This is a genomic window from Arundinibacter roseus, from assembly GCF_004348825.1.
Taxonomy (GTDB): domain Bacteria; phylum Bacteroidota; class Bacteroidia; order Cytophagales; family Spirosomataceae; genus Arundinibacter; species Arundinibacter roseus.
On the sequence record NZ_SMJU01000007.1, the window covers coordinates 230,687 to 288,357 of the forward strand.

45 protein-coding genes and 1 other RNA gene (2 of these 46 running past the window's edge) are annotated in these 57,671 nt (G+C 44.4%); 20 read left to right on the forward strand and 26 right to left on the reverse strand.

The genetic code is table 11. The features are described from left to right. Nucleotides 1-117, forward strand: partial view of a hypothetical protein gene (locus EZE20_RS12825; protein ID WP_132118215.1) — the 3' portion only. 72 nt of this gene lie to the left of the window's left edge; the window shows 117 of its 189 coding nt (coding positions 73-189); the start codon falls outside the window, past its left edge; it ends in the stop codon at nt 115-117. A 256-nt stretch (nt 118-373) separates the two neighbouring features. On the opposite strand, the gene EZE20_RS12830 is transcribed toward EZE20_RS12825, so the two are convergent. Next, nucleotides 374-1,741, reverse strand: coding sequence for a TrpB-like pyridoxal phosphate-dependent enzyme (locus EZE20_RS12830; protein ID WP_132118217.1), 1,368 nt, complete (start codon nt 1,739-1,741; stop codon nt 374-376). Nucleotides 1,742-1,908: 167 nt separating this feature from the next. Between EZE20_RS12830 and EZE20_RS12835 the strand changes: the two genes are divergently transcribed. Next, nucleotides 1,909-2,277 (forward strand): DUF1801 domain-containing protein, encoded by a 369-nt coding sequence (locus tag EZE20_RS12835; RefSeq protein WP_132118219.1) that lies wholly within the window; start codon nt 1,909-1,911, stop codon nt 2,275-2,277. On the opposite strand, the gene EZE20_RS12840 is transcribed toward EZE20_RS12835, so the two are convergent. Genes EZE20_RS12840 through lpxK form a run of 4 tightly spaced genes read right to left on the reverse strand, consistent with a single transcriptional unit; the run spans nt 2,274 to nt 8,960 of the window. After that, complete coding sequence (locus tag EZE20_RS12840; RefSeq protein ID WP_132118221.1) at nt 2,274-5,183, reverse strand: PD-(D/E)XK nuclease family protein; 2,910 nt, start codon at nt 5,181-5,183, stop codon at nt 2,274-2,276. The two genes, EZE20_RS12835 and EZE20_RS12840, sit on opposite strands and share 4 nt — an antisense overlap. 54 nt (nt 5,184-5,237) lie before the next feature. Further along, on the reverse strand, nt 5,238-5,834 hold the full coding sequence (miaE, locus tag EZE20_RS12845; RefSeq protein ID WP_132118223.1) for a tRNA-(ms[2]io[6]A)-hydroxylase: 597 nt from the start codon (nt 5,832-5,834) through the stop codon (nt 5,238-5,240). A 35-nt stretch (nt 5,835-5,869) separates the two neighbouring features. Continuing rightward, entirely contained in the window at nt 5,870-7,855 is a 1,986-nt protein-coding gene (locus EZE20_RS12850; RefSeq protein WP_132118225.1) for a putative porin, read from the reverse strand. Nucleotides 7,856-7,877: 22 nt separating this feature from the next. After that, nucleotides 7,878-8,960, reverse strand: a complete 1,083-nt coding sequence (gene lpxK / locus EZE20_RS12855; protein WP_228713718.1) for a tetraacyldisaccharide 4'-kinase — start codon at nt 8,958-8,960, stop codon at nt 7,878-7,880. Between the two features lie 38 nt (nt 8,961-8,998). On the opposite strand from lpxK, the gene EZE20_RS12860 reads away from it, so the two are divergent. Next, nucleotides 8,999-10,102 carry an o-succinylbenzoate synthase gene (locus EZE20_RS12860; RefSeq protein ID WP_132118227.1) on the forward strand — a complete coding sequence of 368 codons (1,104 nt, stop codon included), beginning with the start codon at nt 8,999-9,001 and terminating at the stop codon, nt 10,100-10,102. Nucleotides 10,103-10,106: 4 nt separating this feature from the next. Here EZE20_RS12860 and hemF read toward each other — a convergent pair whose 3' ends face one another. Then, the gene (gene hemF / locus EZE20_RS12865; RefSeq protein WP_132118229.1) at nt 10,107-11,021 is read right to left on the reverse strand and encodes an oxygen-dependent coproporphyrinogen oxidase; all 915 of its coding nucleotides are present in this window, start codon (nt 11,019-11,021) and stop codon (nt 10,107-10,109) included. Nucleotides 11,022-11,188: 167 nt separating this feature from the next. Here hemF and EZE20_RS12870 point away from each other — a divergent pair, with 167 nt between their 5' ends. The 3 genes from EZE20_RS12870 to EZE20_RS12880 are packed head-to-tail and all read left to right on the forward strand — an operon-like array spanning nt 11,189 to nt 16,267. Further along, nucleotides 11,189-13,393, forward strand: coding sequence for a peptidase domain-containing ABC transporter (locus EZE20_RS12870; protein WP_165933469.1), 2,205 nt, complete (start codon nt 11,189-11,191; stop codon nt 13,391-13,393). Nucleotides 13,394-13,450: 57 nt separating this feature from the next. Next, nucleotides 13,451-14,821, forward strand: a complete 1,371-nt coding sequence (locus EZE20_RS12875; protein ID WP_132118233.1) for an HlyD family secretion protein — start codon at nt 13,451-13,453, stop codon at nt 14,819-14,821. 30 nt (nt 14,822-14,851) lie between these two features. Next, entirely contained in the window at nt 14,852-16,267 is a 1,416-nt protein-coding gene (locus EZE20_RS12880; protein WP_165933470.1) for a TolC family protein, read from the forward strand. Between the two features lie 46 nt (nt 16,268-16,313). Here the strand turns inward: EZE20_RS12880 and EZE20_RS12885 are convergent, their stop codons facing one another. Continuing rightward, entirely contained in the window at nt 16,314-16,955 is a 642-nt protein-coding gene (locus tag EZE20_RS12885) for a hypothetical protein (protein WP_132118237.1), read from the reverse strand. A 95-nt stretch (nt 16,956-17,050) separates the two neighbouring features. On the opposite strand from EZE20_RS12885, the gene EZE20_RS12890 reads away from it, so the two are divergent. From EZE20_RS12890 to EZE20_RS12900, 3 genes are all read left to right on the forward strand, one after another. Beyond that, nucleotides 17,051-19,399 carry a TonB-dependent receptor gene (locus tag EZE20_RS12890; protein WP_132118239.1) on the forward strand — a complete coding sequence of 783 codons (2,349 nt, stop codon included), beginning with the start codon at nt 17,051-17,053 and terminating at the stop codon, nt 19,397-19,399. 105 nt (nt 19,400-19,504) lie between these two features. Then, nucleotides 19,505-19,878, forward strand: a transfer-messenger RNA (tmRNA) gene (gene ssrA, locus EZE20_RS12895). A gap of 596 nt (nt 19,879-20,474) precedes the next feature. Further along, on the forward strand, nt 20,475-20,819 hold the full coding sequence (locus EZE20_RS12900; protein WP_132118241.1) for a hypothetical protein: 345 nt from the start codon (nt 20,475-20,477) through the stop codon (nt 20,817-20,819). A 67-nt stretch (nt 20,820-20,886) separates the two neighbouring features. On the opposite strand, the gene EZE20_RS12905 is transcribed toward EZE20_RS12900, so the two are convergent. Continuing rightward, entirely contained in the window at nt 20,887-21,843 is a 957-nt protein-coding gene (locus tag EZE20_RS12905; protein WP_132118243.1) for a threonine ammonia-lyase, read from the reverse strand. Between the two features lie 114 nt (nt 21,844-21,957). Here EZE20_RS12905 and EZE20_RS12910 point away from each other — a divergent pair, with 114 nt between their 5' ends. Together EZE20_RS12910 and EZE20_RS12915 are read left to right on the forward strand one after the other, a co-directional pair. Further along, nucleotides 21,958-23,637, forward strand: a complete 1,680-nt coding sequence (locus EZE20_RS12910; protein ID WP_132118245.1) for a fatty acid--CoA ligase — start codon at nt 21,958-21,960, stop codon at nt 23,635-23,637. Nucleotides 23,638-23,641: 4 nt separating this feature from the next. Further along, nucleotides 23,642-24,649 carry a phosphotriesterase family protein gene (locus EZE20_RS12915; RefSeq protein ID WP_228713719.1) on the forward strand — a complete coding sequence of 336 codons (1,008 nt, stop codon included), beginning with the start codon at nt 23,642-23,644 and terminating at the stop codon, nt 24,647-24,649. 76 nt (nt 24,650-24,725) lie between these two features. Here the strand turns inward: EZE20_RS12915 and EZE20_RS12920 are convergent, their stop codons facing one another. The 4 genes from EZE20_RS12920 to EZE20_RS12935 form a co-directional block, all read right to left on the reverse strand. Beyond that, complete coding sequence (locus tag EZE20_RS12920; protein WP_132118247.1) at nt 24,726-25,613, reverse strand: OmpA family protein; 888 nt, start codon at nt 25,611-25,613, stop codon at nt 24,726-24,728. A 270-nt stretch (nt 25,614-25,883) separates the two neighbouring features. Further along, the gene (locus tag EZE20_RS12925) at nt 25,884-26,636 is read right to left on the reverse strand and encodes a GLPGLI family protein (protein ID WP_132118249.1); all 753 of its coding nucleotides are present in this window, start codon (nt 26,634-26,636) and stop codon (nt 25,884-25,886) included. Nucleotides 26,637-26,691: 55 nt separating this feature from the next. Next, entirely contained in the window at nt 26,692-29,511 is a 2,820-nt protein-coding gene (locus EZE20_RS12930) for a TonB-dependent receptor domain-containing protein (protein WP_317129171.1), read from the reverse strand. Between the two features lie 336 nt (nt 29,512-29,847). Further along, nucleotides 29,848-30,906, reverse strand: a complete 1,059-nt coding sequence (locus EZE20_RS12935) for a 3-oxoacyl-ACP synthase III family protein (protein WP_132118251.1) — start codon at nt 30,904-30,906, stop codon at nt 29,848-29,850. Nucleotides 30,907-31,044: 138 nt separating this feature from the next. On the opposite strand from EZE20_RS12935, the gene EZE20_RS12940 reads away from it, so the two are divergent. Then, nucleotides 31,045-31,554, forward strand: a complete 510-nt coding sequence (locus tag EZE20_RS12940) for a metallophosphoesterase family protein (RefSeq protein ID WP_132118253.1) — start codon at nt 31,045-31,047, stop codon at nt 31,552-31,554. A 55-nt stretch (nt 31,555-31,609) separates the two neighbouring features. On the opposite strand, the gene EZE20_RS24385 is transcribed toward EZE20_RS12940, so the two are convergent. Further along, the gene (locus EZE20_RS24385) at nt 31,610-32,398 is read right to left on the reverse strand and encodes a hypothetical protein (RefSeq protein ID WP_228713721.1); all 789 of its coding nucleotides are present in this window, start codon (nt 32,396-32,398) and stop codon (nt 31,610-31,612) included. 150 nt (nt 32,399-32,548) lie between these two features. After that, nucleotides 32,549-34,819, reverse strand: a complete 2,271-nt coding sequence (locus tag EZE20_RS12945; RefSeq protein WP_228713723.1) for a WD40/YVTN/BNR-like repeat-containing protein — start codon at nt 34,817-34,819, stop codon at nt 32,549-32,551. A 176-nt stretch (nt 34,820-34,995) separates the two neighbouring features. Here EZE20_RS12945 and EZE20_RS12950 point away from each other — a divergent pair, with 176 nt between their 5' ends. Beyond that, nucleotides 34,996-35,532: an RNA recognition motif domain-containing protein gene (locus EZE20_RS12950; protein ID WP_132118255.1), complete on the forward strand. Its 537-nt coding sequence runs from the start codon at nt 34,996-34,998 to the stop codon at nt 35,530-35,532. Between the two features lie 218 nt (nt 35,533-35,750). Beyond that, on the forward strand, nt 35,751-36,500 hold the full coding sequence (locus EZE20_RS12955) for a hypothetical protein (protein WP_132118257.1): 750 nt from the start codon (nt 35,751-35,753) through the stop codon (nt 36,498-36,500). Between the two features lie 10 nt (nt 36,501-36,510). Here the strand turns inward: EZE20_RS12955 and EZE20_RS12960 are convergent, their stop codons facing one another. Together EZE20_RS12960 and EZE20_RS12965 are read right to left on the reverse strand one after the other, a co-directional pair. Continuing rightward, nucleotides 36,511-37,746: a M28 family peptidase gene (locus EZE20_RS12960; RefSeq protein ID WP_132118259.1), complete on the reverse strand. Its 1,236-nt coding sequence runs from the start codon at nt 37,744-37,746 to the stop codon at nt 36,511-36,513. Nucleotides 37,747-37,761: 15 nt separating this feature from the next. Next, nucleotides 37,762-38,076: a MerR family transcriptional regulator gene (locus EZE20_RS12965; RefSeq protein WP_132118261.1), complete on the reverse strand. Its 315-nt coding sequence runs from the start codon at nt 38,074-38,076 to the stop codon at nt 37,762-37,764. Between the two features lie 186 nt (nt 38,077-38,262). On the opposite strand from EZE20_RS12965, the gene alaS reads away from it, so the two are divergent. Further along, nucleotides 38,263-40,917: an alanine--tRNA ligase gene (alaS, locus tag EZE20_RS12970; RefSeq protein ID WP_132118263.1), complete on the forward strand. Its 2,655-nt coding sequence runs from the start codon at nt 38,263-38,265 to the stop codon at nt 40,915-40,917. 113 nt (nt 40,918-41,030) lie between these two features. Here alaS and EZE20_RS12975 read toward each other — a convergent pair whose 3' ends face one another. Continuing rightward, the gene (locus tag EZE20_RS12975; RefSeq protein ID WP_132118265.1) at nt 41,031-41,315 is read right to left on the reverse strand and encodes a hypothetical protein; all 285 of its coding nucleotides are present in this window, start codon (nt 41,313-41,315) and stop codon (nt 41,031-41,033) included. 322 nt (nt 41,316-41,637) lie between these two features. On the opposite strand from EZE20_RS12975, the gene EZE20_RS12980 reads away from it, so the two are divergent. The 3 genes from EZE20_RS12980 to EZE20_RS12990 all read left to right on the forward strand — a co-directional run bounded on the left by EZE20_RS12980 (nt 41,638) and on the right by EZE20_RS12990 (nt 44,371). After that, nucleotides 41,638-42,270 carry a porin family protein gene (locus tag EZE20_RS12980; RefSeq protein WP_132118267.1) on the forward strand — a complete coding sequence of 211 codons (633 nt, stop codon included), beginning with the start codon at nt 41,638-41,640 and terminating at the stop codon, nt 42,268-42,270. Nucleotides 42,271-42,459: 189 nt separating this feature from the next. Next, complete coding sequence (locus tag EZE20_RS12985) at nt 42,460-43,701, forward strand: DEAD/DEAH box helicase (RefSeq protein ID WP_132118269.1); 1,242 nt, start codon at nt 42,460-42,462, stop codon at nt 43,699-43,701. 55 nt (nt 43,702-43,756) lie between these two features. Continuing rightward, the gene (locus tag EZE20_RS12990; protein ID WP_132118271.1) at nt 43,757-44,371 is read left to right on the forward strand and encodes a 3-keto-disaccharide hydrolase; all 615 of its coding nucleotides are present in this window, start codon (nt 43,757-43,759) and stop codon (nt 44,369-44,371) included. On the opposite strand, the gene EZE20_RS12995 is transcribed toward EZE20_RS12990, so the two are convergent. From EZE20_RS12995 to hisS, 7 genes are all read right to left on the reverse strand, one after another. Continuing rightward, on the reverse strand, nt 44,372-46,492 hold the full coding sequence (locus EZE20_RS12995; RefSeq protein ID WP_132118273.1) for a Tex family protein: 2,121 nt from the start codon (nt 46,490-46,492) through the stop codon (nt 44,372-44,374). It abuts the gene before it with no gap. Nucleotides 46,493-46,564: 72 nt separating this feature from the next. Next, entirely contained in the window at nt 46,565-49,885 is a 3,321-nt protein-coding gene (locus tag EZE20_RS13000; RefSeq protein ID WP_132118275.1) for a UvrD-helicase domain-containing protein, read from the reverse strand. Nucleotides 49,886-49,968: 83 nt separating this feature from the next. Continuing rightward, complete coding sequence (locus EZE20_RS13005) at nt 49,969-50,493, reverse strand: hypothetical protein (RefSeq protein WP_132118277.1); 525 nt, start codon at nt 50,491-50,493, stop codon at nt 49,969-49,971. A 54-nt stretch (nt 50,494-50,547) separates the two neighbouring features. Continuing rightward, on the reverse strand, nt 50,548-51,621 hold the full coding sequence (gene hisC / locus EZE20_RS13010) for a histidinol-phosphate transaminase (RefSeq protein ID WP_132118279.1): 1,074 nt from the start codon (nt 51,619-51,621) through the stop codon (nt 50,548-50,550). Between the two features lie 52 nt (nt 51,622-51,673). Then, complete coding sequence (gene hisD / locus EZE20_RS13015; RefSeq protein WP_132118281.1) at nt 51,674-52,945, reverse strand: histidinol dehydrogenase; 1,272 nt, start codon at nt 52,943-52,945, stop codon at nt 51,674-51,676. A gap of 23 nt (nt 52,946-52,968) precedes the next feature. Beyond that, complete coding sequence (gene hisG / locus EZE20_RS13020; protein ID WP_132118283.1) at nt 52,969-53,829, reverse strand: ATP phosphoribosyltransferase; 861 nt, start codon at nt 53,827-53,829, stop codon at nt 52,969-52,971. Continuing rightward, nucleotides 53,826-55,211 carry a histidine--tRNA ligase gene (gene hisS, locus EZE20_RS13025; RefSeq protein ID WP_132118285.1) on the reverse strand — a complete coding sequence of 462 codons (1,386 nt, stop codon included), beginning with the start codon at nt 55,209-55,211 and terminating at the stop codon, nt 53,826-53,828. The genes hisG and hisS overlap by 4 nt, the downstream gene beginning before the upstream one ends. A gap of 155 nt (nt 55,212-55,366) precedes the next feature. Between hisS and EZE20_RS24040 the strand changes: the two genes are divergently transcribed. Then, nucleotides 55,367-55,519, forward strand: coding sequence for a hypothetical protein (locus tag EZE20_RS24040; RefSeq protein ID WP_165933471.1), 153 nt, complete (start codon nt 55,367-55,369; stop codon nt 55,517-55,519). A 48-nt stretch (nt 55,520-55,567) separates the two neighbouring features. On the opposite strand, the gene EZE20_RS13030 is transcribed toward EZE20_RS24040, so the two are convergent. Next, nucleotides 55,568-55,945 (reverse strand): hypothetical protein, encoded by a 378-nt coding sequence (locus EZE20_RS13030; RefSeq protein WP_132118287.1) that lies wholly within the window; start codon nt 55,943-55,945, stop codon nt 55,568-55,570. Between the two features lie 147 nt (nt 55,946-56,092). On the opposite strand from EZE20_RS13030, the gene EZE20_RS13035 reads away from it, so the two are divergent. After that, nucleotides 56,093-56,863, forward strand: coding sequence for a class I SAM-dependent methyltransferase (locus EZE20_RS13035; protein ID WP_132118289.1), 771 nt, complete (start codon nt 56,093-56,095; stop codon nt 56,861-56,863). Here the strand turns inward: EZE20_RS13035 and EZE20_RS13040 are convergent. Beyond that, nucleotides 56,860-57,671, reverse strand: partial view of a glycosyltransferase gene (locus EZE20_RS13040; RefSeq protein ID WP_132118291.1) — the 3' portion only. The gene runs 157 nt beyond the window's last position; the window shows 812 of its 969 coding nt (coding positions 158-969); its start codon lies off the right edge, out of view; it ends in the stop codon at nt 56,860-56,862. The two genes, EZE20_RS13035 and EZE20_RS13040, sit on opposite strands and share 4 nt — an antisense overlap.

A 57,671-nucleotide genomic window follows, 5' to 3' on the forward strand; every position in this document is an offset into this window, starting at 1 on the left:
CGGTTTTATGAATGGAACACTTTGTTTCAGCAGCTGCACCCGGAAAGTTTTACGGCACAGAAAAAATTCCTGATCAACGATGTCAGGCGTAGATATTTGCTGCAAGTTCCGAAGTAAGATGCTTAATTTTTTTGAAAAAAGGCGGTAAAGGGCATCAAAAAAGCCATTAAAAGGCAGGTTACGATAAATGCTCCCATCCAAACCATTCCCATAGCACATCGAGCTAATAGTGTCATATTTTAGTGTGTTATTTGGTGAATTTCTTTTGTTGTTTTAAGTAAGACTATAAAACAAGCCAAAAAGTTGTAACAAACGTATATTTTTTTGCAGTTGCCCTTTAAACAAAAGGCAACTGCAATTTTTTTTTACTATTTCAGCCAATTGTAGGTGTATCTAATTGGGCTAATGAATCCAGAATCTCTTCCTGGGTTACTTCATGTTCTACCAGATTTCCGGCTAGATACTGTTCGTAAGAAGTCATATCAAAATGGCCGTGCCCACACAAATTGAAAAGAATCACCTTTTCTTTCCCTTCGGCTTTGGCTTGCTCTGCTTCCCGAATCACCTGCGCAATTGCATGCGTTGCTTCCGGTGCCGGAATGATACCTTCGGTTCGGGCAAAAAGGAGACCTGCCTCAAAACACTCCAACTGTTTAATTGAATAAGCTTCAATTTGTTTGTCATTCAACAGCTGACTCACGATGGCACCCGCACCATGATACCGCAAACCACCCGCATGAATAGGTGCAGGAACAAAATTGTGCCCAAGCGTATACATGGGTAAAAGCGGTGTCATTCCTACCGAATCGCCCAAATCATATCGGAATACACCGCGTGTGAGTTTGGGGCAGGACGCAGGTTCAACGGCTACGCAACGGGTTTGATGCGTACCTTCCAGATTTTTACGCAAAAATGGAAACGCAATCCCCGCAAAGTTGGAACCGCCGCCAAAAGGTGCTATCACCACGTCCGGATAATCGCCCGCTTTTTCCATTTGCAACAACGCCTCTTCTCCAATGATCGTTTGGTGCATCAGTACGTGGTTGAGTACCGAACCAAGGGCATATTTGGTCGACTCGTCGGTCAGAGCCATTTCGACGGCTTCGGAAATCGCAATGCCCAGACTACCGGGAGAATTTGGATCTTCGGCCAGAATTTTGCGTCCGGCTTCGGTACGCATGGAAGGCGATGGGAACACATTTCCGCCCCAGGTATTCATCATAATTTTGCGGTAAGGTTTGCCTTCGTAGCTTACCTTTACCATGTAAACATCGCATTCAATGTCAAATAATCCACAGGCAAAACTTAACGCAGAGCCCCATTGACCGGCACCCGTTTCGGTCGTAATACGTTTGACACCTTCCATTTTGTTGTAGTACACCTGCGGCACAGCAGTATTAGGTTTGTGCGAGCCGGCCGGGCTCACGCCTTCGTATTTGTAGTAGATCTTGGCAGGCGTATCCAGTGCTTTTTCCAGTCCCGTAGCGCGAAACATCGGAGTTGGGCGCCATATTTTATAAATCTCCCGAACCTCCTCCGGAATTTCCACGTATTTTTCGGTGCTCACTTCCTGCTTAATGAGCTCCATTGGAAACAATGGCATGAGCATTTCCGGGCCTATCGGCTCTTTGGTTCCGGGATGTAACGGAGGAAGCGGCTTAGTGGTCATGTCGGCCACAATGTTGTACCAATGCGTCGGGATTTGATCCTCAGATAGTGTAATTTTCTTTGAAATTGACATGTAATTAATTAAAATTAGGGTTTAATAGGACCTGTTTAGTTTAGCGTAAATTCAAGATTTAATTTTAATATAATCAGTTATTCAACAAATGCTTTATACTGAATTCTCTACTCATGTAGCTGAAACTTACATTCATTTTCTTCCATTCTTCTGAGCATTTCCACCGCATGAGTACACCTTTTGCCTATTTTGACAAGCACCCAGCTCCTATCCGTGCGGTCCTTTATCGATTGCATGCACTAGTAGAAAACTCTGCCAATGGAATTTCCTTTAGGCTCGCATGGGGGCAGCCATTTTACTACTACAAAGGATCATGGTTTTGTTTTATTTCGTTTGTAAAAAAATGGAATTGCGTAGAATTGGGCTTTACCCGTGGGCATTTGCTCGACGACCCTGACGGAGTCTTGCTGAATAGAAATCGCAAAATGATTCGTTCCCTGTCTTTTCAGGATTTGGAAGATCTGAAAAGACAAGAAGAAGTAGTTTTAGAAATGATTCAACGGGCATTAATGATTCAGGAATCCAATCAGAATTAACGGGCACAAATACCTTTAAAGTCACAATACTGACACATAGAGCGGTCGGTCGTTTGGGTGAATTTCGATTCTGGATTGAGAAGTTCGGCAACAATTTCCTGAATCAGCTTTTCTGATTCGGCAATAAATTGCGCTGCATTCGGGCTGTCTGTAATTTCCAATTGGTTCTCAAAAGTCTTTGTTGGATTTCTAAACGAATAAAAACCCGCCTGAACCTGCACATTGGCGGAGCGGTAGGTTTGTTCACCCAAAACCAATCCTTCTGGTTGCTCCAATGCTTTGTATACCAAATACTTATACAACCAAAGCTGCCTTGCATAGCCCGCTTTGAGCGCCGGATCAAGGCGTAGCTTTTCTATTCTGTCCTGAATAGTGTTCTTTTTTTCCGCTGCTAATTCCACGCTCCCCGTTTTATAATCCATTACAAACAGCGTTTGAGAATTATCTTGCTCCACACGGTCAATTTTTCCGCCCAACAGAAGTTGCACCGATTGGCCATGAACTGACATATGCAGCGTTGTCTGGATTTTCTTCTCTGCGGCTAACACCTTCCGGCGATCAGGATTTTCTATCTGGAATTTTAAGAAAGCCAGAATCTGCTGTTCTCCAATCTGATAATACACCCGGTTCAGGCCCATATCAGTTACGTAACCGGTAAACAAGGCGTCAAATTCCTCCCGCAAAACCGCTTTAATCTGCTCGTCGGTTGGATCCTTTCCCAGGAGAAAGTAGTCCTGATCCAGGGTTTCAAGCGCTGCGTGCAGCCACGTTCCGATTTTATCCATTCCCAGCTCCTCCTCGATCTCTTCTTTGTCTTCCACACCAACAATCCGACTGAGGTAAAACTTCATGGAGCAGCGAATAAAGTCGTTGATGTGGGTGGGATAAAGCCCTTTTTCGGCCAAATAAGTACGGATTCGGGCCAGCATTGCGTCATCTTTTGGAACTTCCTGCGCAAGGGGTTCAAACGCCTGCTCGTCAAACGCAACCACCCGATTGTGGATTTTAAATGCCGGATTATAGGCCGTCAATTCATATTCCAGTTGTTGAATAAAGCGGCTTTTCTCGCCCCCACCCATGGCATCCGTTGTATTTACGTACATCAAATGAACCTCGGAAGCCCGCTGCAACAGGCGGTAAAAATGGTAAGACATGACGGCCTCCTGATGCAAATGCGTAGGCAGGCCGGACTCCTTGGCAATGTCAAACGGAATCAAAGAATTTTGCCGCTTAGCCTGCGGCAACGTGCCTTCGTTTAGCGATATAATAATTACCCGGCTAAAATCCAGAGCGCGGGTTTCCAGCATCCCCAGGATTTGCAAAGCGCTCACAGGCTCTCCGCTAAACGGAATTTTTGTCGTTCTGATCAGGTCAAACAAAAAGGAACGCAGAGTACGAAGTGTGAGCGGTTCAGGTCGATTGGCTACGGTTTGTTCAAATTGTTTCAGTAAGGTAAAGAAGAGGTATAAATATTCCGTTTCCAGGGCATTCTTATAATCTTTATACACATCTCTCAGTAAATCAATCAGTTGATACATCGATTGAATTACCTGCCTCGAATCATTTTTGTCCCAACGGGTAAACAAAACTTCAAACAACCTGTGACTTTCGCCAATCGTCAGAAGCTCGTGAGTACTTAGAAAAACCCGGTTATTTTGATTGATTTCCCGCAATGTTTTCTGAACTATTGTGGGTTCATCAGCCGCCAAAGGGCGCAGAACTACCTGCTCATAATGTCGGATAAAGGGATGATTCAGTACTTTACTGATGGTTTTATGATTGAATTTTGGAATTTTCAGCGTCCGTCCATCCTTCGTTCGAAACTCGGCGACCTGCTGCTGCAATTCAAAAATGCTGTCTACCAGCGTATACAACATAGAATTACGCAACGATAAGCCCATCGTAATGTTAAAATCCTTAATGCGATCATCCAGCGAATACAGCATCGGTAAAAGCAGATTCTCGTCGGCCAGCACTATGGCAGTTGGTACAGGATGTTCGGGGTCATCAGTCAACAAAAGTTGTGTGTAGAGCTCGCCAGCTACCTTGGTTTGAAGTGTGGCATTTGGCACGCCATACACATAGACATCCTTAGACGTCGAAAGCAGATGATCCTGCGTCCAGTTCCAGGGGCCAAAGGTGAGATCTTTCTTGTATTTTCGAAGGCTGATTCCTGCTTCTACTTCCTGATTTACAGACATATAGTAGGCATCTGTATCCCACAGCGTTTCGGCTCTTCCCGCTTTTCTAAGCGCCTGAATCAACACTTTTTCTGCTTCCGTAAAAGCATTAAAACCTATAAAATAAACTTTTGAAAAAGCTACATGATCAAGTAAGGTAGGAATATCATAGCTTGCTACGTGCCGATAGGCCATACCCCGATACGCCTTACCCTGCCCCAAAAGGCGCTCCCGAAACAAATGATATACGGTATTGATGGATTCAAAAAGGGCAAAATAGGGTTTGGCACCACCATTTTGCGGCAGCGACCGTCCGGCAGGCAGGCTTGCTTCCCAGCGTTCTACGGCTTTGGCCTCGGTCAGGTAGTCAAACAAATAGTTGGTATCGACCAGGTACTGATCGATGCGATCGAGGTCACTCATCAGGACCGACGCCCAGCCCATGAAGCGGTCAAACTGAATGTTGGGATCAACGGTTTTGAAGGTTTCAAAAAGCTCAAAAAGCAGGCTCACAGAATCGGCTATTTCCAACGTACTGAGCTCAGAAATGAAATCTTCAATGGCTACAATATGCGGACAAATGACGGGTTTCAGCGTAGCATTCGCGAGTTCATCTTTTAGAAAAAAAGCCGCACGGCGGGTAGGCACCACCAACGCCAATTGTTCCAGATCAGACTCATGATTTTCCAGCAAATAATTCGCAACTTCACTCAAAAAAGACTTCATAGATAGGGTTTTAGTATAAAAAATAATGGATGGATATTTTTGTTAAATGAAAGATTAGCCATGCATGCGATCGCCTCTGAGTTCAAGATTCTGCATGATTCGGGCTTCTGCTTCGAGTAGTTCCTTCCAGCGCCTGCGTACTTTTTCGGCGGAAATATATTCTTCGGCAAGATCCAGAAAAGCCCGGTAATGTCCGGCTTCTGAAATCATTAATTCCCGATAAAATTTTTGCAGACCTTCATCTTCCAGTTGCTCTGAGAGCAGCTTAAATCGCTCACAACTGCGAGCTTCTATCAGCGCACAAACCAGCAAACGATCCAGAAAAACTTCTTCGGTATTTCCTTTTTTGAACAAAACTTCCTGCAACTGCCGCACGTATTCATCTTTACGTTGACGGCCCAGCGGGATATTTCTTTTTTTTAATTCTTTCAAAACCCGCTGAAAATGACCCCATTCTTCACTCACAATCGGTGTTAAAACTTCTACCAGCTTTGTTTTTTCGGGGAAATGAACAATCAGAGAAATACAAGAGGAGGCGGCTTTTTGCTCACAGTAGGCATGGTCAATGAGCACTTCGCTGAGCTTCATCCCCGCAATATCGACCCATCGCGGATCCGTAGAGAGGGTCAGACCTAAGGTTGTCAGTGTCATTTTTTGAAGGATTTTATTTTTCTAAAAAAGGAAATTTAATCAAACAACGGCCAGTACAAGCCAAAACTAAATGTTCGCTGCAAACCCAAATAGCGGGGCGTGGTGTAGTAACCGGCCACTCCAAAACCTTCATTGATGTGCGACATTTTCAGGAGCAGGCGCACCCGGTTGATGCGCAAACTGGCAAAGGCATCGGCAATCAGGTAGCGATCTACCACAAAATCGTTTTGTAAAAAAAACTGCTGAGTTAAAGGCATGTAGGCATCCGCCAAATAGGACGACCGATAATGCGCCGCCAACCCCAGCTGAATGTAAAGAACTTTGGCATAAATAAGATCATAACTTAACTCCGCCGATACAAACAAAGCGGGAATACGAATGACGTCCGAGTTGGAATTTACGGTGTAAAAGCCCTGTCCGCTTGCATTAAACTTCTTCTTCTGCCAGCTTATTCGGGCACCAATGCGAAGTAAACTAAATGATCCATTAAACTGTCGGGCTACGGCGGCGGTATCGTAATACACATAACGACTTACCAGGTGATATTGCATTTCGGGTACAAAAGAGAGGTCTTTTACTTTGACTGGCAAAGCCCCAAAAATTGTATTGGCTCCGGTGAGTTTAAAATCGTTATCCCAGCGCAGATGATTGCTGATGTACCGCTGCATCAGCAGATCAGGCGTCCAGAAAGAGGTTTGATACCCTGCCCGGAACCATCGGGTAGAGAGCTCTCCCCGAAGCATGAAGTCACGACCGAGCAGGTGCTCGCCTTCGGCCGTAATATGCTGTGAAGAATCTTTCAGGTAGTAACTAAGCCACAAGCCCACAATGTTTTCAAAACGCGCATTGGAATAGGTGGTCCGCGTGGTGTCTGAGTTATTATAAATACTGTTTATGCTGTAAATCCGGGGACGATACCAGGCCCGATAATTAAAACCTGAAAATGTTCCTTTGATACCTAATTTGGTATCAATCAGTCGGTAATAAATATCCTGACGAGTAGAATCTGAGCCGAACAGCGTGTCGGGATATACGCGATTTTGAAAACCCTGTGCGGGATTATTATCTACGTATCGATCTTTTACAAATGAAATTCCTCCTTGCTGAAATAGCTGAAAGCCATTGGCTAACCGATACTGCTGATACACATGATATACATGCCGTCGCTCCCACGAACGAGCCAGGTCGCTGAGCCGGGCCTGACCATCGTAAATGAACAATTTCTGCCCCGTATCAACCGTATCCTGCACATTCAACAAGCCTCCTTGTTCTTTTACGTCATGGTTCAGGTGCCGATAGTGCCCCAAAATACTGTACTTTTTGTTGGGTGAGGTGTAGCTGCCATGAAAAAGAAAATTCCAGTTTTGGGCCAGATTTGCCTCTGAACCCAGCGTGCTGAATGTTCCATACTGTTTGTTGGAGGTAAATCGCTGCAAACGAAATCCAAGATTAAGCTTTGAATTTATATTTTGATTAAAGCCAAAACGAAGGATATTCCGACCGCGACCGCCGGAAAAAAATGTCATTTCGGTTAACGGCGACTTGGTATCATAGTAGCGTACTTCGTCTTGCTGTATGGCATAAGGATCGTAGGCCCGAAACCCCAACTGCGCCCCCACTTGCGTTCGTGGTTGAAAGAACGTCTGACGCGTTGCCGTGCCCAAATTCCCCAAATCGACAAGGTGATTCCAGCTGCGATCAACAAAATTCCAGCGATGCACGCCTGTGAGGGAAGTATCGAGGCGATAGCGTAACGAATCGCGATTATTTAAAATATCGTCTTCATAAAAATGAAGTGCGGTAGACGGACCGTACAAATTTTGCGTGCTGTCGTCCAGAATTGCGCCACCACCCTGACTTCCGCCCTGACTGCCGCCTATTCCTCCACCTGATTGGCCGCCTTGGGTTGGAATTCCCCGCGGCAAATTAATTCCGCCGGGGCGAATCTGCGCAATAGCGACCGATCCTGTACCGACCAGTACAAGCAAAAAAAATGTTCGTAAAATGGATTGTTTTTTCATTCTATTAGGTTGCCTCGCACGACTAGCTGCGAGTCAGCATCGGAGTTCTGACGTGTAAAGTTAACCATTCCTGAAAACGCCCGGTGTCAGATCCGAAATCTACTTCCATAGCGATATATCCAAAGCGGTGCATCAGGTTTAGATTTTGGGTCAAAGGTCGCAATTTGACCAAATCTTTTTCAGTCGTAACGATCAATTCTTCATTTTTAACACTTTTTAATACGGTTAGTACGTCACTTTCTGTAAACAGATGGTGATCCGGGAAAAGTTTGATGCCGTTTACTAAATAATTCTCCTGTAAATAGTGCAGCAAAGGCTCAGGTTGGGCAATGCCGGTCAACACAAAAAGTCCGCCGGGTTGAACAATATGTTCGTCGAATCTGCGAATGGAAGCGTAGCGAATACTTGAAAAAAAACAAGGTGTGCCCGACCTGATATACCGGCCCACAGCAGTTTCAATTTCAATCCGTTTGCCTGGGCTTAAATCGGCCGGGCACTTCGTGCAAATTACCGCATCTGCCCGCCCTGCACCTTGCCTGCTTTCGCGGAGTCGTCCGCCCGGAAAAGGCTCATCCTCGTAAAAAGGACGATTAAAATCATTCAGTAACAAGTACAGATCGGCCTTTAATCGACGATGCTGAAAGGCATCATCCAGCAGAAGCAAGTTATGCTTTGGCCACTGCTGAGCTAGAATTTGCGCACCTTTAACCCGATCTTCGCAAACAGCCACGTGACAATTTTTACCAAATTTTTCATAATATTGCAGCGGTTCATCCCCCACCTCCCGGGCGGTTGACTGTGAAGAAGCCTGCCGAAACCCCCGGGTCTCACGGCCATAGCCCCTGCTCAACGTCACTAGCTGAAACTCCCTTGCAAAACTTCGAATCAAATACTCGATCATAGGTGTTTTTCCGGTACCTCCAACGGTCAAATTTCCTACCACGACTGTAAATTGTTTGGCGGTAAAAGAACGGAGTAATCCAGTATCATAAAGTAAGTTACGGACAGAAGTAACCAGTGAATAGAGCCAGGTCAGTGGCTTCCAGGCCAATTTTATCAGGCTTTGTTTTATAAATTTCAGACCGAATAACCTGTTTTTTTTCATATACTTGAAGTCCAATTTACTTCTGACGCCCATTTTTCATGCCATTAACTATTCAATATCAACCCCTTTTCCTTAGGTTCAAATTTGATGCGGGAACGTCCCGCGGGGTACTTACCCAAAAAACATCCTGGCTATTAAAAATTACCGATCCTGAGCAGCCCGGCGTAGCAGGTTATGGCGAATGTGCTCCGCTTTCGGGGTTGAGCGTAGACGACATTCCCGATTTTGAGGCAAAGTTACGAGAGATTTGCAGGCTTTTTAACAGCCTTGATTTAGAGGTTTTTCCGTTTAATCTTCCCATAATTTTACAACAGGTTATTCCAAACCAATTCCCATCCATTCGGTTTGGCATTGAAATGGCGCTGCTTGATTTCATGAACGGTGGCTCATGCTTGGTGTTCAAAAATGAATTCAGCACAGCAGGTAAAGGATTGCCTATCAACGGGTTGATATGGATGGGAACGGAAGAGTTCATGAATAAACAGATCGAAGAAAAGCTAAAACAGGGCTACACTACGCTGAAAATGAAAGTTGGCGCACTTGACTTTGAGCAGGAATGTCGTATTCTGCAAGCAATTCGTTCTGAATTTTCGGCACAGACAATTGGTCTGCGCGTGGACGCTAATGGGGCTTTTACTCCCGAAAATGCCCGGGAAAAATTGGATCGTCTTGCGCAATTTGACCTTCATTCTATCGAACAACCCATTGCTGCCGGCCAAACGGATTGCATGGCCGAGCTTTGCACATCTTCGCCTGTACCCATTGCCCTTGACGAAGAACTGATTGGCAAGATGGACTACATGCAAAAATTCGCCCTTCTTAAAAAAACAACTCCCCCATTTATCATCCTCAAACCCACGTTGTTAGGGGGCTTTCAACAATGTCGTGAATGGATCGAAATTGCACAACGGCTTTCGATTGGATGGTGGATTACGTCGGCACTAGAAGCCAATATCGGCCTGAATGCCATTGCGCAGTTTACGGGTCAATATGCATCCGATCTGCCGCAAGGGCTCGGCACCGGACAATTGTACGAAACCAATATTGATTCCCCGCTCCGTATCAGAAAAGGTTATTTGTTCAGTGAGCCTTCCGAAAGCTGGGAATTGTCAGTTTTGGATAATTCCTGGCTGGTTCCCTGAATGTTTATACCCAGTTAATTCCCTTTTTAAGAAGCGCCAACGTTCGGGCTTCGGCAGTATTGGCTTCCGGCTGATAGTCGTAGGCCCACTCAGCCCGGGGTGGCAGACTCATCAAAATAGACTCGGTTCTGCCGTTGGTTTCCAGACCGAATTTCGTTCCCCGATCCCATACCAAATTGAATTCAACATACCGTCCACGCCGCAAATACTGCCATTCTTTTTCCTGGGCTGTATAGGGCTCCTCGCGATGCAGGTACATAAAATGAGTATAAACCGGTGCAAAGGTTTTGCCTACATCTTTGACGAAAGCAAATAATTGTCCTTTTGTAAGTCCCTGCCCTTTGCCGGGTTGATCCGGTTTGAGGTAATCAAAGAAAATTCCGCCAATGCCACGTGTCTCATCGCGATGCTGAATATAAAAATAGTCGTCGGCCCACTGTTTGAAGTCCGGATAAAAACCAGCGTGATGCCTGTCGCAAACTTCTTTCAGACACTGATGAAAATAGCGTGCATCCTCTTCAACCACAAAATGAGGCGTCAGGTCAATACCGCCACCAAACCAGCAATCGCCGTTACTTAATTCAAAATAACGTACATTCATGTGAATAATGGGAACTTTTGGCGATATCGGGTGCATCACAATGGAAACCCCTGTGGCTAAAAATTGCATCGGCTGATCATCCGCAATCCCCATTTGGGCTTTCAGCCGGACATGCAGCTCACCCTGTACTGACGAGAAATTGACACCTCCTTTTTCAAGGACATTGCCGTTCTGAATCACCCGGGTACGACCCCCTCCTCCCGAATGATGTACCCACTGATCTTCCTGAAAAAGGGCTTTCCCGTCCGCAATTTCAATTTCTGAGCAGATAGAATCCTGTAATTCTTTAAAAAATGAAACTATTTCTGTACTTTCCATAGAGTAATTTGTAAAAAAATATGGCATCTGCATTTACATACTATGCAATACCAGGTATAAATTAATTTTATGTATTTTGACTCGAACATTCAAAAACACTAATACGTTATATACGTCAGATTGCTCTGTTCATGCAACCCAAAAACCCACGATCTATTATTTGTGACATGATGAATTCCCAATTAATACATGCCATATGTACGCAGTTTGCCAATGCATTTGATTCCAAAAATACCACTATCAACGAAAATTATGATGCGCTTCATTCGGTCAAATATGAGGACAAAGATCTGCCGATTTTTATAAATGACCTTATTGCCAAAGCCCGGGAATACGATTTAACCCTGATTAGCAGCCACATAACCGCCGGAAACCTCACGGAATTGATTCAGGAGTCTGCTTTTCCGATTCTATTTTTTGAGAAAGAAAATGGACATTTTATCCCGGTTCTGGCTGGAAGAAATCATACAGGGGAGGTAATTAACTATATTTTCAGGAGTGATAGCGTAGAATCCGACGCACCGATAGTCCCAAAAAATCCTTTTACCTGGGAAGAATCGTCGGATTTAGATAAAAATGGCAAGGCACTTTATATTACAGCCTTTCCGATGGAGTCGCTCGTCAGTCAGGCCGATTATGCCAAAGAAAAACAGCTGACACCCGTTCAGCGATTTTTCAGATTACTCGGAAATGAGAAAAAAGACATAGGGTATATTTACCTCTATGCCATCGTTATTGGACTCATAACGCTCTCACTTCCTCTTGGTATACAGGCTATTATAAATCTAATTTCAGGTGGAATGGTGTTTAGCTCGGTCTATCTGCTGCTTTTTGTGGTGATTGGCGGAGTGCTCGCTTCCGGCATTATGCAAATCATTCAATTTACTTTGGTAGAAACGATTCAACAGCGAATTTTTGCCAAAGCGGCCTTTGAATTTACCTATCGGATTCCGCGTGTAAAAGCAGAATCGTTGTTGGGTTACTATCCACCTGAACTGATGAACCGGTTTTTTGACATCATCACCGTTCAAAAATCTTTACCCAAAATCCTGATTGATATCACCGGCGCAATCCTGCAAATCGTGTTGGGTATCATGCTTCTTTCTTTTTACCATCCGTTTTTTATCGCTTTCGGATTTTTTACGATCCTGATTGTGTCCATTATTATTTATGTAAATGGCCCCAAAGGACTGCAAACGAGTTTGGTAGAATCGAAATACAAGTACAAAGTAGCTCAATGGCTGGAAGACATTGCCCGTTCTCTATACACGTTTAAACTAGCAGGTTCGGCCAATTTGCCCATGGACAAAATGGACGGATTAGTGAACAACTACCTGGTTTACAGAAAAAAACATTTTAAAATCCTGAAAATATTTTTCTGGAATGCCGTTGCCTTCAAAACAATGGTAATTGGCGGATTGCTTATCTTGGGTACCGTGCTAGTAGTGGATCGGCAAATTTCGCTGGGTCAGTTTGTAGCTACTGAAATTATTATTGTTCTCCTGACAAACTCTGTTGAGAAACTGATCCAAAGCATTGATACAATTTTTGACGCGCTTACTGCCGTTGAAAAACTTGGAAATGTAACGGACATGCCGCTTGAACGAGAGCATGGCTTCCGTTTTACTCCCAACCAATCTACCAAGGGCCTGTATGTGGATGTTACGAAGTTACACTATGGATACAAAGACAAAAATTCCAGTGCGCTTAAAAACATTTCGTTCTCGATCAAACCGGGTGAATCCATGTGTGTGACTGGTACCAATGGTTCGGGAAAGAATACGCTCCTTCGGGTTTTGTCAGGTTTACTTACTGACTATCAGGGAGGTATAAGCTACAATGGAATTTCGCTGCGCGATCTGAATGTAGTAAGCCTGCGCTCCTACATCGAACAGAATATTTCGACGGATGATATTTTTGAAGGCTCTATTCTGGAAAATATCACGATGGGTCGGCACGAAATAAGCCTGGCAGATCTGGATTGGGCACTGGGCTTGTTGAATCTTAACGAAGAAATCAGTCAACTTCCCGATGGACTTAGTACGCAAATGTTGCCCGGCAGACGGCGGTTTTCAGAAAGCTTTTTACTCAAAATAACCCTGGCGCGTTGCTTCATTACCAAACCTAAACTACTGATGATCAACGATGTTTTTCATTCATTGGAAGTCAAGGAAAGGCAACGACTCATCCAAACCCTGACACAAGAGGAAAATCCCTGGTCGTTGATTCTGATTTCAAACGATCTGTATTTCATGAAATCATGTACCAAAGTGCTCGTGATGCACGAAGGACAGGTTACGATTCATGGGGCGTATGAGGATATTAAGAATTCGCCTGAATTTTTATTTCAATTTGAAAATTTGCTTTCCTGAGCATCCTTATTTTACTGAACATTCGTTAAAAATACACTTGACAAGGTTTAACAAAACATGCTTAATATATCAAAAATACGGGTAAACGACGAAGTGCTTGACAAGTATAGATTACACGCCCTCAGCACGCTATCATCGCCAAAGACCGCACGAACATTTGCCAAATGGATTCAGGGAATAGTTCTGGCCCTTATCCTTATTTTATTTTTACCCTGGCAGCAAAACATTTCCGGTACGGGCTCAGTCACCGCACTGGATCCGGAAGGCCGCCCGCAGACGATTCAGAATATCATTGGCGGCAGAATCGAAAAATGGTATGTGCAGGAAGGTGCTTTTGTAGAAGAAGGAGATACGTTGCTTGTAATTTCTGAGGTAAAAGACGAGTATTTTGACCCGGAAATTCTTAAACGCTATCAAGAGCAAATTCAGGCAAAGCGGGAGGCAATTGAGGGTTATAAACTTAAAATTAACGCCTTGAATCAACAATTGACAGCTCTACGCACCGGCCTGGATTTTAGCCTACAAAAAATGCGCAACAAGATAACACAGTCGCGCATGAAGGTGGTAAGTGACAGTACGGATCTTCTGGCGTTTCAGAAAAACTATGAGATCACACAAAGCCGGTTGGCACGCTACGAAGATGGTTTTAAAGATGGCTTATTTTCGCTTACAGACCTGGAATCCAGACGTTTGAAAATTCAGGAAGAAGCTGCGAAGTTAATTTCCCAACAAAATAAACTGGATATTTCCAGACAGGAATTTATCAATGCCCGTATTGAGCTCAACTCGATTACGGCCGATTATCAGGACAAAATTGCCAAAGCAAACTCGGATCGCAGTTCGGCGCTATCCAGCCTGGCCGATGGCGAATCTGAACTTTCCAAACTGATCAATAAATACGCAAGTATTGAAGTCCGGCAGGGCAATTACGTGGTTCGCGCACCTCAGTCGGGTTTTCTGGTCAAGGCTATGAAAGCCGGTATTGGCGAAACAATCAAAGAAGGGGAATCTGTTGCGACGCTGCAACCCGACAATTCGCAGATTGCGGTGGAAGTATATGTAAATCCGATGGATGTAGCATTGGTTTCACCCGGACGGGAAGTACGACTCGAATTTGACGGTTGGCCAGCGCTCCAATTTGCCGGATGGCCCGGTGTTTCGGTCGGTACTTTTGGCGGAACGGTGTCGGTTATTGACCAGGTAAATTCGGCAAATGGCAAATTCCGTTTATTGGTTGTGCCCAAAAAAGGAGAAGAATGGCCCGCTGCGATTCGGCAGGGCTCCGGCGTATATGGCTGGGTCATGCTGTCTGATGTGCCCGTTTGGTACGAAATCTGGCGGCAGTTGAACGGCTTCCCTCCTAATTTGAATGAAAGCGAAATTGAAAAATTAACGACAAAATCATCTGCTGACGGAGCAAAAAAATAGCTTTCCAGATAGATGTACAGCATAAAACCCATGAAACTTTCCTATCTGTTTGTACTTATTTTAAGTTCTTTTTCAGCTATTGCTCAGGATTCGCTGCTATTTACCTATCGGGATTTTTATGAGCAACTCCTGGCCAATCATCCCGTCATCAAGCAAAGCGAGCTGATTCCGGAGTCGGCTCGTCAGGATCTCATGATGGCAAGAGGTGGCTTTGATCCAAAGCTTGAAGGGACCTTTAACCGGAAAGTATACCAATCCAAAGAGTATTTCAACCGCAGTGACTTTTTTCTGAAAGTTCCGGTATGGGTTGGTGGCGCCGACCTCAAACTTGGTTACGATCGAAACGTAGGAGAAACACTAAGTGATGATATTCGGACAGGTCCCGAAGGTATTACGTATCTGGGACTTACTGTACCGATTGGGCAGGGTTTTTTGATTGATTCCCGCCGGGCGACCCTACGACAAGCCCAGGTTTTTCAGGAAATTGCGGATGCAGAACGCGTAGGAATGATCAACAAAATCATCCTTAGTTCTGCCAAAGATTACTGGAACTGGTACTTTGCTTATCAGCAATATCAATTGGCAACAGAATTTTATACACTCGCTCAGATTCGGTATGAGGCATTAAGTCAGCGGGTAAATCTGGGTGAAGCGGCGGTAATTGATACCGTGGAAGCCCTCGTAACCTTACAGGATCGGGAAGTGGCACTGTCACAGGCTACGCTTGACGTCCGAAATGCCCGGCTGCTATTGTCTAACCACCTGTGGTCGCGGGAACAGGTACCTCTGGAACTCCCGGAAAACGCAATTCCACAACCTGCTATGGGTCTGGTTCTTGGCCCTGAGCGACTGAACGATCTGCTGCGACTGGCACGGGAATCGCATCCGGATATTCTGAAATTGAATTTCAAACAGCAGCAACTACAAATAGATGAACGACTTGGCCGGGAAATGCTGAAACCGGTGGTAAATCTGGAAACGGCGGCGCTATACAAAGGAATTACACTTAATGGGCAAGAGACTCAAACAGGGTTTTCCAGTTTTAATAATAATTATAAACTAATTATTGATGTGTATTTCCCCCTGTTTCTAAGAAAAGAACGGGGAAAGCTGCAACAAATCCGGATTAAGCAATTGCAAAATACCCTGGAACAGCAACAGCTGCAACGCGAAATTTCCAACGAAATCAACGCAGCATTTAATGATGTCAAGACGTTGGAAAATCAGATTCGTATTCAGACAGCTTCAATTCAAAATCAGGAATTACTACTGAAAGCCGAAGTTCAGAAATTTGAATTGGGCGAAAGTTCACTGTTTCTGGTCAATGCCCGTGAATCTAAATTGAATGAGTTAAAAATAAAGGTAGAATCGCTGCGATCAAAATATGAAAAAGCGCTTTCCACATTGCTTTTCGCCGCTGGCTTAGGCTCGTGGAACAACGAGTAACTGGACTTGGTAATGCTTAAACAACTAATTATCTGATTCCTGGCATTCAGTTGTGCGAATAGTATTGCAAAAAGGTATGTAATTTTTCAAAGGAAATTTGTGTAGGCTGGTCGGTATAATTATCGGCCAGTTCTTTTTTATAAAAATCATAAAGCTTTTCAAAACGAGGATTTTGGGCCAATCGAGCGGCAATCAGCCCTTTAAAAGCCCGGTGAGTCGCATTTGCTACGTAAGCACACCGTTGTTCGGGAAAATCATTTAAAATAGAATCCAGCTCAGACAAAGTACCGACCAGCTCAAAAAATGCAAATCCTTTTTCTACAAAAAAAGTGGTAATATCTGCACAGGCAGCATCAAAGTCTGATTGATTTTTAAGTTTATAGTGAAAATAAGTGCGCTGCCTGAAGCGACCAATTGTGGTAAGCAACGTGTTTGCATCAGGCCGAAAATCGAGTCGATTGGTCAAAAATTGCTGAGCGATCTGCTCCACAGTTTCAAATCGATTTCCAAAAAACACATCGACCCAAAGGGCCTCCTGATACGGACTAAAAGAAAAAATAACGTTATCGAACCCCGACACAGTTGATCTTCTAAACTGAGCGGGCGTCGGATAAAAAGGAAAATTGTGACTGGTAAAAAAGTCCTCCAAGCTTGTAAAAAGCTTCTTTTCAAAAGAAGAAAGATCCATTCCGTAGGTTTTAATTCATAACAGTATCCAACCGAATTAGTTTAGGGTCTACCTTTGTAACACATCTACCAGTGGATTTATACTCTTTACTTCGAATGAATAAAAATTTACTTTTTACACTTTGTTTATGGCTTTCCAGCGCGCTTCTTGTGCATGCACAAACAAATACCACTACGATACGCGGTTCGGTTCAGGATTTTGAAACCAGGGCAATTTTAGCGGGTGCTTCTGTCCAACTCATCGAAATTGGTCAAGGGACGATTACTGCCGCAGATGGCAGCTTTCGCTTTGAAAAAGTACCCGTGGGGCGGTATTCTTTAAAAATCACAAGTTTGGGATATAGCCCCTATCTGCTACCCGAACTACTTTTGGAATCCGGAAAAGAAAAAATTGTGTCGATTTCTCTCGCGCCCTCTACTCAGCAATTAGACGAAGCCATGGTAATCAGTTCAAAGCCGCTGGCGTTTTCGAGTATTCAGGAAATTACCGTAGAGCAAACCCTGCGCTATGCTGCCACTTACCTCGACCCGGCAAGAGTGGCCACCTCGTTTCCCGGTGTGGCAAGTGCAAACGATCAGGCCAATGGGCTGGTGATTCGGGGAAATACGCCTAACGGAATGCAGTGGCGGTTGGAAGGCGTGGAAATCGTAAACCCAAACCATCTATCCAACGCCGGAACATTCAGCGACCGCGCCACGCAAACGGGAGGCGGAGTCAATATTTTGAGCACTCAACTGCTTGACGATTCGTATTTTCTGACGGGTGCATTTCCTGCCGAATATGGCAATGCGCTTTCGGGTGTTCTGGACATGAAATTACGGACGGGTAATAATGAGCAAACTGAGTTTACGGCACAAGCAGGACTTATTGGTCTGGATGTGGCTGCCGAAGGACCTTTTTCCAAAAAATCAAAAGCTTCTTATCTGGTCAACTACCGCTATTCCTTTACGGGCCTTTTGGGAGCTATGGGCGTAACTTTCGGCGGAGAAGATATTCGCTTTCAGGATTTATCTTTTACCATTACACTCCCCACGGCTAAACATGGCGAGTTCAAATTTTTTGGGCTGGGTGGATACAGCAGCAATATATTCAAGGCAAGCCGAAATGTAGACGAATGGGTTTTTCAAAAAGATGGTTTCGATATCGACTACACCAACGCAATGGGTGCCGTGGGTCTCACGCATTCAATACAGATGGGTCCTAAAACGTCTGTGAAATCTGTGTTGGTAACTTCTGCACTTGAAAATGGACGAGATGGGTATATTTTGTCAAAAGCCAATACAGATCGACGATTTTTGGTTGAAGAAGATGCGATAAGTAAATCGCGACTCTCCTATTCCACTACGCTTAGCCATCGGCTAAATGCCAAACACTTAATTAAAACGGGACTATTTCTTACCTATCAGGTGGATGAAATCCTGTCTCGGGGCAGTCAGGTTTCAGATGGGCGCATGGAAGGGACAGTGATTCAACCCTATGCAACCTGGCAATGGAAGCCCGCCAAACGACTAACTACCGAACTGGGCCTACATTACCTTGGATATACTTACAACAAAACAAATTCAGTTGAACCACGAGCGGCCGTGCATTTTCAGGCATCGCCCCGGCAATCGATCAGTTTCTCTTATGGATTGCACAGTCAGTTGCAACAGCCGCAAGTATATCTGGCAGTCAAAAATAGTAATACTCAGGCAAACGATCGGCCTAATCGGTTGCTGTCGCCTACGCGGGCGCATCATTTTGTGGCGGGCTATCAGCAGAATTTGAGTAAAGGCGGAATTCTCAAAATTGAAACTTACCTGCAAAATATCTTTGATGTTCCGGTGGTTACGTTGTCTCCGGTACTTAGCTACCGCGTACTACCTTCTTTTTCTACGCTCAATTTGGTTGAAAATTTTGTGGATCAGAAATTGGAAAATGCCGGAACCGGCCGCAATTATGGCGTAGAGGTTAGTTATCAGAAATATTTGACCAAAGGATACTATGTTTTAATCTCAGGTTCCCTTTATAATTCTACTTATGTAGGGGGAGATGGTATCCGTCGGAGTACGCGCTACAATGGCGGGCATACGTTCAGCTTTACTGGTGGTAAAGAAATCATTACAAAAAAACAGGCTATTTGGGGATTCAATACACGTATTCTTTGGTTGGGCGGGTTTCGGGATACACCCATTGATCTGGAAACATCACAGGCTGAACAGACCACCGTGTATTCCGTTAAAGATGCGTTTACAGTAAAAATGAAAGATTATTTCCGCCCCGATCTGCGAATCTACTGGAAAAAGAACCACGCAAAGTATAACCGAACACTGGCTCTTGACATTCAGAATGTTAGCAATACTGAAAATGAAGCGTTCAGCTACTATGATATTTTGCAACGGCAATTAGTTCCAAGGTATCAACTTGGGATGATTCCTGTTTTGAGCTATCGCTGGGAATTTTAGCCAATTTGAAGGCAGATAAAGACTAAAATAAATCACGGTCTGAACTATTTTACAGCTAATTTTGTCAGATAACTACGGAAAAACAACCACTTCCGTTTCCAAAATGGGGGCGACTGGTATTGACAGCGGGTTGGGATTCTGTGTGTAAGCATGTCGGGAGTTGAGGGTACCTCCCGTTAATCAATGCCTTTCAAACAATAACTGGCGAATCTAACTACGCCATGGCTGCCTAATCCGGAGGATTTAGCAAATGCCATCATCCCTCCACCCTACGTGCTGCCGGGTGGATCAAGGGGTGTCGAAACGCAGCGCTGGTTGGAATAGTGGTACGAAAACCCAACGAGACACTAGTACCTAAGGCCAAGACGCGGGTCCGCCCTGAACCTAGTCTGGCTCGAAAATCTAATCGGGGATAAGCATGTAGAAGGCACAGGGTTTCCCTGTTCTGGACGAGGGTTCGAATCCCTCCGTCTCCACAAAAACGGCCAAATTTTAAAAATTTGGCCGTTTTTTTATAAAGTGCCACCTCTTTTTTACCTAAATGACACCTTCCTTCATGCAGTCGCGTAACCTGTTGTTTTGCCATTTTACTACAATTCTCACTTTTTGCATCGCAGGGCTGCTGATACCCACTTCAAAGCAGACAAAGAGAAGCCTTCAAGCATCAGAATTCATTTATCAAGGATCGCAACCCAAAAAAATTCTTGTCTTTTGGTGGAAAATTTATTTCGGGAAAGGATTCAGTTAACTCAAAGTCCTAAATTTTAAACACTTCGTTTAAAATTTTAAACAGTTTGTTTAAAACTTTAACCCACTTGTACTAAATTTTAGAAAAAATATGAGTTACACAAAGCATTGTATGTATCCATAGTAACCAGTAAAATTTCAACCAGAAGTTGTACTTACTCATTGAAAATTAGGCTTGAAAAGCAATTTAACCCAATTAATTATCAGTATATTTCAAATTTAAAATTAAAGTAATGACACTAATGTGCAACTTTTGTACATTAATTATTAAATTTTAAATAAAATGAATATATTTATTGCCAATAAACACACATACTAAAATAACCGGATGAAAACGCACACCTTTCAACTGAACAAGCCCGTTCAGGATCTTTCCAGATGGATGCTTGTTTCTGATCCCCTCAATTCTGATGGGCGGTTTTATGTTCTCAAAGGACATTACCCGCAATATCTGTTTGAGATCGTACCGAAGTCTGAATGTACTGACGGTCATTCGATTGCCTACCGTGGAGAAACATACTATATCAATATACGAAAAGATATAGATAACCGTGGAAAACCTCCAATCAGTTACTTTCTGGAAATGCTGGCCTGGTATACGAAGATCGGTGCAAAACCCAGCCTTGCTGAAATCAATGCACGAAACAGCACTGCCAAAGTAGAAAACGTATAAGCATATCGTTTGTAGCAGAAAACCACCTGAATCGGTGGTTTTCTGCATTCATGATATAGTTCAAATCTTAAAAGGGAAGTCGCCCCAAATCAACATTTCCGCCCGTTAGAATAACCCCCACTGTCAAATCTTTAAACAGAGCTTTATTCTTAATAACTGCGGCCAGAGGCACCGCACAGGAAGGCTCTACGATAATCTTCATTCGCTCCCAGATTAGCCGCATTGCTTCTATAATTTCGGCATCCGAAACGGTGTATATTCCTTCTACGTGCCGCAAAATAATGTCAAGAGTTTTGTCGCCCAGGGGAGTCAGCAGGCCATCTGCGATAGTATTTACATAAGGTGCCCGCTCAATTTTTTGCGACTGAAAGGAAAGTACCGCATCCGCTGCGCCTTCCGGTTCTCCGGCAAAAACCCTGGTCCGCTCAGCAAAATAATGGGCCGATAATGCGGTGCCGCTTAATAAACCTCCACCACCCACAGGTGCTATAAGGGCATCAAGATCTACCCCCACATCATCAAACAATTCTTTGGCGGCGGTAGCTTGTCCGGTTATTACATTGTAGTCATTGAAAGGATGAATAAAGGTTGCACCCGAACGTGCTACAACTTCCTGCACAGTCCTTTCTCGTTCCTCAGGTGTATTTTTACAAAAAGTTACCTCGGCACCATAGCCTTTTACAGCTTTAATTTTTACCTCAGGCGAGTTATCCGGCATTACAATGAAGGCTTTTGTACCCACCACGCCTGCCGCATACGCAATGGCCTGAGCATGGTTTCCCGACGAGTGAGTGGCAATTCCTCGGGCCTGTTCGTCGGTTGTAAGGCTCAATACCGCATTGACCCCACCACGAGCTTTGAACGCGCCTATTTTCTGAAAATTTTCACATTTAAAGTATAAGGAAGCTCCCACAAGTTTATTGATGGTTTTGCAGGTAAGTATGGGCGTCCGATGAACATAGGGTTGAATACGTGCATGGGCTTCTAGAATTGATGTAGCTGTTGGATAAATAGGAGTTGTCATATTAAATAAATTCAAGAATAAATAGTACCATTTCCGGGGAGCTTTCCCTACTTTTAAGCAGGAGCTTCTTTTGCCCAAAATACTGCAAATTAAACATACTAAAAATCAAAGTTCATGACAAAAACCAAACGTATTCCCCGCACACCCTCTGCCTATGATCAACCGTTACTGATCAAAACGCTGCTTCTCCAAAGTGAACGTTACAACCCTGAGCGTGAAATTGTTTACCGGGATTTATTCCGGATGGATTATTTTGAATTGAATCGACGAATCCGAAGATTAGCCAATGCACTACGTACACTAGGTATTGCACCGGGAAGTACCGTAGCCGTGATGGATTGGGATAGTCACCGCTATCTTGAATGTTTTTTTGCCGTTCCGTGCATGGGGGCAATTTTGCATACCATCAATGTGCGACTTTCACCAGCACAGATTTTATATACAATTAATCATGCCGAAGATGATATTCTGCTGATACACGAAGACTTTTTACCCATTCTTGAATCGATTCATGGACAAATAACGTCAACCAGCAAAATCGTTATTATGAGTGACAAGGTGTACACTCAGCAGAAGACAGAACTTACAAAACCTTCTTTCCCAACTTTGGGTGAATATGAAGCTCTTCTCGCTGCACAACCCGCTGAGTATGATTTTCCAGATTTTGAGGAAGATTCATGGGCCACTACTTTTTACACCACGGGCACCACAGGAAATCCAAAAGGCGTTTATTTTTCTCATCGTCAACTCTTTATGCATACCATGGGACTACTAGCCTACTTTTGCGGCTATGAGGCTCTGCCGTTCTCACATCGGGATGTGTACATGCCTATCACACCCATGTTCCATGTACATGCATGGGGATTCCCGTTTTTAGCTACCATGCTGAATAACAAGCAGGTATATCCGGGTCGTTACGAGCCCGAGATGTTGCTTCGTCTGCTAATTCAGGAAAAAGTTACCCTTTCACACTGCGTCCCTACCATTTTAGGTATGTTGGTCAATAGCCCAATTGCAAAACAGGTGGACTTATCAAATTGGAAAGTCATCATCGGAGGTTCTGCCCTGACACGCGGTCTGGCGCAGGCGGCTATTTCGTTGGGTATTAATGTTTCACAAGGATACGGAATGTCCGAAACGGCTCCAATCATGTCAGTGGTTCATCTAAACGATCAACAACTTGGATGGGATGTACAGCGGCAACTAGACCTCCGCACCAAGGCTGGTCGCATAGCTCCTTTTGTAGATCTTCGGGTACTTGATGAAAAGGGCGATATTCTGCCTCATGACGGACAATCTGTCGGTGAACTTGTAGCTCGTGGGGCCTGGATGACGCAGGGCTACTATAAGGATGAAGTAAGTTCGGAAAATTTGTGGAAAGGCGGTTGGCTACATACGGGCGATGTTGGCAGTATTGGACCGGATTTTTACCTCACAATTTCGGATCGGGTTAAAGATGTTATCAAAACAGGCGGCGAATGGGTTTCTTCACTTGATATTGAAAACATCTTCTCGCAAATGGATGGTGTGGCAGAAGTAGCTGTGGTAGGCCTGCCCGACGAGCGTTGGGGCGAGCGGCCTTATGCGTTGGTTGTTCCAAAACCAGATTTTGTAAAAACCTTGTCCTCAGAAATCCTGCATCAACATATACTGACTTTGGTGGAAACTGGCGAAATAAACCGATGGTACATCCCTAACAGGATTGTACTCGTAGCCGAAATACCTAAGACAAGCGTTGGTAAACTTGATAAAAAGAAAATCAGAACCGAAATGAAAGAGTTATTAGTAGGCTAACACTATGGAAAGAAGACGTTTTCTTAAACTGATCGGATGCGTTCCTTTGCTTCCTTCCGGGATGGATTTTTCAGGGAGAGTGATGACCGTGGAAGGGCCCAAAGCTGCTGGATCTTTGGGAAAAACCCTTATCCACGAACATTTTCTGGTTGATTTTATAGGCGCTGATAAAATTTCTGCCACCCGATGGAATCGACAAACTGTCCGAAAGGCAGTAGCACCATATATTGAAAAAGCAAAAAGCGAAGGTATCCAATCAATTATGGATTGCACGCCGGCATTTTTGGGACGAGATGTGCATTTACTACGGGAAATTTCGCGGGAGCATACCATTCATATTCTGACCAATACCGGTTATTATGGAGCAGTAAATAACAAATACTTGCCGAAGTGGGCTTTTACAGAAACGGAACAACAGCTTGCTGATCGCTGGATCAGGGAATTTGAGAATGGTATCGAAGGCACAGATATTCGACCGGGCTTTATTAAAATTGGCGTTGACAGCGGAAAATTATCTGAACTTCATAAAAAGCTTGTTCGTGCGGCGGCTATCACGCATTTGGCCACAGGACTTACTATTTGTTCACATACCGGGCCGGCACCTGCTGCTTTTGAGCAAATTGAGCTTATAAAAAAAATGGGAGTACGGCCCGATGCATTTGTATGGGTGCATGCACAGGCTGAACCTGACAAAAACATTTACCCAAAGGCAGCGCAAATGGGCGCCTGGGTAAGTCTGGATGGCATGGGATGGGGAGAATTTGAAGGCTATGCCACATGGCTATCTCAGTTAAAGTCGGAGGAACTGCTGAATCGGGTTTTAATTTCTCACGATGCAGGCTGGTATACTCCCGGCACAAACAACTCCATGAAATCATTTGTGGGGTACACCAATTTTTTTGAGAAAATTCAACCAATTCTTCGAAGTAATGGCTGGAAAAATTCTGATTTTGACCAACTCCTGATCAAAAACCCTGAGGAAGCATTTACAATCGCTATTCGTAAACTATGAAATATTAAAAGGTATTACGCACAAAAAGCCGAAGGATAACCCCTCGGCTTTTCGTGCTTAACTTGAAATGAACAACTTATTTGCCCGCTTGTGGGGTATACAAGTTGAAGAATTGATCCAACTTGGGAGTAATGATAATTTCAGTCCGACGGTTCATGCTGCGGCTTTCTTTGGAAGAATTTTCTACCTTAGGCATATATTCACCGCGTCCACCGGCAATCATGCGGTTCGCAGCTACACCGTATTTCGATTGAAGCGTACGAACAACCGAAGTGGCACGCATTACGCTAAGATCCCAGTTGTCTGAAAGGTTTCCACTCCGGTAAGGGACATTGTCTGTATGGCCTTCAACCAAAATCTCAATTTCCTTGTAGTCATTCAGGATACGGGCCACTTTGCCAAGTACGGATTGGGCTTTTTCAGTGATGTTATAACTTCCAAAATCAAACAACATTTTGTCTGAAAGCGAAACGTACACAACTCCTTTTTTTACTTCGATCTGAACATCTTCGTCGCTAACATCCTGCAAGGAGCGTTTCAGGTTCATAACCAAAGCCATATTCAGAGAATCTTTCCGTTGGATACTTGTGTTCAAATCACGGATATAATTCCCCTGACTGTTCATCACTTCCATAGACTTCTTGATGCTCTCAGCACCTTCTTTGCTGATCACGGATAGATCCGACATACGATCCAGCAATGCGTTGTTATTCTTTTTGAGGAAATCCAGCTGATCCTGCAATTCCTTCAAACGTGTGTTTCTGGCTTCAAGCTCACCTTGGCTTGTTCTCAGATCAGTATTCAATTTTGCCACTTTACCGTCGCAGTCGCTCAGGTCTGTTTTGGCTTTATCAAGCATCAGCTGAATCTGATCTCTTTCATTCTGAACGGCCAACATTTTTTTCTTGCTGGCGCAAGAGCCTAGGGTGAAAATAAGGGCAATTGCAACAATTGTTTTTTGCATGGGTCTAGTGAGTTAGATGGACAAAAACTGGTTTATGGTTAAATAATTTGAATCAAAAATATAGTCTTCCACTACTAGTACATCGTACATAGCAAAAACGACTACATTGAGCTGCAAAATTACTACTCTCCTTTTAAAAAGACGAATAATAATCTATAATACTCCAAATTATCGTACCAAGGCCATTTTTAGCCAAAATTCTTTCATTTTAGTAACCCGCAAATGCTTTATGAAAACTTATTTTGAATCCAAATTAACATATTTCCTTCCTCAATAAGGTATTGACCAATAAGGATTTCGGTGTGACTTCATACTATCTGAAATATGCGTTGAAATCAACTCCTCATAACTAGCATCGGTAAGCTTTTTACCCTTGATTTTTTTGGGTAATTGGATGCCTTCTCCTACCGGTTTTAACTCAATATTGGTAGCTGTAATAACAAAGTCACCTTCATTCACATCAAGTTCCAGGATAATTCCGGGCAGACCAAAGTACCGTTCAGGTCCAGCCGAAATAGGTAAATCGTGCGCAAACCAGGCCGAAATTTTTTGCTTTTTTACCGTATCCTCCGTGACAGCCAGCATGCAAACATGTCCGTTCACATCCTTGATCTGATTCAATACTTTCCAGCGTGGCGCGCGCAAAGAGTCTTCAATGACATAGGTTTTACCCAGCATTTCCATAATTTCAACTTTTGACTCTTTTTCATAATCGCGAAAGATTATGTAATCCTCCTGCCGCCAGCTGTACGAACCGCTTTCACTCGTTCCCTGATCGGATGCATAGGTGTACTTGCTCTGATTTGGAGTAAAAAACAACTGCATTTTGGTCTTACTTTCATCGTCATTTCCCCAGGTCAGCTTGATCCTGTCTTTCTCTTCCTGACTCAAAAAGGTAAGGCGTGAGTAAATTTTAGACCAATGATACACGCGCTCGTAAGTAACCACTCCTTCCATCGTTTGACACAGACCGGGCAGGGCCATTAACAGGAATAGTGCGATGTTAAAATGCTTAAATTTCATAAGAATAAAATCGTAGGGGTTTAATGAATAATTCAGGAGTGTTTTTCGTCAGATTTTAGAAACCTCTTCGGCGCACGCCACCTGTTACTCCACGCATGTTATAAGTAAAACTTAGCATAAAATAGCGGGCAAGTGTATTGACCTGTTCGGTGGAAACGAAGTTTTGAGTAGCATATTGAGTAATTCCCCGATTTTGATTAAACAGATCATACGCTGATAAACGAACTTCCCCTTTTTTGTCTTTCAGAATAATTTTATAGACCGATAAATTCAATATTGGCTGCGTTTGGTTAAAACCGAAGCGATCATTCACAAAGGTATTAAGGTTGAATCGGCTGGAAAAATACATTTCGGCAGGCAATTTCACATTCATTTCGGCCCCATAGCTACTGTTCACAATCTTCTGATTCTGAGTTGTATTGAGCGAGTAGCGAGTATTTGAAAAATTCCAGTTGGCGTTGGTATAGAGCGTAAACTTGTCGCTTGGCGTCAGGTCAAGTCGCAGGCCAACATTATACCGGTCGGTATTGGTCGTATTCAGAATTTCATTGACATAAATCAGGTTTTTATTGAAGCCAATCGACGAGTTAATATTAAGTGTACTCTTAGTCTTGACTAATGGGAATCCATAATTGATGTACGAACCCAGGTTTGTTCCACCCGAAATATTAACCGGCCGGGTAGTTGTTATCAAGTCCTGACTAACGGTTTGGTTGTACACAATTTGGTTTAAATAGTATGCGTAGTACACATTAATGAAAAACTGTGTAAAGTTTCCGGGATTAAACATACTCAGTCCGGCACTTACATTATGATTGGCCTGTGGCTGCAAATCAGGATTTCCTTCCCGGATGTACAGCGGATTGCTATTATCAATAATCGGTTGCAAATCCCGAATGGGCGGCTCATCTACGTTCAGGTTATAGTTCATAAACAGATACTTATTATTCTTCATCGAATAATTAAGGCTCGCACTTGGCGTCCAGCGCGTAAACTGCCGATCTACCCGACCGATTTCGGGCGTGGTCTGATCTTGCGAGAACTGTCCCTTCAAATCAAAATAAACCCGGGCCAATCCGGCGCTGAGGTTGAATCCTTTGTAGGAGTAGCGCATGCTGCTTCCAAATCGATTGTAAACGAAATCGTTGGTATAGTATCGACTCAAAAAAGTATTACGAATTTGGGCTTCCTGTGATATGTCAAACACGTCGCGATCTACCTCATCCTGACGCAGGCTAAAATTGGCGAAGGTTTCCCAAAAGAATTTTTTACCTAAGGGTTCTATATACAAAGCACTTGCTTTAAACTGCGTCCGCAGACTCACCGTTTGATTATCCTGATTTATGACTGCGGTAGAATCACCTTCTTCTCTAAAAAACTCATTAACAGAACGTTGCGTGGCATCGCCATCCGAATTATTAATGTTGTAGCCAACACTAACGGCAAAGTTCCTGCCTTTTTTCTGGAATTTATGACGGAAAATAGCCGTATTCCCCATCGAGAACGAATTGAATCTGTTGTTGTTATTAATATTTGAGCGTGTTGACAGGTTGTTTTCACCCCGATAAAACTCTTGCAAACTGTTGTAACGCGAACTTCCACGGCCAAAACGAGCGTTGCTGATCACAATGATCGTATTGAGTGAGTCGAGTGTATGTTCAAAACGGATTCCTCCCCGATGATTCATGTTCAGGTTGGAGCGAGTGTTGTTGTCCGAGGTTTGAAAGGTTCCGGAACTAAGAAAATTTTCCCGGTTCGACAACACATCAAGCGTCTGATCGGTTTGGTTGTAGAAGTAATTGGAGCTGAATTTGGTTTTCTTGGTGTCGTAATTATAGTTGGCACCACCTGCCCAGTTTTTGGTAAACCCCCGGTCACGGCTGCTGCGCCCGGCCTGAATCGTCAGGCTTTCCTGATCGTCATCAAATGAAACAAACCGAACTCCGCCCCCACTGCTAAACCCAAAGTCGCCATCGTCGCCCCAATTAAACGACTGACTTCCCCGAAAATCCTGATAATCGTCCCACGAAAGTCCGCTTTGATTCGTATTGTTTCCAAAACCAACAATGGCAAATTGCTGCTTATCATTGAAGCGGTTATAATTCACTTTCCCTTCTACCCGGTTGTCCGTTCCGGCGCCAACTGTTGCTTTGCCAAAGCCACCTTTTTTATGACTGTCTTTGAGTTCAAGGTTCAGGGTTTTTTCCTGTTTCCCATCTTCTACCCCCGTAATGCGCGCCTGTTCAGATTTGCCATTAAACACCTGCACCTTAGAAATTGCTTCCGCAGGTAGATTTTTAGTTGCCATTTTTGGGTCATCCCCAAAAAAACGCTTACCGTCTACGGTCACGCGCTTAACTTCCTGCCCCTGCGAACGAATCGTGCCGTCCTGCTCAATTTGCATACCCGGAAGTCTCCGAAGTAAATCTTCTACTGTGCTTCCCGGCGGCACTTTAAACGAACCGGCGTTGTACTCCACCGTATCGCCGCGAATGCTGAGCGGTGCACGGGCAGCTTTAATTACCACCTCAAACAGATCCTGATTTAACATTTTTAACTGAATCTGCCCCAAATCAACTACCGCCTCTTCGCCGGGTTGTACCTGCTGTTCATAGGGCAAATAACCAACGTAGGAAATTTTTAGCAGATAGGAAGCACGCTTGACATTTTTGAATTCAAGCTCGCCCTGTTCGTTGGTTCGGCCAAAGTTGACCAATGCTGAATCCTGCGGTGTAAGCAACATGACAGTTGCTGACGGTAGCAAGGTTCCGGAAGAGTCAATGACAGTTCCTTTAATTGTAAATCGGCCAGGCGTTTGGGCCTGCGTGAGCAGGCTCATGAACACAAGAAAAAACGGAAGTAAGATTTTTTTCAAAGGGGTAGGAAGTTGGTGGAGTGAAAAGTTTATGAAGTTGGGTTTTGTACAAGGTCTTATTATATGGCAAAAGGTTGCAAGGATTGAGAATTATTTTTCAAATATAACTAATAGTTTAGTTATACAAAGCAATTTATGTGTAAAAAAGTAACTTAGTAAACCTGACAAGCCCATTCACGCAGTTAGGTCTTGATCAAATGAGGTAGTTTTTAAGCATAAATATAATAAACTATATATTAAATTAAACTATATATAGATTTATTTTATCAAATAAAAAATCCGGAATTGGGTCCCCCAATTCCGGATTCAAAAAAATTTAAGACAAAAAGAGGACTGCTACCAGCGAATCAGGGCAGAACCCCAGGTAAATCCACTTCCGAAAGCAGCCAAACAAACCAAATCATCCTCCTTAATTTTATCAGCCTCCCAGGCCTCACAAAGCGCAATCGGAATAGAGGCCGCCGTTGTATTGCCATACTTTTGAATATTATTCCAAACCTGATCGTCCCGAAGTCCTAGTTTTGTCTGCACAAACTGACTGATCCGAAGATTGGCCTGATGCGGAATAAACATGTCGATGTCAGTGGTTGAAAGGCCGGTTTTCTGTAATGCCTCTCCTATTACCTGCGGAAATTTTTGAATTGCAGTTTTAAATACGAGTTGGCCTTCCATATTTGGATAAATATTTCCGCGTTCAATCAATTCAGGATAGATAAAAATCTCTCCGTACTGCTCGTCAGGATACCCAAAATTTTCTTTGCCCAAGTGATACCCGCCGTGGCTGCCCGGATTAATCATCGCGAGTTGCTCAGCATGCGTCCCGTCCGAGTGAAGATGCGTAGTCAGAATCCCCTGCCCTTCTTTTTCAGTTGGTTGTAACACAACGGCTCCCGCTCCATCGCCAAAAATTACGGTTACATTTCGTCCTTTGGTGGTAAATTCCAAACCCATCGAGTGCATTTCTGATCCTACGAGCAGGATATTTTTGTACATCCCGGTTTTGATAAATTGGTCAGCAATCGAAAGTCCGTAAACAAATCCTGAACACTGATTCCGAATATCGAGCGCTCCGATTTCGGTGCTGGTAATTCCTAATTCGCGCTGCAACAAAACACCACAACCCGGAAAGTAATAGTCCGGACTGAGGGTGGCGAAAATGATAAAATCGACATCTTCTTTTTTAATTCCGGCCCGCTCAATGGCAATTTCAGAAGCCCGTGCGGCCATTGTTGTGGTGGTCTCTTCATGTTTGCGCGCGTAATGCCGCTCCTGAATTCCGGTGCGTTCCTGAATCCATTCGTCGGAGGTTTCCATTACCTGCGTCAAATCGTTGTTGGTAACCACTGCTTCGGGAATATATTTACCGATCCCGGCTATTTTTGTATGTAGTAACATATTGAACTGGTTTTTAAAAGTCAGATTTGCTCGTTTCGTGGGTCTTTGCTTCATTTGGGGATCAAATGTCCTACATACATCCCAATTATACAATAGGATATTACTTTATTACAATTTATTTTTTTACCCATTTCTATTTTGACAAGAATCGGATTACTATCAGATACCCACGGCTTTTTGGATGAAGCTATATTCGAGCATTTCGCTACCTGCGACGAACTTTGGCATGCCGGGGATGTGGGTAGCACCCGCATCCTGGATCAGCTGGAAGCCTTCAAACCCCTAAGGGTAGTATTTGGAAATATTGACAATCAAGCCGTTAGAATAAGATCAGTGGAGAATCTGCATTTTGAACTGGAAGGATTTCGAATCTGGATGACGCATATTGGTGGAGCTCCTCCGGGCTACAACCCGCAGGTACGGCCCGAGTTGCGTGCGAATCCACCCCATCTTTTTGTTTGCGGGCACTCCCACATTTTGCGGGTTATTCGCGATCCAAAACTACATAATATGCTGTACATAAACCCCGGAGCGGCTGGTAAAGAAGGATTTCACAACGTTCGTACGCTACTCCGGTTCGTTCTGCACGAAGGAAAAATCAGTGAAATGGAAGTTGTTGAACTTGGTAAGCGTGGAGCTTTAAACTAAAAAATGCAGGAAGGCCCGGCACAAGTACGGAGTATCTTCCTGCATTTCATAAATCTTACGGGAGCGTTATCTTTTCAATCTTTTTTTCTTTACACAAAGCATTAAACGTTGTTACATCCTGTGAAAGCAACGTTTTCATTTCCGTTTGCAGCACGCTCCATTCTTTATTAAGTTCGGCAATGCGCTCTTTTTGTCCGTTGGTTACACCCGGAGTATTGGTATCGAGCTCGCCACGAACAAAAATATAATCTGCACTCAGTCGATTCTGAAAGTTAATTACATCATCGTTGGCTTCCGATTTATTTTGAACCAGTTTTTCTTCCCAGGTCTTTATTTTTCCAGAAAGGGATTTACCCATTTCCACTACGGGTTTCAGTTCGGCCTTGTCTTTCACTAGTGCGGTTAATTCGTCAATCTGTCGCTTCACTTTGCGCATATTAAGGATGCTTTCGTGAATTTCTTTCACTTTATTTTCAACTTCGGTTAGCGTAAGTTGCTGCTCCTGATACGCTTCGGGAGACGCGTCAATGCGCGGATCGGACAAAATTTGAAAACTTACTTCTCTTTTTTCTTTACCAAAAGTAAAACGGGCAACATATGACCCCGGCGCCATTTTGCGCCCTTCATAACTTCCTTCAATAAAAACTTTGGGCACGCCCGGCAATGTTTCCGCCCGCATATCCCACACAAACCGATTTAATCCGGCCTTTTTCGGCAACACGTCATCCGGCGAAGGACCGCCGGGAAAACTGACAAAATCGGCATCTTCTTTACTGCTGTATGACCGAATCACCTTTTTCTGCGCATCCAGCACATCCAACGTTAACACTGCGGCGGTGTCCATTTTTGCAGGAAGTTGGTAATAAAAAACAACGCCCGTGGCGGGGTTGTCGCCCGACGAGCCGCTCTTTCCAGTACCAATTCCTTCATTTTCAGAATTTTCTACCTTGTCCAGCGCACTCCTTCCTGAGACCCGATACGCATTTTCAGGCGTTTATACCCACATACTATCGGGTTTAACGCTGGAATTATATGATTGAATCGGTGTCAAATCATCCAAAATCCAAAGTGAACGGCCCATCGTTGCAGCAATGAGGTCACCTTGATGTACTTTGAGGTCGGTAATGGGGGTAACAGGCAAATTCAATTGAAAAGGATACCATTTTTCACCGCCTGTATAAGAAATATACAAACCCGTTTCGGTTCCGGCATAGAGCAAGTTTTTTGTCTTGTCGTCTTCCCGAACTACCCGGGTATAAGCTCCTTCGGGAATTCCGTTGACAATATTCGTCCAGGATTGACCGTAATTTGTAGTTTTATATAGAGAAGGTTTATAATCATTCATTTTGTACCCTGTCGTAGCGATATAGGCAGTGGCGGGGTCGTGCGGCGAGACCTCAATGGAATTGATCAATTTTTCTTCCAGACCAGCAGGTGTTACATTTTTCCAGCTTTTACCTCCGTCGCGGGTTAGGTGCACCAACCCATCGTCGCTTCCGGCCCACAGTACTCCGGCTTCATGTGGCGATTCTAACAGGTAAGAAATCGTCGCATAATTTTCACCTCCTGCGCCTTCGTTGGTGTAAGGTACTCCGCCGAGTCCAAGTTTAGTCGAATCAGCCCGTGTCAAATCAGGCGAAATTTTTGTCCAGCTTTTCCCCAAATCCGTAGTTTTGAAAACGACGTTGGCCGCATGAAAAAACGCTTTTTCGTTTTTTGAATAAATAATTGGTGCATTCCAATTAAACCGATACTTCATTTCTTTGGCTTTAAGCGCCTGATACTGAATAGGCGAAACCATCACCCCCCGACCTTCTTTATTCTGTAAATCCAGCAACTCGATTGTACCTTGATAGCTACCTCCCATCACGTACCGGGGTGCGTCCGGATCAAAAGCCAGAAAAGCACTTTCGCCACCTGCGGAAGTTTCCCATTCCCGATCTGTGATTCCGCTCCCGGCAGTGTTGCGACTTGCAATCATCACCGACGAGTTATCCTGTTGCCCCGTGTAAATGCGATACGGAAAGCGATTGTCAACATTTATCCGGTAAAATTGCGCTGTTGGCATACCATTTTGGTACGAAAATGTTTCTCCCTGATTGAAACTCACGGCCGCACCTCCGTCATTGCCGACCACCAAATTTTTGGCATTTGCAGGGTTAATCCATAAATCATGGTAATCGCCATGGGTTCCGCCAAAAACCCTGCTAAACGTTTTTCCACCATCAATCGATTTCAACGCTGGCGAGTTTAACACATACACAGTATTCTCGTTGGTTGGGTCAACAAAAATTTCGGTATAGTACCAGGCCCGCTGTACCGTACGGTGATCCTTGCTCACTCTCGTCCAGGTTTTGCCTGCATTGTCAGAGCGAAATACTCCACCCATCTCTTTTTCGCTATCCGATTCTATCACTGCAAACACGCGCTCAGGGTTTGACCGTGAAACTGCAATTCCCATTTTGCCCATTTCTTTGGGCAATCCCGTTTCCATTTTCTGCCAGGTTTCACCCCCATCTACTGACTTATACAAGCCGCTACCTTTGCCGCCACTCACCATTTGCCAGGGCAACCGGCGATGATCCCACATGGCAGCGTAGAGAATTCGGGGGTTGGTCAGATCCATGCTGAGGTCGGAGCAACCGGTATTATCGTCCACAAACAGCACTTTTTTCCAGGATTTTCCGCCATCTGACGTTTTGTAAATTCCCCGCTCAGCAGACGGTCCGTGTAAGGCTCCCTGCGCGGCTACGTATATCAAATCAGGATTGGAGGGATGGATCCGAACCGCAGAGATTTGCCGGGTCATTTCCAACCCAAGGTGCAACCACGTTTTGCCTGCATCCGTCGATTTATATACGCCATCGCCATAGCTCGTCATAACGCCCCTTGGCGCGTGCTCTCCCATACCGGCCACAACTACATTAGGATCTGACTCGGCCACGGCTACCGCACCAACGGAGCCCGTTTTAAAATAGCCATCCGACACAGGAAACCACGAAACGCCTGCATCGGAGGTTTTCCATAGCCCGCCGCCTGTGGTACCCATGTAGTAGGTCAGAGGATCGGAGTTGACACCCGATACCGCCACCGACCGCCCACCCCGAAAGGGCCCAATGGATCGCCATTTAACTGCTTTGAATAGTTTGGAATAGTTTACAGTAGCTGTGGCAGGTTGTTCAGCCTGTAATTGCCTACTTTTTTTCTGTGCAGTAGTAATTTGTACTACCAACACAAGGAGAATCATAAGAAGAGTTCTTTGCATAAAAATCATAGTAGATTATTGATAAAATTCCGGGTAAACAAATCTAGACTTAAAACCGCACGATGCCGAGTTTGAGGCAGGTTAAATTTTCAATAATTTTCTCAATAAAATAGACGGTAACGTATGGAGATACTATGAAAAAACGTACATTTAGAGGAAAATAACCTTATACCACAATGGATATCTATGTAGGCAGCCTTCCCTATAAAATGAAGGAGGCGGAATTGAAAGAAATTTTTGAAAAGTACGGGGAAGTAGTTTCGGCAAAAATTATTATCGACAAGATAACCCGGCAAAGTAAAGGGTTTGGTTTTGTAGAAATGCCCAATGCTGACGAAGCCAAGGATGCTATCTCAAAATTGAATGGTCAGGAAGTAAACGGACGAAGCCTGATTGTCAATGAATCGCAAAAAACTGAACGCCCATCCGGACCTCGTCCGGGAGGCGGAGGTGGATACAGTGGCTCAGGCAGTAGCGGTGGAAGCAGCGGCGGCGGTGGATATAGCGGCGGCGGAAACAGTGGTGGTGGCGGTGGGTACCGTTCCGGCAATGACTCGCCACGAGGCGGAGGCTCTGGCGGAGGCTCAGGACGCCCTTTCACAAAATACAACGACAAATCTTCTGATAAAAAATGGGATCGTTCGTCCCGTGATCAGGATCGTCGTGGTGGCGGTGGCTCCAAAAAAAGAGACTGGAATAGCGATTTTGACTGATTTTTTCAGAATAAAATCTACCTATAAATTTTAACTGATCGTTAGGCAAAGGTGTTTAAACCATCGCCTGACGGTCAGTTTTTTTATTGGATTTACAGCAGCAAATTATCTTCATACCACTTTTTTAGCACTTCATTTTGCCCAAAATCCCATCTTTACCACATAATTTATTTGAACTATTGGCCTGATAATTAGTCATTTAATCAAAACAATTTCCCATGAAACGAATTTTAAGAATAATTGCCGGACTTGGTGTGCTTCTGCTGATAATTGGAGCGGTCGCTTTTTTTGTTTTGAACGAACCACTGCCCAAAGGCAGGCCGGGCCCGGAGGCGGAAGCTTTGGCCATAAAAATGCAGGAGGCCGTTGGTGCCGAAGCGCTTGAAGAAAAAACCGGTGTTTTGAGCTGGACCTTCGCCAACAAGAATCATTACGTATGGGATCCCAAACGCAGTTTGGTACAGGTAGCATGGGGCGACACCCGCGTTCTGCTCAACCTGTCCGATTGGCCAAAAGGCAAAGCGTTTGAAAAGGAAGTTGAAGTAACGGATGAACGCCTCGACGTTTTAAGAGGTAAAGCTTATCAATATTTTGTAAACGATTCTTTCTGGCTTGTGGCACCTACAAAAACTTTTGATGAGGGGGTTGAACGGGCAGTCGTTGTCCAACCGGACGGAAGCAAGGCTTTACTGGTTACGTACAGCAGCGGTGGAGTTACTCCCGGAGATTCATACCTGTGGCATCTTGACGCCGACGGACTCCCGGTTTCGTATCAAATGTGGGTGTCAATCATTCCGATTGGTGGCCTGAAAGCTACCTGGGAAAACTGGATTACGCTAGAGACCGGCTTGAAAGTGCCAACAAAACATCAGCTCGGCCCATTAACTATTCCAATTACCGATGCAAAATCAGGGATTGTTTATTCGGAAATAGGTTTGGATAAAGATCCTTTTGAATTGATTTTGTAAGCAACTATTACTAGAACATAACCCGCAGGACCTTCTTTTCGTCCTGCCGGTTTATTTCAACATTCGTCGTTTGTCCTTTTTCAAAAGTACCCAACGCCTTCATGTAATCCTGAATATTCGCAATTGTTAACTCGCCCATTTTCAACACGATGTCTCCTGCTTTCATACCCGCCAAATCTGCCGGACGATCTTTGGTCACTCCGTCAATTTTAAGCCCTTTTCCAGTAAAACTATAATCTGGAATGACCCCCAGGGTAACTTTAAAGGTTTGTTGCGTGGCCTGCGCATGCGGATTCCCCGCAGTTGTAAATGATGGCACTATTTTCTTTGCATCCAATTCATCAACCAAACCAACGATCGTTTGCAATACTGTCAAAATTCCCCGTGCATTAATTTTGTCCGCATCGTCTGACGGTTTGTGGTAGTCTGAATGCACACCGGTAAAAAAGAAAAGTACCGGTTTTTCTTTCAAATAAAACGAAGTATGATCCGAAGGACCAATTCCCGAAGAATCGACGTTATATTTTAGGTTACTGTTTCTGGCAATTCCCGGCAACAAATCCCCCCAACTTGGGCTTGTTCCCCACCCACCAATCGTTAGCCCTTTTTCCTCGTCCAATCGTCCAATCATGTCCATGTTGATCATAAAGGCCATCGACTCGACTGGAATTTCGGATTTAGATACAAAAAATTTGGAACCCAAAAGACCTAATTCTTCTCCTGAAAAAGCTACGAACAAAAAGTTGAAGCCTTCTTTTATGTTGTTGGTAGCATAGTACCGGGCCAGTTCGATCAAGCCTGCGGTACCGGAAGCATTGTCATCAGCACCATTATGAATCATTTCGCGACTATCCGGCGACAACGAACCAGATTGGTAGCCTTTCCCTAAATGGTCAAAGTGCGCACCAATAACAATAGTTTTTTCAGCCTGATTGTCCAAAAATCCCACCACATTTCGGGCGGTTACCTGATGCGGAATACTTTCAACCGAAATTGTTACGCCAAAAGGTTGAAAAAAACTACCTTCATAGCCTTTGGGTTCAAGACCTGCCTGTAAGAATGAACTGGCAATATAATTAGCCGCCCGGATTTCCCCCAATGTGCCTGTGCCCCGGCCTTCGAGCGAATCTGACGCCAGAAACCGTACATGCGTCTGAATTTCTTTCAGGTCCAGCTTTTGAGAAAAGCCCGGATGATACACAGCCATTCCGGCCAGGGCTAGTAAACTTTTGTAGGTAAATTTCATAAGAATGGGGTATAATTAGTGGATAGAATCCCGTATTTCTTCCAGAAAGCTGCGAATTCGCGTCAAACGATGGATTACATTTTGGGCCATTTCGCGGTGATTGAGCTGCTGCCGGGTAGCCTTGATAGAACGCCCCTGCGTTTCGCGCTGATACATAATTTTACGAATTACCTCAATGTCACTTTCGGTATAGCGCCTCCGATTGCGGGAATCGCGCTTAGGACACAGGTGCGGAAATTTCTTTTCCCAAAATCGCAGTGCCGACGGCTGACACCCCAGCAATTCGGCCACTTCATTGGTATCGTAGTATAATTTTGTGTTGTTGTCCATGGTCTTTTGGCTTTATTCAAAAATACGATGCATTTTTTAACTAAGGCGCATGCGTTCCAAAGAATCTGTAATTTCGTTACCTTTGCGGAAATTTTTATCACAGGTTTTTTCTCCGGAAAAATCAACAAATAATACGCAGTCAGCATTCAGCCCAACGCTAACACTCTATAAGCTAACCACCTACACATGACCTCGCATCAGATTCGTCAGGCTTTTCTTGATTTTTTTAAGAGTAAAGAACACCTCATCGTTCCTTCGGCTCCGCTTGTTGCCAAAAATGACCCGACCCTTATGTTCAATAATTCGGGAATGGCGCAGTTTAAGGATTTTTTTCTGGGAAATGGCACCCCTCCTTCCCGCCGAATTGCCGATACCCAAAAATGCCTGCGCGTAAGTGGCAAGCACAACGACCTCGAAGACGTTGGATTTGATACCTATCATCACACGATGTTTGAGATGTTGGGCAATTGGTCTTTTGGCGATTATTTTAAAAAAGAAGCCATTCACTGGGCCTGGGAACTACTTACGGAGGTTTATAAACTCCCCAAGGATCGTTTGTATGTATCTGTTTTTGAAGGAGATAGCACTGACAACGTTCCGTTCGATCAGGAAGCATGGGATTTGTGGAAACCGATTGTGGGTGAAGACCGGATTATTCTTGGAAATAAAAAAGATAATTTTTGGGAAATGGGCGATACCGGCCCCTGCGGGCCCTGCTCAGAAATACATATAGACATTCGCCCTGCCGCCGACGTTGCAGCTGTGCCCGGCAAATCGCTCGTCAATCAGGATCACCCGCAGGTTGTTGAAATCTGGAACCTGGTTTTCATGCAGTTTGAGCGAAAAGCCGATAGCTCCCTGATTCCACTTCCTGCTACGCATGTCGATACCGGCATGGGTTTTGAGCGTTTGTGTATGGCTATTCAGGGAAAAATGTCCAATTATGACACGGATGTTTTCCAAAATACCATTCAGGTAATTGAGCAGATTTCGGGCAAAACATACGGTACTGAGCGTATGCCTGACATTGCGATGCGGGTAATTTCGGACCACCTGCGGGCGGTTGCTTTTACGATTGCTGACGGACAACTTCCTTCCAATGTACGGGCCGGCTATGTGATTCGTCGCATTTTGCGCCGGGCTATTCGGTACGGATATTCGTACCTTAACTTGACCGAACCCTTTATCAATCGCCTTGTGGGTCCTTTGGCCCAACAGTTTCAGGATGTTTTTCCAGAACTCAAAGCTCAGGAAGAATTTGTGACGAAGGTAATTTTGGAAGAAGAAAAAAGCTTCCTGCGTACACTCGAATCGGGCCTGAAACGCCTGGATTTAATGACTGCTCAGGTTTCAGCGAATGGCCACACGACTATTCCCGGTGATGAGGTTTTTGAACTGAGCGATACCTTTGGTTTTCCCATGGACCTCACGGCCCTCATTGCTCGTGAAAAAGGATTGACAATTGATGAGGCTGGCTTTCAGAAAGCCCTTGCCGAACAAAAAGCGCGATCCCGCTCCGATGCTGCCAAGGAAGCAAGCGACTGGATAGAACTCATTGACAATGAAGGAATTCCGGTAGAGTTTTTGGGCTACGATTTCAACGAAACTCATAGCCACATACTTAAATATCGCAAAGTAAAAACCAAAGGCGGGGACGAATATCATATTGTGCTGGATCGCACGCCTTTTTATGCCGAAATGGGCGGACAGGTGGGAGACACCGGAAGTCTGGAAATTGAGGTTGACGGAAAGCCGTTGCTTATTTCTGTTGCTGATACCCGTCGTGAAAATGATTTGACGGTCCATATTTCTACGGATAAAAACCTTGATTCAGCTTTACAATCAGCTAGCACAGTAACTGCCCGTATAAATATCGAACGTCGCCATAAAATTATGGCCAATCACACGGCCACACACCTGATGCTTTCGGCGATGCGGCAGGTGTTGGGCTCGCACGTAAGCCAAAAAGGTTCTTTCCTGAACGATGAAATTTTGCGTTTTGATTTTGCCCATTTTTCCAAAGTAACGGATCAGGAATTACGTAAAATTGAAGATATCGTCAATGAAAAAATCAGAGAGAATATTACCCGGGATATAAAAACCAATGTGCCCATTCAGGAAGCAATTGCGATGGGCGCAACGGCTACGTTTGGCGAAAAATATGGCGATTTTGTACGTGTCGTTACGTTTGATCCCGCCTATTCGCTGGAACTTTGCGGGGGTACACACATTCCGTCAACAGGTGAAATCGGCCTGTTCAAGTTTGTTTCGGAAGGCTCTGTTTCGGCAGGTGTACGCCGTGTCGAAGCTATTACAGGTGAAGTAGCTTTGGCCCGAATGCGCGAACAGGAGCAAACGCTTGCCCAACTGAAAGAGCTCTTGAAAGGTCCAAAAGATCTGGTGAAAGCCCTCGAAATGCTGTTGGAAGAACGAACTGCGCTTACCAAAAAAGTGGAAACGCTGGAAAATGAAAAAGTACAACAACTAAAAGCGACGTTGCTGGAAAAAATTCAACCCGCGGGCGAAATGAATCTTTTGATTGAGGAAGTGGAAGTTCCCAATGCCGATGCACTGAAACAGCTGGCGTACGAACTAAAAACGCAGGTGGATCAGCTAGTGGCCGTGTTTGGCGCAACAATTAACGGAAAACCTCAGCTTGCCGTGTACATTGCGGAAAATCTGGTAAAAGAAAAAAATCTAAATGCCGGACAAATCGTGAAAGAACTGGCGCGCGAAATTAAAGGCGGCGGCGGCGGACAGCCGTTTTTCGCCACTGCTGGCGGCTCTGAGCCAAATGGAATGGCCGCTGCACTGGAAAAAGCCCGAACGATGTTTTTGTAAGATCGTTCAGTACTTTTCCTATCAGGAAAGTTGATTGTAGTAAATTTCCATTGAAAACGCCCTGTACATGACCTGTACGGGGCGTTTTTATTGTCTACCCAATATTTAAGTACTTAAAAATCACAAGGTTCAGCCAAAAATTCATCAAACTGCTGTTTCGTAACTCCGGTATAAAAGGTTGGACAGGACTTATAGAAAGCTTCGAGCGTTTTTTTATACGCCTCGCATGTGGTCTTACTTGGATTAGTCCCAAAAGTATTTGCAGCTTCCAAAACCTTCTCGGCATTCATCCCACAGTTTTCAGGACTTGGATCTGTATCTTTTTTGCCACAATTGGAAAATGTCACTAATCCGGTAAAGGCTAATAGAACGGTGGTTTTTTTGAAGAGTTTTTTCATGAGTTTTCGTTTTTTTATTCAAAAGTAGCCTGACTATCAGGTGAGTCCTACCGTAGTTTTACGCTATTGATTAAATGGTTGCCTCCATTGAGTAATCGGAACATTCTGTGTTATGAAATGAGCGTTTCACTGAGTGCTAATTTTGTGTAGAAAAAACGCTACATGAATTTTCTGTTAAATCATCTCATTTTCTGCAATGAACTTAGGATCAATACTTTTTTTGATGCGCACGCATCTCAGTTTCGCTGGAACAGGAATTGTACTATTTCTGTAAAATGCATTTCGGCATTTTATAAAGTAATAAAACCAAAGTTTAACTACTATGAAAAAGTACTTCCTTGGAATGGCACTCCTCAGCGCCTCATTTTTTGCTCAGGCCCAGGAAAACGTATCCATCGGACCTATCGTCGGCGTAACATTTGCGAACCTGCGTGGGGATATTGTCAACAATGACTGGAAAGCCGGACCTACGTTGGGCGGGTTTTACAATTATAGTTCAGAGAACAGATTCGGTTTCAGCGGACAGGTGTTGTACACGCAGCTAGGTGCTCAGGTAAGTAATAAAACCAACGAAATCAATCTGCACTATGTACAGGTTCCGTTGCTGCTTACGTACTTTTTGGGGCAGGGGGGCATTCGTCCAAAATTGTTTATCGGGCCAACGGCAAATTTCCTGGCGGCCGCTCGTGATAAAGATGGCGAAAACATCAATGGACCTTCAAGCAATCGTGTGTACCGAACGGTAGATATTGGCGTTACGGCGGGTATTGGGCTGAATTACCGAATCCAAAACAAAGTTTGGCTCAATGCCGATGTACGTTACGGTGCCGGACTTATTGATATTTCGCGGAATTCGTCCAACACCCTACACAACCACAACGTAGGTATCAATTTAGGGGTAAGCTTTCCATTCGGAACGTATAATTCCAGAAGTGGTACATTGAATCCCCGGTAAAGAAGATTTTTCATATATCGCAACACCAAAAAAAGGAGCCTTCGTGGGCTCCTTTTTTAATGTGTGTTAGAGCCGATAAAGTATTATTTGGCCAGGTAAAGCTGCCTGATACGGCATTCTGATGCAAAGCCGTATCTTTGTAGATTCCTGCCACAGCATGTGCTGTCAGCTACCGAATTATGTTCTTTTATGAAGTTTGAAGATTACTCCCTGGCGTTTGAGATAAAGAAAAATCTGGCCAAAATGGGCTTTAACCGGCCAACCGATATACAATTCAAATCAATTCCACCGATTTTGAAAGGAGAAGATGTGCTGGCAATTGCTCAAACGGGTACGGGCAAAACGGCTGCGTTCGCAATTCCGGTCATCAGCCTGCTGCACGAACGTAAGCAACACAACCGCGCCGACGGCATCAAGTGTATTGTCATGGTACCCACGCGTGAATTGGCCCTGCAAATTACCGAGGTTTTTGATATGATTTCCCGGCATACCCGCGTCAAAACGCTTTGTATCTTTGGTGGAGTAGATCAAACTCCGCAGATTTCCAAGCTTGACAGCGGCGTTGATATTCTTATAGCCACGCCTGGCCGAATGTTCGATCTGATCAGTCAGGGGCATGTGCATGTCAATCGGGTAGAAATTTTGATTTTGGATGAAGCCGATCAAATGCTGGATTTAGGATTCATCAAAGATATTGAAGATCTGATTCGTCGATTGCCCAAGAAAAGACAAACGCTCTTTTTTTCGGCAACGATTAATGAAAAAATAAAAAAACTAGCGTATTCCATCGTCAATCGGGCAATTCGGATTCAGATTGCGCCAAAAGACCGGGTTTCAAAAAACATTACGCATTCGGTAGCGCGTATTGAAATGGATGACAAACGTTTTTTTCTTGAACGAATAATTCAGGAAAATCCAGAGAAAAAAATCCTGGTATTCGTCCGTACCAAAGTACGCGCTGAACGGGTCTCAGCCGCACTCGTTCGGATGGAAATACCAAATCAAACCATTCATGGCGATAAAGAACAGGCTGACCGGATGCAGGTTTTGCAAGAATTCAAAAAAGGCACCAATAAAGTGCTGATAGCCACTGATGTAAGTGCCCGGGGGATTGATATTCCGGAGGTAGATTTTGTGGTCAATTATGACCTGCCCGAAGAAGCCGAAAAGTATGTTCACCGCGTAGGGCGTACCGGGCGAGGCACGCACAAAGGCCGGGCGATTTCGTTTTGCAGTACCGAAGAGCAAGCGCTACTTGACGAAATAGAGGCATTTCTGGAACATCCGGTTGATGTGTTGGATATTAAAAAAGGTGATTATCACCAAACGATCGACCTGACCAAAGACACTGCAACTTTTGACCTCAAATCGCTGCTTAATGAAGTGGAGGAATTTGAAATCAGGAAAAAGAAAAAAGGAAAGAAAAAGTAGAAAGCCAGTCGGGATGAATTTTCAAACTATCTCTTTCATCCAAAACTTTTGACGCATGTATCTGCTGCTTATTTCTTTGATTCTGAGCTTTTTTAGCTCGCCCATTGCTGAACGTATTTCCCTTTTTGATGGAAAGACATTTACAGGTTGGGAGGGAGACGTTGGTCGTACCTGGCAAATAAAGGATGGCGCACTTACCGGAGGCTCGCTTACGGAAACGGTTGCTCACAATGAATTTTTAACCACTACCCGCACCTACAAGGATTTCACCCTCGACCTGGAATTCAAACTCGTTGGCACAGGCTTTGTAAATGCCGGTGTACAATTTCGTTCCAGGCGAGCCACCGATCCCGCCTACGAAATGATTGGTTATCAGGCAGATTTGGGAAAAGGTTACTGGGGTTGTCTCTACGACGAATCCCGACGTAACAAAGTTTTGGCCTATGCCGATTCCACTGCTTTACAGGCAGTTTTGAAAAAAGAAGACTGGAATACCTATAAAATTTCGTGTAAAGGAAATCATATTCAGCTGTGGATCAACGGCCTGCAAACCGTGAATTACAAAGAACCCGACTCAACGATTGTTCAGTCGGGTTTGATTGGGCTGCAAATTCATGGCGGCGGAAAAGCCTTGGTGCAGTACCGCAACCTGTTTATAGAAGAACATTGATCAACTCAGCTTCATGCTCAGTGCAATTCGTTTGCGAGCAATGTCGATCTCGGTTACTTTTACTTTAACGACCTGCTGCAATTTTACCACTTCATTCGGATCTTTTATAAATCGATTGGCCATTTGCGATACATGCACAAGGCCATCCTGTTTCACACCCACATCCACAAACGCACCAAATGCGGTTATATTTGTAACAATTCCTGATAGTATCATCCCCTCACGAAGGTCCTCAACCGTCCGGATCGTACTGTCAAATTCAAAAGTTTCCCGTTCGGTACGAGGGTCGCGGGAAGGTTTTTCGAGTTCTTTCAAAATATCCTGTAAGGTAGGTAAGCCAACCGAACCATCGACGTAACGATTCAACTGTATCTGTTTTCTAAGTTCCTGTTTTTGCATCAGATCAGGCACAGTCGTTCCCAAATCAAGGGCCATTTTTTCTACCAAAGGATACCGTTCCGGGTGAACAGCGCTGTTGTCCAATGGATTTTTCCCTTCCTGAATACGCAAAAAGCCAGCGGCTTGTTCGTAGGCTTTGCCACCCAACCGGGGCACTTTCAAGAGTTGATCACGAGTAGCAAATCCACCGATTTTGGTTCGATACTCCACAATATTCTGTGCAAGCGCCGGACCAAGTCCCGACACATAGCGAAGCAAATGTTTACTTGCTGTGTTCAGATTTACCCCAACAGCATTTACACAGCTTTCTACAACACCATCCAATGCATTTTTGAGGGCTGATTGCTCCACATCGTGCTGATATTGCCCTACGCCAATGGATTTTGGGTCAATCTTGACGAGTTCAGCTAAGGGGTCGGCCAATCGCCGGCCAATGGAAATTGCCCCGCGAACGGTAACATCTTTATCGGGAAATTCTTCGCGAGCGACATCCGACGCTGAGTAAATAGAAGCCCCTTGCTCGCTGACCATAAACAGACGAATTTCTTTTTCTTTGCCTTGCGACATCAATACTTTTTTAACAAAGTCTTCGGTTTCACGTCCTGCCGTTCCGTTACCCACCGCAATCGCCTCTATCTTCCATTTTTCAATCAATAAACGCAGATTGGCTTCTGCCTCCACCGCTTTATTAAACGGATAAATAACGGCATCGGCCCGCAGATTGCCATGTTCATCAAGTACCACTACCTTGCAGCCCGTGCGGTAGCCGGGATCAATAGCCAAAACTCTTTTTTGGCCCAAAGGTGCAGCCAACAGCAACTGACGGAGGTTTTCGGCAAAAATCCGGATGGCATAGGTATCTGCTTTTTCCCGGGCAAGATTCCCGAATTCGGTTTCGATGGCTGGTTTGAGCAGGCGCTTGTAGCTATCTTTTACGGCCAGTTCCAACTGATTTTTACCGGCTGTTGGGCCCACTACAAACTGCCGCGAAAGCATTCCGAGCGCCTGTTCTTCTTCAGGACTGATGGAAACGCTCAAAAAACCTTCGTCTTCTCCCCGCCGAATGGCCAACAGCCGATGCGAAGGAATTTTTGAAAGCGGCTCTTCATAGTCAAAGTAGTCACGGTACTTTGCGCCTTCTTCTTCTTTTTTCTTTTTTACCTTGGCAGAAATGACCGCTCCCCGTTCAAAAAGCGTCCGAATACGTCCGCGGGCATCCTGATTTTCACTAATCCACTCGGCAATAATGTCTCTCGCTCCCTGCAACGCAGCCTCAATTGTAGGTACTTCCTTGTTCAAAAACGCCTGCGCTTTACGTTCCGGCATCGCTTCCTGTCCTTTAAAAAGAGCGGTCGCCAAAGGTTCCAGTCCCCGTTCTATGGCCAGAATCGCCCGAGTCTTACGCTTTTGTTTGTAGGGTAGGTACAAATCTTCCAACTCTACCAAACTAAAAACAGACTCGATTTTCTTTCGAAGTTCCGGCGTCAATTTCCCCTGTTCTTCAATCGATTTAAGAATGGCCTCGCGGCGTTTTTCTACATCCAGCTGTTTCTGATAATGCTCCTTAATGGCACCAATTTCAACTTCGTCCAGCCCTCCTGTGGCTTCTTTTCGGTAGCGGGCAATGAAGGGTAATGTGGCACCACCTTCAAAAAGTTCAATTGTATTTTTTACCTGATGTTCTGAAATTCCCGTCAGACGGGAAATAATGGAAAAATTCATTGGGTACTCACTAAATTGTTATTGTTCACTTATACTTTTAAAAATTGACAAAAGTTTCCTAAAAAAATCTACTTATTCCACCCATTCCAGACCTTCATTTTCCAGCGTAATTAACCCTATTTTAGCCTCAACTCCGTACATGGAATGAAAGGCATGCTGCACCCGACGGAGTTGCCGGCGGGCATCGTCGTTGCCAAGTCCGGCTACGATATTTAGAATGCAGGTGCTTCCATCAGGCAACGTAACGAGACGATCAGCAGTAACGCTTTTTCCACCGGGAAGCAAAAACTCACGTTTGAGACGAACCATTGCCGTTGGGGCAAAAAATTGATGTAAGGGTTCTTTTTGTAACAGGACATTTAGCTTAGTCTGTAAACGATTCGCTTCATTGGCTTCAACAATCCCTTCATTGACGAGCTTTTGCATCACCTTTGGCAAATCATTTTCATGTTCAATATAGGAGAATGCATATCGTAATTTTTGATAAATATCCTTTCGTTGCTCAAAGGTTTCAATATCAAAAATCCGTTCGGCTAGCCTGCGCAACCGCAACCGATCGGTTCGGTCGTTGCTCACGACTGAGGAAAGCAGGAAAGGCTCAGCACTATCGCGCACATGGCTATGGCTGCATTCGCCGCTACCTTCCTGCACGATATAGACGCTTTTTTCATCTTCCCAGGGTATGGGCGAGGCCGGACTTACCAGGTACTCATGCAGCCACCGATTGACCCTATCGGTACAGCGGCTCCAATCTTTTTCATTTTTGGCCAATACGTACAAACGTTGAATCGGACGGGTAAAGGCAACGTAGAGCAGGTTCAGGTTTTCGAGTAGCGTTCGCACGCTTTCTTCCTCATAATCAGGCGCAAGTGCAGTTTCTTCTACATCACTTACCATCGAAACGACCGAACTTTTGAGGTGCCGGGTAATAACTCCAACCTCGTCAACTTCACGTTCCAAAGTAAATTCCGGTTGCTTAATTTTTTCAAGATCTACCCAAATACGACTTTGAGTTGCTTTGGGTTTAAAAGTCCAGTGTGCATTTGGAATAATGACTACGGGATATTCCAATCCTTTGGACTTATGAATGGTCGTAATCCGCAGCGCATCTGCATGTGCCGGAACGGTAATGGAAAGTTTGGTTTTGGCGGTTTCCCAATACGTCAAAAAATCGGCAAGGTGATTGCTGCGTTTGGTACCATAGTCAAGAACGGCGTCCAGAAAGCGGAAAACATAGGCGCCTTCGCTCAAATGTTGAAAGAGCTGAAAGTTTGCAATTAGTTTTTCGCACAACTCATACACACCTAGTTGCCGCAATCGAAAGGCGTTGAGATCCAGATCAAAAGCTGAAAAATAATCCAGGAATGTACTTAACTCTTTACCAGAACACATGGTACGAATTGCTTCGTGTCGGCTGGCATTGGGGATTTCCTGCTGAACTACCCGGTGAAAAAGATAAGCAGCTTCGTAGCGGGCAAGGGCGTTGTCGGGCGACTGTACGACTTTCATAAACGACACCAGCAAATTGACCGATTGTGAGTATGTTAGAAGTAATGAATCATCCGAAATCAGCGGATAGCCTCGCTCTTTCAACGCTCCGGCAATGGCGGTAGCCTCATTTTTTTTACGACACAAAATGGCAATATCACGCCAGGAATAACCTTTTTCACGAAGTTCTTCTACCAGTTCGAGCGTGCGAACCACCATGTAATTAGGGCTTTCCGACTCACTTTCTTCTTTTGAGGTATCGGTCAGAAATTCAATCTGCACGTGTCCGCCCCGTTTTACATCGGCGGTTGTTTTTTGTTTGAAATTTTCATCAAAAACCCCTGCAACCAACGGTTGTGTAACGGTTGGATGATTGGCTACATGATCAAAGAAAGCGTTGTTGAAATCCGTAATTTCTCTGTAACTGCGCCGATTGGTTTGCAGGTGCGCCACATCAAGGTAGTAATCCAGACTCTGTAAACGCTCCTGATTGAACTCGCTTCCGCCCAAAATTCCGGACAACTGTGCTACCTGATTAGCAGCGAGGTGCATGATCAGATCCATATCTCCGCCACGAAAACGATAAATAGATTGCTTGGCATCGCCCACGATCAGATTAAAATGACCAAATCCAAGAGCGTTGTCCAGTAGCGGCAGTAAATTGGCAAACTGCATTTTGGATGTGTCCTGAAACTCGTCTACCAAAATGTGATTGTATTTATCGCCCAGGCGTTCAAAAATAAACGGGACAGGTTCTTTGGCCACAATGTCCATCACTTTTCGGTTAAATTCCGAGATATGAACCTGATTATTTTGTCTCAACAGGCTATCAAACTCTTTCCGAATTTCGCCCAGAAGCGACAGGTTATATAAATGTTTGTCGAGCAGGCCCATCAGCCTGACTTTGGGGCCGAGAGTTTCTGCTAAATTTTTAATGGAATTATAATAACCACCTAGCTCGCTACTAATTCCCAAAATCTGACTTTGAACAGATAAAGGTGTTTTGGCCGTGCACCATTTGTCATTCTCAATCGCCGCCGAGGCGTAGGAATTAGGTTTATCCCAAAGTTTTTGGCCAGAAGCTCTATTTTCAAAAAATCCATAAATCCCTATGTCGCCTCTTGTAAAATCTTTGACACCAAGTCCCGCATTTTCTATGCAAGCCATTGCCTGAGCGGCAATATCTTGTATTTGCTTACCGGAATCTTTGGTAAAAGTTCTGAATTTTTTGCTAAAACCTACCCAATCTTCCACGTCCAGATCAGCCACGTTCTGCATAGCAAGGTAACTCGTTTCGTTCATCAGATCCAGAGCGGCTTCCCGGATTTTATGCGGCAGACTTCCCCAACTTTTTCCACCTTCTGCACTTTCGCGGTAGTACGTTTCCATGACCTGCGTCAATACGCCTTCGCCTTCCTGCCCGATGCGCGCCAGCATGCGATCAACGGCGTTTGAAATCTGATCGCTATCTACAAGCGTTTCAAAACCAAATGGAATACCAAGCTCATCAGTAAAACTGCTCACGAGTCGATTGGTAAATTTATCAATCGTCATGACCGAAAAATCAGAATAGCGGTGCAGGATTTTTCGAAAAACGTTTTGCGCCCGAACGGAAAAAAGTGTGCAGGTTTCGGTAAAAAGTTCTTTATCCTGTTCAATTCCGGGGTATAATTCCCCAATCAAATCCTGTAACATCGGGTGAGACGTTCCTTCGGGAGCGGCAAAAGCCCGCAACATGCTCAGGATTCGGTCTTTCATTTCATTGGCGGCGGCATTGGTAAACGTAACAGCCAAAATGGAACGAAAGTAGGTATCGGATTCGGAGTGAAGCGCAAGTTTGAGGTATTCTTTGGTAAGCGTGTAGGTTTTGCCGGAACCGGCCGAAGAGCTATATACTTTAAACATGGTGCTGATTTTTTAGGAGTGGTTCTAAAATAAAAAAAAAGCAGGTCTGTGCCTGCTTTTTTAAACAATATGCTAACCTTTTCTTATAAATTCAATCGGATTCCACCCGAAACATTGGGGCTTGTAAAAAATGGTCCGGGTAAGAGCTCCACATAAAGCCCACCTTCCAGAAAGATAGACATACGTCCATCAGGCAAAAAGTACTCAAAACCTCCTAAACCTGATCCACCCAACGAAATATTGCTTTGATAATTTACCGGCTGATTCTGTTGATTATCAGGATAATAGCGGCGACTATTAATTTGTGGACCAAAGCCGTAGTAAATCTGCGCTTTTTCAGAATTGAATAGCGCATGATGCCACAAATAGTGGGCCTGAAAGGTTACACCAACATTGCGATACACGCCCTGACGATATTCTCTGTAATTGGACAAAATGCCACCATACGTACCAAAACTAACGTCAATTGCATTTACGTTATTGAAGTACTTACGAATGTTTATGCCCGTAGGTTCTCCCAGTTTAAAGCCAACGGCCCAGTTGTCATACTGCGCCTGTGCGAGGGAAACCGTTAAGAAACAGAGGAATGTAAAAACTATTTTTTTCATTTGGATTGACGGTTAATGTTGTTTGGGTCATGACAAGTCTTCTATCTCAGACCACTATGCAATAACGGAATTTTGTTCAAATTTCTTTAAAGCATTCATCAAAACCTCGTTTTCAGGGCGCGTTCCGACCGAAATTCGCAGGCAAGCTTCGCACAAAATGACTTTTGAACGGTCTCTGACAATTATTTTTTCTTCCAACAGGAAATTCATTACTGAGGCCGCATCGTCAAATTTGACAAGTAAAAAATTGGCATCTGACGGATATACTTTCTGCACCATTCCAAGTTGGTTGAGTTCATCAGCTAATTGGGAGCGCTCCAACAAGATGTGAGCCACTAGCTCATTTTTCTTCTCTTCCTGATCCAGCGCTTCCAGCAACAATTGCTGAGTGATGCCGCTCAGATTGTACGGTGGTTTTATTTTATTCAAAATCGCAATCACCTCAGGAGAGGCAAAACACATACCTAAACGAAGAGAAGCAAGGCCCCATGCTTTTGAAAACGTTTGGAGTACTACAAGATTTGGAAACTCTTCCAACCGTTGATTCCAGGAATTTACTGCCGTAAAATCGATATACGCTTCATCTACTACTACCAATCCGTTAAAATTGTTCAGCAGGGTTTCAATAGCGTCAGTCTGTACCAAATTGCCCGAAGGGTTGTTGGGCGAACATACCCAAATCAATTTGGTCGTTGGTAAAACTGCCGCCAAAACAGCTGACACATCGATTTGATACTCCGAAGTTAAAGGTACTTTTATCAACGATATATCATTAATAGATGCACTCACTTCGTACATGCCGTAGGTTGGCGGCATAATGAGCAGAGAATCCTGACCAGGTGTACAGGTAGCCCGAACCAGCAAATCAATTGGTTCGTCACTGCCATTTCCTAAAAAAATCTGCTCGGGATTAACTCCTTTAATTGGTGCAAGTTTTTGCTTAATCAACACCTGATGCGGATCAGGATAGCGGTTGTGATCTGCTGAAAGTACCGACCCGTATGGATTTTCATTAGCATCCAGAAAAACACCCACTTTTCCCGTGTACTCGTCACGTGCGGAGGAATAGGGAACTAAATTCCAGATATGAGGCCGAACCACGGTTTTGATAGAAAAAGGCTGTTTCATGAAAAAAATCGAAAACCAAATGAAAAATTCCGGTTAGTTAAATAAATAAAAATCAAGAACCCAGCGCATGCAGTCGAATGCTTACGGCTCGCTTGTGCGCATGCAACGACTCTGCCTCTGCCATTGCTTCTACGGTAGGGCCAAGGATTTTTATGCCTTCCTCGCTGATGTGCTGCACGGTTATTTTTTTCACAAAGCTATCCAGCGAAACCCCGCTGTATGCACGCGCAAAGCCGTTGGTAGGCAGCGTATGATTGGTACCTGAGGCATAATCACCGCAGGATTCGGGCGTGTAATTTCCCAGAAAAATGGACCCGGCGTTGATAATTTTTTCGGAAACTTCCTCTGCATCAGCTACGCTTAAAATTAAATGCTCGGCAGCATATTGATTCAAAATGTCAATAGCTTCTTCGGGTGTTTCTACCAAAATCGCCTTGCTGTTTTCCATTGCCTTACGAGCAATGTCCCGGCGGGGCAAGGCTTCAAGCTGAGAAGAAAGGGTAATATTTACGCTGCTAATCAGTTTTTTACTGGTAGATACCAACAAAACCTGACTATCTACACCGTGCTCCGCCTGTGAAAGCAAATCGGCAGCAATGAACGATGGAATGGCCGTGTCGTCGGCATAAATCGCTACCTCAGATGGTCCGGCGGGCATGTCAATTGCGATACCTTCTTTGCTGACCAGCATTTTTGCTGCGGTAACGTATTGATTACCCGGCCCAAAAATCTTATAAACTTTGGGAACACTTTCGGTCCCGTAGGCCATTGCGGCAATTGCCTGTGCACCACCAATTCGGAAAGCTTTGGTAACACCAACCAATTGGGCGGCAAACAAAATAGCCGGATGGTCGCTCGGTGTGCATAAAATGATGTCCCGACAACCTGCCAATTGGGCAGGAACGCCCAACATGAGCACCGTGCTAAATAAAGGTGCCGTACCACCTGGAATATAAATTCCAACTTTTTCGATGCCGACACTTTTCCGCCAGCACGAAACACCCGGCATCGTGTCAATTTTTTGGACAGGCTGTTTCTGAGCTTCGTGAAAAAAGCGAATGTTTTGATAGGCCTGCACAATTGCCTGTTTCAAAGATTCATCCAGCTGATCGGCTGCGGCTGCAAGTTGAGCCGGACTAAATGCCAGCTCGTCGAGGTCCTGTTTATCAAACTCCCGCGCAAAATGCCGCAGGGCATCGTCGCCTTCGGCTCGTACTTTGGCCAGTATGGGCGCTACTTTTTTTTCAATGTCAGCAGAATTCTGAACGGGTCTTGCCAGTAAGTCAGGCCATTGGGCTGGATCTGGAAATGCAAATATCTTCATGCAGGTAAAACAGTTTTCGCTGCTTAAAGGATCATTTTTTCTATTGGAATTACTAAAATTCCTTCGGCACCAGCCTGACGGATTTTTTCAATATTTTCCCAAAAGTCATTTTCATTAATAACTGAGTGCAGGGAACACCACCCTTCTTTGGCCAAAGGCATGACGGTTGGTGCTTTCATTCCCGGCAAAAAATGCATGATTTGATCGACAGAGGCCGTGGGGCAATTGAGCAGAATATACTTATTATTCTTTGCTGCCTGTACAGCCTTAATTCTGAACAAAAGCTGATCGAGTAGTTCCTGGTAAGGAGCGGCGAGTTTTTTACCGGCAATCATGACGGCTTCCGACCGGAAAATTACCTCTACCTCTTTGAGACCATTGCTCAGCAATGTGCTTCCCGAACTGACAATGTCACAAACGGCATCGGCCAGGCCAATGCTTGGCGCGATTTCTACGGAGCCGCTGATCTCGTGAATCTGACAGGACACATTGTTCATTTCCAGATAGTTACTCAACAGTCTTGGATATGAAGTTGCAATGCTTTTTCCGTCCAGATCTTTGATTGACGAATATTCAATGCCACGCGGAATACCAATTGACAGGCGGCATTTCGAAAATCCGAGCTTATGAACTGGGTCTACTTCCCGGTTGGATTCAACCGATACGTTTTCGCCCACAATTCCGATATGAGCCACGCCATCTTCCACGTAACCGGGAATGTCATCATCACGTAGAAAAAGAATTTCGGCGGGGAAATTTGAGGCGGCGGTTTTGAGTTTTCCGGCACCGTTGTCAAATCTGATTCCACATTCTTTGATAAGTTTGAGCGAATCTTCACTCAAACGACCAGATTTCTGTACGGCAATTCGTAGTACTTCGTTCATATGTTTATTTGAGGCTCTAAGTAGGCCTTCACAAGTTTTAAAATTTCGTTGACGGAGGCTTTCGTTTGCTCACCGGTTTTCATATTTTTCAGGGTTAATAAACCCGTTTCTATTTCGGAAGAGCCGATCAGTAAAACGAAAGGAATCTGTTTGCGGTCGGCATAGTCAAGCTGTTTTTTTAGCTTTACAGCATCGGGATACATTTCTGTATTCAGCCCGGCTTCACGTGCAGCCTTTACGATTTTCAACCCGTATAATTCTGCTTCCCGGTCAAAATTGGTTAGCATCAAATGAGTCGTAATGGATTGATTTTCAGGAAAAAGATTCAACTCTTCCATCACATCATAAATCCTATCTACTCCCAGCGAAATACCTACGCCGGAAAGTCCGGGCACGCCAAACGTCCCGGTCAGGTTGTCGTAGCGTCCACCGCCACTGATACTCCCGATTTGTACGCCATTGGCTTTGACTTCAAAAATTGCCCCGGTATAGTAAGAAAGGCCCCGTGCAAGAGTAACATCAAACTGCATCTGCGGAGAATTCAGACCAAAGCCTTCCACAAGCGTCCAGATTTCTTCCAGTTCGTCAAGACCTTTGCGGCCTATTTCTGAGTCAGCCAGCCAATTTCTGAGCAAATCAAAGGGTTGCTCTTCTGTGGACAGATTAAAAATCGGGTCTAATTTTTGAGTATTTTCAGGTGTAAAGCCTCGCTCGTGTAATTCCTGAATTACCTTTTCTTTCCCAATTTTATCCAGTTTATCAATTGCCACGCACAAGGGTCCTTCCATACCGGCAGCACCAATTGTTTCGGCAATTCCGGTCAGGATTTTGCGGTTATTTATTTTTACTGTGAAATCAGCAATTCCCAGGGCGCGTAAACTTTCATGAAGCATCAGCACAATTTCGGCCTCACATAGCAGCGAATCAGTCCCGACCACATCGGCATCACATTGATAAAATTCCCGGTAACGACCTTTTTGTGGTCGATCTGCACGCCAAACAGGTTGAATTTGAAAGCGCTTAAAGGGAAAAGGTAAGGTACCTCTATTCATGACTACGTAGCGTGCAAACGGTACGGTCAGGTCATATCGCAGGCCTTTTTCGGCAATTTTGGTAGTAATTTGTTTGGAGTCGGCGGTCCAGTCCTCAGGTGTAAGTTTACCCGCAAAATCGCCGGAATTCAGAACTTTAAATAACAGTTGATCGCCTTCATCGCCGTATTTTCCCATCAAAACTGAAAGATTTTCAAGCGTGGGAGTTTCCAGAGGTTGAAATCCAAACCGCTGAAAAGTACTGCGAATAGTAGTAAGGATAAACGTCCGTTTGACCATTTGTTCGGGGCCAAAATCGCGGGTACCCCGGGGTAGGCTGGGCTTTGACATAGGAATTTCTGGGGGAGAATTGGAGGCATGGCCCCGAATGTCTCCTTTGTTTCGCGCAAAGTTAGGCAGCAAAGGCAACTTTTCGACCTAAATCTTACTTTTTTAATTAAAAAACACTACTTTTGCGGCTCTTTCACAAAAAACATTACATTACCATGGGAGTAACGGAATTGAAACGCAAGGGGCGGAAAAATAAGGCAACTGCCAATAATCGGGTAGCAAGAATTAAAAATCTACTCCGCAAACCAATTGTTAGAAATGTGGACGTTGAAGCTATCAAAGCAGAATTTGACGCTAAGAAAAATTAAGCCGTAAGTCGAAATTTTTACAACGATACACAAAAGAAAGAAGCTCTGTCAATTTGTTTTGGTAGAGCTTTTTGCTTTTTTATCTGCTGATCTTTTAAGCTTTTGTTTGCGGGAAATTTTGGCTTCTAGCTTGCGCATACTTCTTCGGGTCTCGCGATGTACATCCATCAGCACCCGGTAGCGTACCGCCTGCCCAAATAGTGAAAGCCCGCCGTTGATCAGAATCAGGCTATAAGTACCCAAAAGGACCCATTCCTGCGTTGTAGCGCCACTATGTTTGAGATTTCCGGCCTCACTAAACACGCAAAGACCATAACCGATCAGGATTAAACTGAGCGGTGCCAGCAATAGCCACTTCGTTTGGGTCGACATGCGGGTAATGATTTTCTTACCGGGTGGCTGCACGTCTGATTTTTCTATAAACATACTCGTAGGGAAGTTTAGTTAAGCTTTTGACTTCCAAAATCTATATCCGAATACCTTTCAACGAAAAGGCAAGCAGAATCTAGTTCAATTTTGAGAATCAGAAGCTATTTTTACGATTCAAAAATACATTAATTAATAGTTATCCGAATGAAATCAATCATAAGTCTGGTGTTAAGGTATATTCCGCGCCCTTTTTTGCAACGCATCGGACATTGGGCAGCCCGTTTTTTAGGGTTGTTTTATCAGGGAAAACAGGTAGAATGCCCCGTGTGCGGAAGTCAATACGGTAAATTTTTACCTTATGGTCGCAAAGGCCGGGACAATGCACTTTGTCCGTCCTGCCTATCGCTCGAAAGACATCGATTGATGTACCTGTTCTTACAGCGCAAAACCAACTTTTTTACTTCTCCTCTTAAAGTTCTGCATGTTGCACCCGAGTATTGCTTCATTGATCGTTTTGAAAAAATGAAGAACCTGGAATACATCACGGCTGATATTGAATCACCTTTGGCAAAGGTAAAAATGGACATTCACGACATCCCTTTTCCCGAAAACACTTTTGACGTTGCGTTTTGTAATCATGTCATGGAACATGTGGACGATTACGTAAAGGCAACGAGTGAACTTCATAGGGTTTTGAAGCCCGGAGGGTGGGCCGTTATTCAATCCCCACAGGATTTGCGCCGGGCAACTACCTACGAAGACGCAAGTATTACCGATCCACGGGAGCGTGAAAAACACTTTTGGCAAAATGATCATCTGCGTCTGTTTGGCCGGGATTATGCCCTGGAATTAGCCAAAGGTGGCTTTACTGTCATAGAAGACCGCTTTGTATTGGATGAACTAACCACGGAGGAGGTAAAAAAATATGCGCTTCCGGCTGAGGAATTAATCTACTATTGTAGAAAAGACGCTTAAACTAAGCGCCTTATACCTTCTATGATAAAACCTGTTCCGTAGCCAAACAGCTGCACAAAAGCTGCACCAATACTTAGAAAAGCTACGTTTATACGTCTATTTTTTAGGAAAGAATCTAAAAAAATGGTTCCTGTAAATAAAATTAAGCCGATCAGAGATAGCCAGAAAAAGGGCTCAAACACAAAAATCCACAGCGGAATCAGGACACAAAACAGGACAAATAACGAAGGGAAGGCGTGCACAGGTTTGATTAAATTTGCCTTCGGATGGAGCTTGTCCAGCACAAACCGGGTGCGGCCAAAAGAATAAACCTGTTTCCAAAAATCACTAAAAGTACCTCTACGCTTGTGATATACGTATGCCTCGGGAAGTAACCCGAGGCGGTAGTTGCCCGCCATTAAACGAATTCCCAGCTCAATATCTTCTCCCATGTCTCGCTTGGCAAACCCTCCGGTTTCGGCAAATACTTTACGGGAAATTCCCATATTGAAACTTCGGGGCTGAAAGGCTCCGCCGGCATTTTTCTTTTTTCCCCGAATACCTCCGGTTGTAAAAAACGAGGTCATGGCGTAGCTAATAGCTTTCTGCATATCAGAAAAAGAATCATCCGCACGGTCCGGTCCGCCATATCCATCAAGAAAGGACTCACTCAGTGCGCGATTTACTGATTCAAAATAGTGCTCAGGAATAATGGTATCTGAGTCAAATACCACAAAGTAATCTCCTTTTGCTTTTGAAAACCCTACATTGCGGGCAAAACCCTGCCCGCAATTTTCAATGTATATGTAGTGAATATCCAATTCGTGAC

What these genes read in the sequence shown, in the direction of transcription:
- EZE20_RS12830 (WP_132118217.1), bottom strand. Translation starts at nt 1,741, where the DNA reads ATGTCAATTTCAAAGAAAATTACACTATCTGAGGATCAAATCCCGACG.
- EZE20_RS12835 (WP_132118219.1), top strand. Translation starts at nt 1,909, where the DNA reads ATGAGTACACCTTTTGCCTATTTTGACAAGCACCCAGCTCCTATCCGT.
- EZE20_RS12840 (WP_132118221.1), bottom strand. Translation starts at nt 5,183, where the DNA reads ATGAAGTCTTTTTTGAGTGAAGTTGCGAATTATTTGCTGGAAAATCAT.
- miaE (WP_132118223.1), bottom strand. Translation starts at nt 5,834, where the DNA reads ATGACACTGACAACCTTAGGTCTGACCCTCTCTACGGATCCGCGATGG.
- EZE20_RS12850 (WP_132118225.1), bottom strand. Translation starts at nt 7,855, where the DNA reads ATGAAAAAACAATCCATTTTACGAACATTTTTTTTGCTTGTACTGGTC.
- lpxK (WP_228713718.1), bottom strand. Translation starts at nt 8,960, where the DNA reads ATGAAAAAAAACAGGTTATTCGGTCTGAAATTTATAAAACAAAGCCTG.
- EZE20_RS12860 (WP_132118227.1), top strand. Translation starts at nt 8,999, where the DNA reads ATGCCATTAACTATTCAATATCAACCCCTTTTCCTTAGGTTCAAATTT.
- hemF (WP_132118229.1), bottom strand. Translation starts at nt 11,021, where the DNA reads ATGGAAAGTACAGAAATAGTTTCATTTTTTAAAGAATTACAGGATTCT.
- EZE20_RS12870 (WP_165933469.1), top strand. Translation starts at nt 11,189, where the DNA reads ATGATGAATTCCCAATTAATACATGCCATATGTACGCAGTTTGCCAAT.
- EZE20_RS12875 (WP_132118233.1), top strand. Translation starts at nt 13,451, where the DNA reads ATGCTTAATATATCAAAAATACGGGTAAACGACGAAGTGCTTGACAAG.
- EZE20_RS12880 (WP_165933470.1), top strand. Translation starts at nt 14,852, where the DNA reads ATGAAACTTTCCTATCTGTTTGTACTTATTTTAAGTTCTTTTTCAGCT.
- EZE20_RS12885 (WP_132118237.1), bottom strand. Translation starts at nt 16,955, where the DNA reads ATGGATCTTTCTTCTTTTGAAAAGAAGCTTTTTACAAGCTTGGAGGAC.
- EZE20_RS12890 (WP_132118239.1), top strand. Translation starts at nt 17,051, where the DNA reads ATGAATAAAAATTTACTTTTTACACTTTGTTTATGGCTTTCCAGCGCG.
- EZE20_RS12900 (WP_132118241.1), top strand. Translation starts at nt 20,475, where the DNA reads ATGAAAACGCACACCTTTCAACTGAACAAGCCCGTTCAGGATCTTTCC.
- EZE20_RS12905 (WP_132118243.1), bottom strand. Translation starts at nt 21,843, where the DNA reads ATGACAACTCCTATTTATCCAACAGCTACATCAATTCTAGAAGCCCAT.
- EZE20_RS12910 (WP_132118245.1), top strand. Translation starts at nt 21,958, where the DNA reads ATGACAAAAACCAAACGTATTCCCCGCACACCCTCTGCCTATGATCAA.
- EZE20_RS12915 (WP_228713719.1), top strand. Translation starts at nt 23,642, where the DNA reads ATGGAAAGAAGACGTTTTCTTAAACTGATCGGATGCGTTCCTTTGCTT.
- EZE20_RS12920 (WP_132118247.1), bottom strand. Translation starts at nt 25,613, where the DNA reads ATGCAAAAAACAATTGTTGCAATTGCCCTTATTTTCACCCTAGGCTCT.
- EZE20_RS12925 (WP_132118249.1), bottom strand. Translation starts at nt 26,636, where the DNA reads ATGAAATTTAAGCATTTTAACATCGCACTATTCCTGTTAATGGCCCTG.
- EZE20_RS12935 (WP_132118251.1), bottom strand. Translation starts at nt 30,906, where the DNA reads ATGTTACTACATACAAAAATAGCCGGGATCGGTAAATATATTCCCGAA.
- EZE20_RS24385 (WP_228713721.1), bottom strand. Translation starts at nt 32,398, where the DNA reads ATGGACACCGCCGCAGTGTTAACGTTGGATGTGCTGGATGCGCAGAAA.
- EZE20_RS12945 (WP_228713723.1), bottom strand. Translation starts at nt 34,819, where the DNA reads ATGCAAAGAACTCTTCTTATGATTCTCCTTGTGTTGGTAGTACAAATT.
- EZE20_RS12950 (WP_132118255.1), top strand. Translation starts at nt 34,996, where the DNA reads ATGGATATCTATGTAGGCAGCCTTCCCTATAAAATGAAGGAGGCGGAA.
- EZE20_RS12955 (WP_132118257.1), top strand. Translation starts at nt 35,751, where the DNA reads ATGAAACGAATTTTAAGAATAATTGCCGGACTTGGTGTGCTTCTGCTG.
- EZE20_RS12960 (WP_132118259.1), bottom strand. Translation starts at nt 37,746, where the DNA reads ATGAAATTTACCTACAAAAGTTTACTAGCCCTGGCCGGAATGGCTGTG.
- EZE20_RS12965 (WP_132118261.1), bottom strand. Translation starts at nt 38,076, where the DNA reads ATGGACAACAACACAAAATTATACTACGATACCAATGAAGTGGCCGAA.
- alaS (WP_132118263.1), top strand. Translation starts at nt 38,263, where the DNA reads ATGACCTCGCATCAGATTCGTCAGGCTTTTCTTGATTTTTTTAAGAGT.
- EZE20_RS12975 (WP_132118265.1), bottom strand. Translation starts at nt 41,315, where the DNA reads ATGAAAAAACTCTTCAAAAAAACCACCGTTCTATTAGCCTTTACCGGA.
- EZE20_RS12980 (WP_132118267.1), top strand. Translation starts at nt 41,638, where the DNA reads ATGAAAAAGTACTTCCTTGGAATGGCACTCCTCAGCGCCTCATTTTTT.
- EZE20_RS12985 (WP_132118269.1), top strand. Translation starts at nt 42,460, where the DNA reads ATGAAGTTTGAAGATTACTCCCTGGCGTTTGAGATAAAGAAAAATCTG.
- EZE20_RS12990 (WP_132118271.1), top strand. Translation starts at nt 43,757, where the DNA reads ATGTATCTGCTGCTTATTTCTTTGATTCTGAGCTTTTTTAGCTCGCCC.
- EZE20_RS12995 (WP_132118273.1), bottom strand. Translation starts at nt 46,492, where the DNA reads ATGAATTTTTCCATTATTTCCCGTCTGACGGGAATTTCAGAACATCAG.
- EZE20_RS13000 (WP_132118275.1), bottom strand. Translation starts at nt 49,885, where the DNA reads ATGTTTAAAGTATATAGCTCTTCGGCCGGTTCCGGCAAAACCTACACG.
- EZE20_RS13005 (WP_132118277.1), bottom strand. Translation starts at nt 50,493, where the DNA reads ATGAAAAAAATAGTTTTTACATTCCTCTGTTTCTTAACGGTTTCCCTC.
- hisC (WP_132118279.1), bottom strand. Translation starts at nt 51,621, where the DNA reads ATGAAACAGCCTTTTTCTATCAAAACCGTGGTTCGGCCTCATATCTGG.
- hisD (WP_132118281.1), bottom strand. Translation starts at nt 52,945, where the DNA reads ATGAAGATATTTGCATTTCCAGATCCAGCCCAATGGCCTGACTTACTG.
- hisG (WP_132118283.1), bottom strand. Translation starts at nt 53,829, where the DNA reads ATGAACGAAGTACTACGAATTGCCGTACAGAAATCTGGTCGTTTGAGT.
- hisS (WP_132118285.1), bottom strand. Translation starts at nt 55,211, where the DNA reads ATGTCAAAGCCCAGCCTACCCCGGGGTACCCGCGATTTTGGCCCCGAA.
- EZE20_RS24040 (WP_165933471.1), top strand. Translation starts at nt 55,367, where the DNA reads ATGGGAGTAACGGAATTGAAACGCAAGGGGCGGAAAAATAAGGCAACT.
- EZE20_RS13030 (WP_132118287.1), bottom strand. Translation starts at nt 55,945, where the DNA reads ATGTTTATAGAAAAATCAGACGTGCAGCCACCCGGTAAGAAAATCATT.
- EZE20_RS13035 (WP_132118289.1), top strand. Translation starts at nt 56,093, where the DNA reads ATGAAATCAATCATAAGTCTGGTGTTAAGGTATATTCCGCGCCCTTTT.